The organism is Pseudomonas fluorescens (assembly GCF_018614655.1).
In the GTDB taxonomy this organism is placed as follows: Bacteria; Pseudomonadota; Gammaproteobacteria; order Pseudomonadales; family Pseudomonadaceae; genus Aquipseudomonas; species Aquipseudomonas fluorescens_BX.
Genome location: NZ_JAGGOG010000003.1, coordinates 227,784 through 284,016, shown reverse-complemented (window position 1 = coordinate 284,016; position 56,233 = coordinate 227,784). Strand labels below are relative to the sequence as shown.

Sequence of the window (56,233 nt, the reverse complement as noted above, 5' to 3'; positions counted from 1 at the left end):
GGTCACCGAAGGCATCCTCACCCGGCGTTTGCAGGATGACCCGGCGCTGGACGGCGTGGGTTTGTTGATCTTCGACGAGTTTCACGAACGCAGCCTGGATGCCGACCTGGCCCTGGCCCTGAGCCTTAACGGCCGAGACCTGTTTCGCGACGAGCAGCCGCTGAAGATCCTGCTGATGTCGGCCACGCTTGAAGGCGAACGCCTGGCCAGCCTGCTGGGCGACGCGCCGATCCTGCGCAGCGAAGGCCGTATGTACCCGGTGCAGATGCGCTGGGGCCGGCCATTCCAGCCCGGAGAATTTATCGAACCACGGTTAGTGCAGACCATTCTTGAAGCCTTGCACGACGAGTCCGGCAGTGTGTTGGTCTTCCTGCCGGGCCAGGCGGAGATTCGTCGGGTCAATCAGCAATTGGCTGACGCTCTGGGTGATCGCGGCGATGTACTGCTGTGTCCGCTGCATGGCGAATTGGACCTGGCGGCGCAACGAGCGGCAATCGATCCGGCACCCGCCGGCAAGCGCAAAGTGGTGCTGGCGACCAATATCGCCGAGACCAGCTTGACCATCGATGGCGTGCGGGTGGTGATCGACGCCGGGCTGGCGCGGGTGCCGCGTTTCGACCCCGGCAGCGGGATGACCCGCCTCGACACCCAACGTATTTCCCGCGCCAGCGCCACTCAGCGTGCGGGGCGGGCAGGGCGGCTGGAGCCGGGCGTGTGTTATCGGTTGTGGTCCGAGGATCAGCATGAAGCGTTGGCGGCCTATGCCAGTGCGGAAATCCTGGCGGCCGATCTGGCCGGACTGGCCTTGCAGCTGGCGCGCTGGGGTGTGACGCCTGGCCAACTGGTGTGGCTCGATGTCCCGCCGACGGCCGTTTATGCCCAGGCCCAGGATTTGCTGGTGCGCCTGGGGGCGTTGGATGAAGGTGCGTTAACCAAACATGGTCAGAAAATGGCCGAGCTGCCGGCCCATCCGCGTATCGCTCATTTGTTGCTGCGCGGTCAGGACCTGGGGTTGGCGAGCATGGCCTGTGACGTGGCAGCCCTGTTGGGCGAGCGCGATATCTTGCGCGGTGGCGGCGCGGATTTGCACAGTCGCCTGGCGTTGTTGTCGGGCGAAGAGCGCGCACGTGGCACTCAAGGTGGTGTGCAGCGGGCCAAGCAACTGGCTCGGCAATACCGGAGTTATCTGCGGGGCAAAGCCGAGCAGGCGGTTGCCGACCCTGATCATCCGCGCTGGCTCGGTGCTTTGCTGGCCCTTGCTTACCCCGACCGTGTGGCGCAACAACGTCGCGCCGGTGGCGCCGAGTATCGCTTGGCCAATGGCCGCGCGGCGCTGTTTGCCGAGGCTGACAGCTTGATGAAACAGCCGTGGCTGGTGATCGCCGATCTGGGCAGTCGTCAGGGTCAGCGGGAGGAGCGGATCTACCTGGCGGCGGACTTTGATCCGGCACTGTTTGACTCAGTGTTGGCCGAACAAGTACGGGTGGTCGATCAACTGGACTGGGACGAGCGCGAAGGTGTATTGCGCGCTGAACGCCAGCGCAAGGTGGGCGAGTTGGTACTTGGCCGAGAGCCGCTGGCCGGCCTCGACGAAGCCGCTCGCAACCAGGCGCTGGTCAACCTGGTACGCCGCAAGGGGTTGGAACTGCTGCCCTGGACCCCGGAGTTGCGTCAGTGGCAGGCGCGGGTGATGTTGTTGCGCCAACTGGACGCCGGTAAAGACAGCCCGTGGCCGGACGTCAGCGACAGCGCGTTGCTCGCCAACCTTGAACATTGGTTGATGCCGTACCTGGGCAAGGTCTCGCGCCTGAGTCATTTCGCCAACCTGGACCTGTCCAGTTTCCTGCATAACCTGCTGCCCTGGCCGTTGCCGCAACGCCTGGACGAACTGGCGCCCCATCACCTGAAGGTGCCGTCGGGTTCATCGGTGCGCCTGGATTACAGCGAGCAGCCGCCGATCCTGGCGGTGCGCTTGCAGGAGTTGTTCGGGCTCGCGGACACGCCGCGTATTGCCGGCGGGCGGCAAGTGGTCAAGTTGCACCTGTTGTCGCCGGCGCGGCGGCCAGTGCAGGTGACCCAGGACCTGGCGAATTTCTGGCGCAGTACCTACGCCGAGGTGAAGAAGGATTTGAAAGGTCGCTATCCCAAGCACTACTGGCCGGATGATCCGTTGGTGGCTGAGGCCACGGCACGGATCAAGCCCCGGAAGTAATTTTGGGTGGCGCTACTGCGCCGCCGGCAACAGAAACCGTGCAATCACCGGCAAGTGATTGGAGGTGCGTAAGGTGTCGGCTTGCCGCACCTGGGCTTCGACCCGCTTGATCCGCGGGCTGTAGAACAGATAGTCCAGCGTACGATCCGGCTCGTCGACAGTCGGGTCATTGGGGAAGTACGTCAGCCATTGGGCCCGGTCCACCCCACTGGACTCGCTGTTGCTCGGGATCATCGGGTATTTGTCCCACAGCAGATGCAACTCGCTGTCGGGGGAGTATTGTCCGCGCTTGCCCGCATCCAGGCGCAGGAATTGCCCCAGCGCCAGCAAATTGAAATTCCCGCCAATCAGCCATGGCGTGCCACGGCTTTCGAATTTATCCAGTAGCTTGCCGGTCATCTGCACCTGTTCCAGTACGGCGCTGCTGCCGGGAGCTGAGCCGTCCAGTCGGGTGTTGAGGACTGCCAGTTGACCGCCATCACTCAACGGCAGGTAGGTCAGCAGCAGCGCCGGTTTCGCCTGGAACTGGCGACTGATCAGGTTGGCCGAAGCTACCGGCAATTGCAGGCGCTCGGCGTGTTCGATCTGGTAGCGGCTCATCGTCACCAGCTTGCGGCCGACACTGCCGAAGATATGCAGGTCCGGGACGAAGTCGGCCTTCCAGTCGAAGGCTTGGGTGCTGCAGGGGTAAAGATCGGCCACGCGCTCCTGGAGCAATGCCAACTGGTCCTGATAGTGGGAGCGCTTGGCACCCTCGTCCAACTCTTGCAGCAGCAGGATGTCGGGTTGCTCGTCGCGAATCACGCGCGCCACTTCATCAAGGCTGAAGGCCATGTCTTCGACGGTGGGGCGATCGTCCGGGCCGCTGCCGTCCGAGGTGTCATACCAGAACACATAGTTCTTGCCGGCCAGGTACTGCACGTTCCACGTCATCACCTTGAGTGCCTGGCCCGGCAGCAGGGTCGGTGCCCGGGGGGCGACGCAGCGGATGGGCAGCGTTTCCTTGTCAGCAGGGCGCCAGGTCAGGCTGTAGGTCAGTGCGGCCAGCAGGCCTGCGAGAATCAGCAGGCCCACCAGGGTGATGCGCAATAAACGGGTCATCGGCTCGGCTTATGGCATTCCAGAATAGGGATGGAGCATATCACCGCGCGTCCGCATCACCACCGATCAGCATGAACAGGCGAAACAGCACCACGCTGGTAAACAACTGCAGGAAGCTTTGCGCACTGTCGATCAGCACGCCCAGCACTGGATTCGGGTCAGGATAGACGGCCACTGTGGCGTCCTTGAGCAGCCATAGTGGTGTCATCACACACAGCAGGCACACCAGGATTCGCCAGAAATGCCCACGGGTCAGGCGAAAACTTTCCTTCATGGCCGACAGCGCCGACATGCCCCGCAGCACCAGCAGGTACTCGGCGAAGGCCAGGGTGACCATCAGCCACAAGCCCGGCAGGAAATACAGCGACAACCCCAGCAGGATCAGCAGTGTGCTGATGGCCGTCAGCAGGGCAAAACGTGGCCACAGAGTCACCGCCATGGCCAGCACGTCCAGGGGGCGCGGCGATTCGCCACGGGTACGGGCGTCGAGGAACAGGATCAGCGCCCCGGTGTACAGCGGATACACCAGCAACCCCACCACCACGCTATAACCGGGGAACGCATCAGGCCCCAACGAATGATCGAGCACCTGTTGCAGCAGTGCCTCCAGGATCACCAGCGGCAGGCACAGTTGAACGATGGCGCCCAGGTTGCGCTGGAAAAAATAGAAGGAGTCGCGCAGTACGTTTAACGGATTCATCAAGGTCATCACAGGCCGAAAAAGCAGGGGCACACTTTAACCGATCACTGGCAAACGTAAACCTTGCGTAAAGACCATTGAAACCTTGGAAGGCAGCCCCATTACTGGGTACGTACCCTGCCTATTTTGGACAGGGCGAAGATTTTTACCGGCAATCTAACGAGGTCGCCATGAACAGCGAAGAGCAAACCCTGATCGATGGACTGTTTTCACGGTTGCAGCAAGCCGAAACGGACTCAGCCCCCCGCGACGCCCAAGCCGAAGCGCGGATCAAGGAGCACATTACTCGCCAGCCGGCCGCCGGGTATTTCATGACCCAGGCGATTCTGGTGCAAGAGGCAGCGATCAAGAGCCTTGATGCGCAGAACAAGCAACAGGCGCAACAGATCCAGCAATTGCAGGACGAACTGCAACAAGCCAAGGCTCAGACCGCGCAGCCCGCACCCAGCAGTGGTGGTTTTCTGTCGAGCATCTTTGGCGGCGGCTCCCGTGACCCGCAGCCCGCGGCTTCCGGCAGTGGCTGGCGTGAACCGGTCCGTCCCGGCTTCAACAGCCAACCGGCGCCGCAGCAGAACTTCGGTACACCACAGCAGAATTACCAGCAGCCGCAACAGCCGGCGGCAGCCCCCATCGGCAGCGGCTTTTTGGGTGGTGCGCTGAAAACCGCCGCAGGTGTGGCCGGTGGTGTGATGCTGGCAGAGGGCATCAGCAGCCTGTTCGGCCATAACCAGCAGCAACCGCAGGTGGTGGAAGAAATCATCCGCGAAGAGCCGGCCCCGGCAAGCGACAACAGTGGTTGGGGCAACAACGACGATCAGCGTTTCACCGGCAATGACAGCTCCGGCGGCAACTCGGATAGTTTCGCCGACAACGATTATTCCGACGATTCCTCTTCCTTTGGCGATGACGATTCCTTCGTCTGATGCACATTCATCCGGGGCGCTTCGTCGCCCCGGGCTGATTTTTCTCGGAAACGTCCTCGTGACTGGCATACTGGCAACCTTTCCGGGCCCTTGAGTCCGGGGTCCCAGCCTGTGCCACGAGGATTTACGGTGAAAAAAATTGCAGTGTTCGCCGATGTCCAAAACCTCTATTACACCGTGCGCCAGGCTTATGGCTGCCACTTCAACTACGCCGCCCTGTGGGCTGACATCAGCCAGCGCGGGCAGATTGTCGAGGCGTACGCTTATGCCATCGACCGTGGCGACAGCAAGCAGCAGCAATTCCAGCAGATCCTGCGCAACCTCGGTTTTACCGTGAAGCTCAAGCCCTACATCCAGCGCAGTGATGGCTCGGCCAAGGGTGACTGGGACGTGGGCATCACCATCGATATCATGGACGCTGCCGCCCATGTCGACGAAGTGGTGCTGGCCTCCGGCGACGGTGATTTCGACATGCTGCTGGACCGCATCATCAATAAGCACGGTGTCGAAGCCGTGGCCTACGGCGTGCCGGGGCTGACGGCCAACTCATTGATTCGCGCCGCCAGCCGCTACGTGCCGATTGAAGGCGCGTTGTTGCTCAAATAGATTTTTAGACGGAGTTGGAACAGGTTTGGAACGTATAGCGGTCATCGACTTTGAAACCACCGGCATCTCGCCGAGCAGCAGCTGCCGGGCTACGGAAATCGCCGTGGTCATCCTGGAACAGGGCCAGATCGTGGACCGTTACCAGAGCCTGATGAATGCAGGCGTGCGGGTGCCGGGGTTTATCGAGCAACTGACCGGCATCAGCAACGCCATGCTGCGCACTGCACCGCCGGCGGAGCGGGTGATGAATGAGGTCAATGAGTTTGTCGGGACCACGCCGCTACTGGCCCACAACGCGGCATTCGACCAGAAGTTCTGGGACTTCGAGTTGGGCTTGATCCGCCGTACACGCCTGCAAAAATTTGCCTGTTCGCTGCTGCTGGCGCGGCGCCTGATGCCGGCGGCGCCAAACCACAAGCTCGGCACCTTGACCGCCTTCGCCCAACTGCCCCACACCGGCAAGGCTCACCGGGCCATGGCCGATGCGGAAATGGCGGCCAACCTGACAGCCCACCTGGCCCAGGAACTGCGCCGTAACCACGGCTTGCGGGAACTGTCACACGATTTGCTGTGCAGTTTGCAGAAAGTGCCGGCGGCGAAGATCAATGATCATTTGAAGAAGCATCGCGGGTTCTAATCAGCTGCGCCGTGCGCCATCTTCAATCTGATGAAGCTCAAAATGTGGGAGCGGGCTTGCTCGCGAAGGCGATGTGTCAGTCACGAAGTGTGTTTCTGATACACCGCCTTCGCGAGCAAGCCCGCTCCCACTCTGGTTTTCAGCGCCTATCGAGGCTGCAAACAATCCAGCGACTGTTCCACCACCACCTTCGCCATCTCTATCAAATGCAACACCGCCCGCTGCTGGCCGTTCATCGGCTCGCTGGCGATTTGAGCCGTTGCTACTGCGCAATGCAGCAAGTCCGCTGCGCGGGCCAAGGCATCTTCGAAACTGAGGTTGTCATTGAGAACGAAGGGAATTCCATTCGGGGCGGAAGCTTTGAGGTAGTAATTAATGGCTCGGCGGGTGAGGGCGCTGTCGCTGAGGAAGTCTTCGTGGGAATGGGGTGGATCGGGAGTGACTTTGACCATGGTGAACACCTCTTGCTAAGGAAGAAGCTACCACCGTCCGCTTGCACGCGAATGAGGGTGGCAACTGTACGTAGGTGTGCAAGACCGGGGCAAGAAGCAAAACCCAGCAGACCCGAAGGTCTCCCACGCACAGCTGCCATAACGGGCAACGCAAAGCATAAAAAGCTGGGTGTTAAGCTGTAGGTTGATTTATGAGTCTTATTGCCGTCGGACTTGCACGTCCGGTCACCGATTGTTCGATGACTGAGCGAGACTAACTACCTGATCCGACGGAAACAAGGCGTTGAAATTCTCTAGGAAAGGTCCTGCAAATGAAAGGGACCAGTCTTGCTGGCCCTTAAAAAATGCGCTCACCACAGAGGCTTCTGCCGGCATTAAGAATGTTATGTAAGTCTATTCCGCAGAAATTGTAGGTCGTGTCTGATTTTCCATTGCTTTCAAATTATCGCCCTCTCAGTCTCTTAACATCCCGCATGTCGTTCATACGTAAGGATGTCTTCATGCAGGAAAGTGATCTTCACCGGGCGATTATGCAGAGTGAGTCTGAACTCAGGCGTCACAAGATCAATTTGGGCTCCCCTTCACGCATCGCGTTTGATATGAATAACACGATTACTAGTTGCCCGGCTGTCATGTTGTTACCTACCCAGATGGGCACCATCAACATTCCGAATTACCAGATGCTGAGGGCAATTCACGCTGATCCTCGTATTCCCAACACGACTATCGAGGACCTTTGGAAATGCACACAAGAGCACTATGGTCTGACGGCAGCAACCCTTATCACTGGGGCTGCTGGAATACCGATAAGTAAAATATCAGTGGGCGCCTGGGTTCACGTCGGCTCCAGCAAAACGACCAACCTGACAAGCTATATCGGTATGCGATTCTTCCCTCGGACGCTGATCAGGCAACCGACATTGGCCAAAATGGCCAAGGCAACCTTTGGTACGGTTCGAGTATTTGGCATTATTGGACGAGGTATTCCCTTTGTCGCTGCAGGCTTGGCTGTCTTTGATCTAGTCAGTATTGGCAAGTGCGCTTATGAGGCAAGAAATGGAAAGTAACCTAGCGAGAGCAGAGGTCAGCGACAAGGTCATTCAGCTTTTCATCGATATCATTGGGTTTATCGACCGTAGCCAAGTGACAGAGCAAACAGACTTTATTCATGACTTCAAAATCATTGATGACGACCTGACCTGCTTCGTCATGCAGATCAAGTGGCAATTCAATCTGCGCGCTACTCAGGAAGACTGGAACAGCATCACCACGATCAAACAAATCATCGACCTGATTGTTCAACGTTCCAATTAGGTAGAAGAGTGACTGCCACCCCCGTCTCTCATACAGTCAGGGAATAAATGCCATGACTGACGCCGGAGATCCCGCCCCGTCCTGCAATCCCAAAATACCGATCACCAGTGTTGTGCCCTTGGCCGGTAATTGGTCCAGGTTGGTCAAGCACTCCAGAACAATTCCATTCCTGGCCAGCACCAGATGGTTGGTGGCGAACGTGCTGCTTTGGCCGGGATCGACGCCATGAGTATCAATGCCTACCCCCGCGACCCCGCGTTGTTCAAGCAGCAGCAGGGTTGTTGACTCACCGATGCCAGGGAAGTGCATGCCCTGTTCATCTTCGCCGAAAAAGGCTGCCGGATCGTTCCACAGGTTTTGCCATTCGGTGTACATCAATACCACCGAGTCTGGCTCGATAAGGCCGTGCTCGCGCTCCCAGTCTTCAATATCTTGCACGCTGATCACATAGTCGGAGTTATTTCGGGTCTTGCTCCGTACATCGATAACCACCGCAGGTCGCACTAAGTCTTCGGGTAGGTAACCGTCTATCCCGATGCCATCGGCGTAGAAGCTATTGGGCGCATTCATGTGGGTGGCACTGTGCTCCCCCATGCTGAAGCGTCGCAGGTAATAGCCATCTTTTTCTATCGAGGCGACTTCTTCGAACTCTACCGGTGGATCGCCGGGCCATAGGGGGACTGCCCGCGTGATTGGATGGCTGAGGCTGATGATCTTTTGAAACTGGATACTGTGATTACCCACCATTTTTGCCATTCCCCTCCAACTGCCCCAACGGCACTCGCCGCTCTATCGCACTCGACAGAATGATTGACGTCTTGCTGAAGCCAAACTTCGCCACGCGATTAATCAGGTTTTCCAGTTCCGGCATCGAGCCTACGGCCGCTTGCATGATCACGCACGGGTCGCCTGTGACCCGGTGACACTCGGTCAGCTCCGGGATTTCGCTCAGGGCGTCGTAGACTTTCTGATTGCCGTGGTTGGTCAGACGCAGTTCGATCACGCATTGAATCGGCAGGCCGATTTTGGACAGGTCGACCTTGGCCTGGTAGCCGGTGATCACGCCGCTGGCTTCCAGTTTGGCGACCCGTTCGGCCACGGCCGGGGCGGACAGGTTCACCGTGCGGGCCAGTTGTGCGTAGGACGCACGGCCATCTTCCAGCAGTGCATTGAGGAGCATGCGGTCGTATCTGTCCATGGTAAGGCTCCAGGAACGCGTAGCTTTCGAAAGCACGGGTTATAGCCTTGATAACCATGCTTTGAAAAGTGTACCGGCGCTTTAAACAGGTTTTGTAACTTATGTTTACCGGGCTGGCTTTCTAGAATAAGCCTCCCTTGTCCTGCCGTAGAGCTACCCCATGCCTGGCCCACGTCGCTTTCCCTTACCGTTGATCGCCGCTTTTTTTGCGCTGTACGTGATTTGGGGGTCAACCTACCTGGTGATTCGCATTGGTGTTGAATACTGGCCGCCGTTGCTGCTGGCGGGTATTCGATTTATGACGGCGGGCGCATTGATGTATGGCTTCCTGCGCTGGCGTGGCGCGCCCGCACCGACCTGGGTGCAGTGGAAGGCTGCCGGCAAGATTGGCATTTTGCTGCTGACCTTCGGTAACGGTGCGGTCACTGTGGCCGAGCATACGGGGGTGGCTTCCGGCGTTGCCGCGTTGGCCGTGGCGACGGTGCCGCTGTTTACCTTGCTTTGTGGTTATTTCTGGGGCGCGCGTAATACCCGTCTGGAATGGGCCGGGGTGGCGCTGGGGATTATCGGCATTGCCATGCTCAATATGGGCTCCAACTTGCAATCAAGCCCGACGGGCGCAGCACTGCTGATCTTCGCGGCGGCGTCCTGGGCTTTTGGTTCAGTGTGGAGCAAGCATTTGCCGCTGCCACAGGGCGCCATGGCCAGTGCGGCGGAAATGCTGATTGCAGGCGCCGTGCTGCTGGTCCTCAGTGCCGTCAGTGGTGAACATCTGAACGCCATACCGCCAGTTGAAGGGTGGTTGGCCCTGGCGTACTTGACCGTGTTCGGCTCAATCATCGCCTTCAACGCCTATATGTACCTGCTCAAGCACGTGCGTCCGGCGGCGGCCACCAGCTATGCCTACGTCAACCCGGCGGTGGCGGTGCTGTTGGGGATTGTGTTTGTCGGCGAGACCATTGGCATGGAAGAGGCGTTGGCGATGCTGGTGATCATCAGTGCAGTGCTGCTGATCAGCCTGCCACAGTGGCGCAAGCCCAAACCGGATTTAGGGTAAACTGCGGCGCATTGCGACCTTGCGCTGACTTTTTCCTACGGTACTTCCATGACTTTCGCCACCCTTGGCCTGATCGACCCCTTGCTGCGCGCCCTTGAGACGCTCGGCTACCAGACCCCGACGCCGGTGCAGGCGCAAGCCATTCCGGCGGTGCTGGCCGGTCGCGACCTGATGGCCGCTGCCCAGACCGGTACTGGCAAGACCGCCGGTTTTGCGGTGCCGCTGCTGCAACTGCTGACGATGGAAGGGCCGAAAGTCACCGCCAACTCGGTGCGCGCGCTGATCTTGTGCCCGACCCGCGAGCTGGCCGAGCAGGTCCACGCCAGCGTCGCTGAGTACGCCCAACACCTGCCGCTGACCACGTACGCCGTGTATGGCGGCGTGAGCATCAACCCGCAGATGATGAAGCTGCGCAAAGGCGTCGATGTGCTGGTCGCCACGCCTGGCCGCCTGATCGACCTGTTCCGTCAGAACGCGCTGAAACTCAATCAGCTGCAAACCCTGGTGCTGGATGAAGCCGATCGCATGCTCGACCTGGGCTTCTCCGAAGAACTGGCGAACATTTACCGCATGCTGCCGAAAAAGCGCCAGACCCTGCTGTTCTCCGCGACCTTCTCCGACGAAATCCGCCTGCTGGCCGGGCAGATGCTCATTGACCCGCTGATCGTCGAAGTCAGCCCGCGCAACGTCGCCGCCAACACCGTCAAGCAATGGGTGGTGCCGGTGGACAAGAAGCGCAAGGCGGAGCTGTTTGTGCACCTGATGCGCAAGGGCCGCTGGAAGCAGGTACTGGTGTTCGCCAAGACCCGCAACGGCGTGGACGCGTTGGTAGAAAAACTACAGGGCCTGGGCATCAATGCCGACGGTATTCATGGCGACAAGCCACAAGCGACCCGCCAGCGTGCCCTTGATCGTTTCAAGGCCAGCGAAGTGCAGATTCTCGTGGCCACCGACGTGGCGGCCCGTGGCCTGGACATCGAAGACTTGCCGCTGGTGGTCAACTTTGACCTGCCGATCGTCGCCGAAGACTACATCCACCGTATCGGCCGTACCGGTCGTGCGGGCAACACCGGTGAGGCGATTTCCCTGGTGTGTGCCGATGAAGTGAACATGTTGTCGGCGATCGAGATGCTGACCCGTCAGACGTTGACCCGGCATATGGAGCAGGACTTCGAGCCGGAACATCGGGTGCCGGACACTGATTCCAGCGGTCAGGTGGTGAAAAAGCCCAAGAAGCCGAAGAAACCCAAGACCACAGGTGGCGGCAAGCGCAACTTGGGCAAGTGGGTGGAGAGTGGTGAAGTGTCGGTGGCGGAGCCTTCGCTCAAGCCCGTGCGCAAGGTGCCAGTGTTTAATACCGGGCCGCGTAAGAAGAAGTAAGTTTTCGGTGCCTGCGATGGCCGCCCTGTAGCCGCTGTCGAGGTACGAGGCTGCATAAGGGCCGAAGGACCTTCAGCGGTTCAAGAGACTGACGACTGCTGCGCAGCCGATCGCAGGCTGCGCCAGCGGTTACAGAGGGCGGTGCTTTAGCCACTCCAGCACACCCCGCCCGGCGGCTCGCCCACTGGCAAAACACCCCGTCAGTAGATACCCGCCCGTCGGTGCCTCCCAGTCCAGCATCTCGCCCGCGCAGAACACCCCCGGCAATTGCTTGAGCATCAACCGCTCATCCAGCGCTTCAAACGGCACGCCGCCCGCCGTGCTGATGGCTTCGTCCATAGGCCTGGTTTTCACCAAGGTCAGAGGCAGTGCCTTGATATCCACAGCCAACTGTGTCGGATCATTGAAACGCTCGGCAGGTGCCAATTCCCGCAGTAACGCGGCTTTCACGCCATCCAACCCCAACTGACTGTGCAGGTGCTTGCTCATCGAGCGCGAGCCGCGTGGTTTGCTCAGTGCCGCCAGGACTTTGTTCAACGGTTTGCCCGGTAGCAAATCGATATGCACCGTGGCCGCTCCCTTCCGATTGATCGCCTCGCGTATCGGCGCCGACAGCGCGTAGATCAGGCTACCTTCAATCCCGGTGGCGGTGATCACGCATTCCCCGAGCCGGGGTTTATCGTCCGCCAAACCGATGGCGACGTTTTTCAACGGCGCGCCAGCAAATTTGCTGACCATCAACTCGCTCCAGGCTGACACCTCGAAGCCGCAGTTACTCGGTTGCAGTGGCGCATAAGGGACGCCTTTATCTTCCAGCAGCTTGAGCCAGGCGCCATCGGAACCCAGGCGCGACCAACTGCCGCCACCCAAGGCCAGCAGCACCGCGTCGCCGCGCAAGCTTCTATCACCCTCGGGGCTGTGGATAAGCAGGCTACCGTCGTCATTCCAACCCAACCAGCGATGACGGGTGTGGATAACTACGCCCTGGTCCCGCAGGCGCTTGAGCCAGGCGCGCAGGAGCGGGGCGGCTTTCATGTCGGTAGGAAAGACCCGGCCGGAGCTGCCGACAAAGGTTTGAATCCCCAGCCCGTGAATCCATTCGCACAACGCTTCGGCGCCGAACTGACGCAGCAACGGCGCGATTTGTGGCGCACGCTCGGCATAGCGCGAGAGAAACGCGGGGTACGCTTCGGAGTGGGTGATGTTCATCCCGCCCACGCCCGCCAGCAGGAACTTGCGGCCCACCGAGGGCATGCCGTCATACAGGTCGACCTTGATCCCCGCCTGGCTCAGCACTTCGGCGGCCATCAGCCCGGCAGGGCCGCCGCCGATGATGATGACGTGATGAGACTGGGCGTGGGTCTGAGGCATGGGAGTGACTGCGGTTCGGCAAAGTAGGCCGAGCATTCTACCCGAGGATGTCGTTACTGCCTGATCAAAAAACATACAGCTTGCTGCAGGCTATACGGCTGCTCGCTTACAGAGAGTTTCACTCAGGTTATCCACAGGCAGTTCCACAGCGATTGTGGGTAAGCACTCACACGTCAGTGACAACCTGATGACGTCCATACCCGTTGCGCACTGTGATGCAGGATGCCGTGACGGCGGGCAAGGGCAGGGCGGTCTTTGCTGTAGCCGCCGCCGATCACGCCCATCACCGGGATGTCGCGGCCCAGGCAATGGCGCATCACGCTTTCGTCGCGGGCGGCGACGCCTTGGTCAGTCAGCTTGAGATAGCCGAGGGCGTCGTTCTTGTGCACATCGACACCGGCGTCGTACAGCACCAGGTCGGGCTGATACAGCGGCAGCAGGTAGTTGAGGGCATCGTCCACCACCTTGAGGTAATCGGTGTCGCCCATGCCCATGGGCAACGGGATATCCCAGTCGCTGCGGGCCTTGCGTGCCGGGAAATTCTTTTCGCAGTGCAGGGACACGGTGATGGCGTCCGGAGTGTGTTCAAGGATACGCGCGGTGCCGTCGCCCTGGTGCACGTCACAGTCGAAGATCAACACCCGGTCGACCCGACCGCTTTCCAGCAGGTAATGGCTGATCACTGCCAGGTCATTGAAGATGCAGAAGCCCGCCGGGTAATCGTAATGAGCATGATGGGTGCCGCCCGCCAGATGGCAGGCCAGGCCGTGTTCCAGCGCTTGTTCGGCTGCCAGCAAGGAGCCGCCGACGGCGCGCACGGTGCGTCGGGCCAGGGCTTCGCTCCAGGGCAGGCCCAGGCGCCGTTGGTCTTCGCGGGATAACTCGCCACTCATGTAGCGTTCGATATACCCAGGTTCATGGGCGAGGGCCAGAATCTCTGCCGGGCACAGTTCCGGGCGCAGCAGTTGGCTGTCCTGGGTCAAGCCGCTGTCCACCAAGTGATCGCGCAACAGGCGGAATTTATCCATGGGGAAACGGTGGTCCGCCGGGAACTCGGGGCTGTAGTCGTCGTGGTAGATCAGTGGCAATGGCATGGCAATTTCTGACGGGGACCAGCGACGGATCTTAACAGCGCGGTACACTTACGCACATGGCAGGGGAGGGGGATCAATGGAGCCAATACAGGAATTGGAAAGCGCACGCTTGGTGTTGCGCCAATGGAGTGATACCGATCTGCCGGAGTTTGCCCGGATGTGCGCCGACCCGCAGGTGATGCGTTATTTTCCGGCCACCCTGAGTCGCCTGGAAAGTGCGGCGCTGATCGGACGGATTCGGGGCCATTTCGCCGAGTACGGTTTTGGTCTGTGGGCCTTGCAGCGCAAGGACAGCGGCGAATTTATCGGCCTGACCGGGTTGTTGAATGTCAGCTTCGATGCGCACTTCACCCCGTCGGTGGAGATTGGCTGGCGCCTGGCCAAGGAGCATTGGGGCCTGGGTTATGCCAGCGAGGCGGCCTGGACCGCGTTGCGTTGTGGCTTCGACCGGCTGAAGCTGGATGAGGTCGTCGCGTTCACCACCCAAACCAATCTGCCGTCACAGAAAGTCATGCAGGCCATCGGCATGCAGTACGATCCATCGGCAGATTTTGAACACCCCAAGGTCGCAGCGGATGATCCGTTGCGCCATCATGTTTTGTACCGCATCACCCGCGCCCAATGGTTGGATACGCTGCACGGATAAGCATCCCGGAATGCCCAATAGATTGTTGTAGGAGCATTGCTTTATGAGCCAAGTGTTGGAAGATCTGGTGGACCTGCTGACCCTGGAGCCGATCGAGGAAAACCTCTTTCGCGGCCGCAGCCAGGACCTGGGCTTTCGCCAGCTGTTCGGCGGCCAGGTATTGGGCCAGTCTCTGTCGGCGGCGAGCCAGACCGTTGAAGAAGCGCGGCATGTGCATTCGCTGCACGGTTATTTCCTGCGGCCCGGGGACGCGGCGTTGCCGGTGGTTTATCAGGTTGACCGCGTGCGCGATGGCGGCAGCTTCAGCACGCGCCGGGTGACGGCGATCCAGAAGGGCAACCCGATCTTTACTTGCAGTGCTTCGTTCCAATATGACGAAGAGGGCTTCGAGCATCAGACGACCATGCCTCAGGTGGTCGGCCCGGAAAACCTGCCCTCGGAGTTGGAGCTGACTCAGCAGCGGGCGCACCTGATTCCGGAGCACATGCGCGAAAAGTTGCTGTGCCCCAAGCCCATCGAAGTGCGGCCGGTGACCGAGAAAGATCCGTTCAACCCGCAGCCGTCTGACCCGGTGAAGTACGTGTGGTTTCGCGCCGATGGCGCCTTGGCCGATTCGCCGGCGTTGCATAAATACCTGCTGGCCTATGCGTCGGACTTCGGTTTGCTGACCACTTCACTGCTGCCCCATGGCAAGACCGTGTGGCAGAAAGACATGCAAGTCGCCAGCCTCGACCACGCGTTATGGTTCCACGCCGACCTGCGCGCCGATGACTGGTTGCTCTACGCCATGGACAGCCCATGGGCCGGTAACTCCCGCGGTTTCTCCCGGGGCAGTGTGTACAACCGTGCCGGGCAACTGGTGGCATCGGTGACTCAGGAGGGCTTGATTCGCCACCGCAAGGACTGGGCATGAGCCTGAGCGACGTTAAATATTGGGTGTTTGACATGGACGGCACGCTTACGGTCGCCGTGCATGACTTTGCAGCGATTCGCGTAGCCCTGGATATTCCGGCAACCGATGACATCCTGACGCACCTGGCGGCATTGCCTGCTGCTGAAGCGGCGGCCAAGCATGCCTGGTTGCTGGAGCATGAACGGGAGCTGGCGGTGGGTTCCGTTGCCGCGACCGGCGCCGTGGAATTGGTGCGGGAATTGGCGCAGCGTGGTTATCGCCTGGGCATCCTGACCCGCAATGCCCGGGAACTGGCTCATGTAACGCTGCAAGCCATCGGCTTGGCGGACTGCTTTGCTGTCGAGGATGTGCTGGGTCGTGACGATGCTCCGCCCAAGCCTGATCCGGGTGGCCTGCTGAAACTGGCAGAGGCCTGGGACGTAACGCCCGCTGAGATGGTGATGGTGGGTGACTACCGCTTTGACCTGGATTGCGGTCGGGCGGCGGGGACGAAAACCGTGCTGGTCAATCTGCCGGATAACCCATGGCCGGAGTTGGCCGATTGGCATGCCGAGGATTGTGCGGCGTTGCGCGGGATGATCTAGACCAGACAATGAAAGTCCAATGTGGGGGCGGGCTTGTGTGGGAGCGGGCTTGCTCGCGAAGGCGGTGTGTCAGTCAATATATCGGGTGACTGATACACCGCCTTCGCGAGCAAGCCCGCTCCCACATTTTTATTCGGTTTTGTCAGGGGTTATGGGAACAGTACCTTCTGTCCCTCAGGCGAGGTAAACATCTTATCCCCGTCATGCCCAACCCCCGGCACCTCAACCAGCTTATGACTCAACTGCGGATGTCGCTGCTTGAGGTAATCGAAATAGTTGTGCCCGCGAACCAGCCGGTACGCGCCCTGGGTTTCAGCCTCGCAGCGCTTGTCCAGCGCCGGGTGATTGGGGTCGGTGTCCTTCTGGCCCAACAGGTAGGTGATGTCGCGCGCCACATACGTTTGCTCAAGCACCTCGGCACTTTGTCCCTTGGTGTAGGCCGGCAGTTTCTGCATACCGTACTTCCAGTCATTGAACCCAGGGCAACTGGCTACCTCGAATTTCACCGGGCGTTGCGGGCTGAAATACGCGTAGGACGATGGGTTGGCGACCACATAGCGCAGGCTGACACCTTCAGTTTTCAAGGTCGGGTGATCGTGACCGGTCAGGGCAAAGCGCTGCACGACCTGAGCACCGCCTGAGTGGCCGGCGACGACAATTTCCTTCAAGGCCGGGAACAGCTTGCGATTGCCCAAGTGCTTGATGATCTGGTCCAGCGCCCCGTAGGAACTGACGTGGCCAGGCCCGATTGATGGCTCACCGGCCATCCAGTCATTGCCATGCCAGCGCAAAACCTGCGGGTTCAGCGGGTTGCGTTTGACATCGGATTCGTTGAGAAACTGCGGTGCAATCACCAAGGTATTGGTGCTTTGTCCTGCGCTCCTGGCTGCCACTTCGCCGCTCTTCAGGTAAGTCTGGGCATTGCGCAGCCGGCCATGGACGATGATCAGTGCACGGGTCACCTGAGGCAGTGGCTGGCGCCAGTCCTGGCTCAGGCCAACGCTCAGGTCACCGGCCTCCAGGTGAAACCGATCGGGACTGACCACCTTGACCCCATGCTCGGCGGCCCAGGTGGAGGAGCAGGTAATCAACACGCCCAGCAGCCATCCCGATCGTTTATTCATTCAGAGGCTCTTGGCGGTGAAGGTGTCGCATTGGTTGATTTGGCCATTGGCAACGCCGGTCTTGAACCAGCGCACCCGCTGTGCAGAAGTACCATGGGTGAACGAATCAGGCACGACACGACCCTGGCCTTGCTGCTGCAGACGGTCGTCGCCGATGGCATTGGCCGCATTCAGCGCTTCCTCAATGTCGCCCGGCTCCAGCCAGTTCAGGCGCTTCTGCGCTCGATTGGCCCAGACCCCGGCGAAGCAGTCGGCTTGCAGTTCCTGGCGCACCAGCAGGCCGCCGTCGCCTTCCATCGGACGGCCTTGCTGCCGCGCCGCCTGAATCTTCGACGAAATCCCGAGCAAGGTCTGCACATGGTGTCCGACTTCGTGAGCGATCACGTAGGCCTGGGCGAAATCGCCGGCCGCCTTGAAGCGCTGGGACATTTCCCGGAAGAAGTCCAGGTCCAGGTAGACCTGCTGGTCAGCCGGGCAATAGAACGGGCCACTGGCGGACGTAGCACCACCGCAGGCGGAGTTCACCCGGCCACGGAACAGGATCAACTTGGGGTTCTTGTAGGTCAGGCCGTTTTCCTGGAATACCTGGGCCCAGGTGTCTTCGTTATCTCCGAGTACGGCGCGGACGAAGTCGGCCTGTTCATCATTGGCCGGCGGTGCCTGGCGCGTCTGCGGGCTGACCGAAGGCGCCTGCTCGGTCATCTGGCCACTCAGTTGCCCGAGGATCTGCATCGGGTCCTGGCCGGTGAGCCAGCCGACCCCGACGATCAGCACAATGGCCGTCAGGCTCAGGCCTTTGCCACCCCCAAAGCGCATGCCGCCACCACCGCCGCCGCTGTCATCGCGGGCATCGACTACGTTGTCGCTGCGTCGGCCTTTTTTCCATAGCATGTGGCAATCCTCTTGATAAACGTGCAGATCAGTGTTGTTGGTGAGTCGGGTTGGCGCCAGTCCGGCTGTCTGACGCTATCTAATCCCAGGGATGTTACGGACGGCAATAGCCTTCGCCGCTATTGACCACCAGGCAGTCCTTTTTATCGGCCAGCCACTTCAAACCGGTGGCTTCACCGTCGCCGGCACGCAGGATTTGCGGGCCGTCGGGGCGGGTAAAGCTGATGCCGTCTTCGGTGGCCACCCCTTTGAAGGTTCCGGAGTCATCGGCATCGAGGCCGTATTGCATGGTCAGTACGTAGTGGCCGCGACCGATAGTGTCATCTTTGCTGATGGTCAGATTCAGGCCTTCGACGCCGATCCACTTGCCAACCCATTTGTCGGTCGGCGGGTTTTCGGGGACCAGGGTGGCCTGAACGGAGACCGGAGGCGGTTTTGGGGCGGCTTTATTGTCCTGGGCCTCTTTGTTACAGGCGCTGAGCAGGGCAAGTGTGGACAGAATCAACAGTGTTTTTTTCATGATGAAAAAGCCTTGGTTAAAAAACGCGCAATGACAGGGCTGAGTGGAGCGTTCGACTCGATTCCCGCGATTTAGTGCGCTGTTCGAACAGTGTTTGGTTATGCTCTTGAGATAGACGTACGCACGGCTCTAGATTGTGCCCCGTTTGCGGCGGTCATTTCAGCCTGCCACTCAAGAGAACACAATGACCCTCAGTACTCCACTTTCCGGCGTCAACCACCCTTTCAAAGGCATTCTGCTGATTGTGGTGGCGACCTTTCTGTTTTCCAGCCACGACGCCTTGTCCAAATACCTGGCCGGGTTCTATCCGATCGTGATGGTGGTGTGGGCCCGCTACATGGTGCATACGCTGTTGATGGCCGGGATCTTCCTGCCGCAATCCGGGCTGCGTGTGCTGCGCAGTAAACGGCCCGGACTGCAAGTGGTACGGGCCTTGTGCCTGCTGGGCACCAGCCTGTTCTTCACCACGGCCCTGCAATTCATTCCGTTGGCCGAAGCCACGGCGGTCAACTTCCTGGCGCCGATCCTGGTGACGGCATTGTCGGTGCCGCTGCTGGGTGAGCACGTGACCCGTGGCCAATGGCTGGCGGTGATTTGTGGTTTTGTCGGTGTCTTGATCATCGTTCACCCGGGCGGTGAATTGTTCACGCCGGCGGTATTGCTGCCGTTGTGTTCTGCGCTGTTTTTCTGCTTCTATCAATTGCTCACCCGCATCCTCAGCCAGTACGACAGCCCGACCACCAGCAACTTCTTCGCCGGGCTGTGCAACACCCTGGTGATGAGTGCGCTTGTGCCGTTCTTCTGGCAGGTGCCGAGCCTGTGGAATGGCGTGTTGATGCTGGCGCTGGGCACCTGCGGGATGACCGCGCACTTGCTGTTGACCAAGGCGTTCCGCTTTGCAGCACCGGCCTTGCTGGCGCCGTTTGGCTATTGTCAGATCGTGTTCGCGGGGTTGTTGGGCTGGCTGGTGTTCGCGCATACCCCGAACCTGACCACTGTGGTCGGGATCGGGGTTATTTGCCTGAGCGGCCTGGCCGCTGCCTGGCAGCAGCGGCGCAGTTGAGTCGAATCAGGCGTCGACGGTAGGAATCTTGCGCGGGGCCATGAAGTACATCCAGATCAGGGCGATGAAGTACATCGCCGGAATCAGGGTGAACAGCACCGTGTAGTTGTTATTCGTGACCGTGAGGATATGCCCGACGATCTGGGTCATGAACATCCCGCCGATGGCCGCGCACATGCCGCCAAAACCAAACACCGTGCTCATCATGTGCTTGGGCGTGTAGTCCATCACCAGGCTCCAGATGTTGGCGGTCCAGGCCTGGTGTGCGCCGATGGCCAGGGAGATGGCAAATACCGCGACCCACAGCTGGCTGGAGCCAGCGGCCATGATCACCCCGACGATGCAGCAGGCGAACAGCAGCATTGACACAAGCCGTGCCTTGATCGCATTCATCCCGCGACCGATCAGGAACGAAGACAGAATCCCGCCGCCAATGCTGCCGAAGTCCGCCGTCAGGTAAATAATGATCAGCGGGATGCCCATCTGGGTCACGTTGATCCCCAGGCTGTATTGCTGGTTGAGAAACGGCGGTAGCCAATACAGGTAGAACCAGAACACCGGCGCGGTCATCGCGTAAGCCAGGGCGAAGGCCCAGGTGCCGCGCATGCGCAGGATGCGGCTGAACGGTACGCGGGGCTGTTCCGGCTCGACGTCCTGTTGCACGTAGTCCAGTTCTGATTGCTTAACGCTCGGATGCTCTTCCGGGTTGTAGTACTTCAAACCCCAGAAAATCAGCCAGATCGCCCCGAGCGCCGACATGCACAGGAATGCCGCCTGCCAGCCCCATACGTGGAGGATCAGCGGTAACAGCATGGGTGTGAGCATGGCGCCGACGTTGGTGCCGGCGTTGAAGATCCCGGTGGCCACTGCTCGCTCGCCGGCAGGGAACCACAGGCGGGTGGTCTTGACGCACGCCGGGTAGTTGGCGGCCTCGGTCAGCCCGAGGATAAAGCGACACACCATAAAACCGACGGCTGAGGTGGCCAGGCCGTGGGCGCCGGTGGCGATGCTCCACAACAGCACCGCGCAGAAGAACACACGCTTGACGCCGACCCGGTCGATCAACCGGCCCTGCAGCACAAAGCCGATAGCGTAGCCGACCTGAAACCAGAAGTTGATGTTGGCGTAATCCATCGCCGTCCAGCTCATTTCCTTGGCCAGGATCGGTTGCATCACCCCGAGGGCGGCGCGGTCGATGTAGTTCAGGGTAGTGGCGAAGAACACCAGGGCCAGCATGCCCCAGCGAGTCTTGCCGACGGCCAGGGCACCACGAATCTTGTCGCCGATGCCACTTTGGGAGATGCCAGGGCGCGGGGCCACGACGGAGTTTTGCGAAGGCATGAGGAGGTACCCGTTTTTTGAAATTTTTATGGTGTGTTCTGGGTCTTGATCCCTTGAGTCGCTCAATGAAAGCGCTGCTCAGGTGCAGTCGATGGTGCGCAGCGGCTAAAAAATCGTCAATTCGCCAATGGCCATTGTGTTCGATAATCGCCCATAAAACTAACTGGTTGGTACATTTTAATTTACGCCGAGGAACGTCGAAGCCAATAATTTGCGACAAACAAGACCTGCCTTTATTGCCGGGAGTTACCCCATGCAACGTTCCATTGCCACCGTTTCCCTGAGTGGAACCCTACCGGAAAAGCTCGAAGCCATTGCCGCTGCCGGGTTCGATGGCGTGGAAATCTTCGAGAATGACTTGCTGTATTACGATGGCAGCCCGCGGGAAGTCAGGCAGATGTGCGCCGACCTGGGTATCGCCATCACCCTGTTTCAGCCGTTCCGTGATTTTGAAGGCTGCCGCCGCGAGCGCCTGGCGCGCAACCTGGAGCGCGCTGAGCGCAAGTTCGACTTGATGCAGGAGCTGGGCACCGACCTGGTGCTGGTGTGCAGCAATGCGTCGGCCGATTCGCTCGGCGATGAACGCATTCTGCTGGACGACTTGAGCCTGCTGGCCGAACACGCCGGCCGTCGTGGCTTGCGCATTGGCTATGAAGCCCTGGCCTGGGGCCGGCACGTCAACACCTGGCAACAGGTCTGGAACCTGGTGCGGCAGGTTGATCACCCCAGCCTTGGTGTGTTGCTGGACAGTTTTCACACCCTGTCTCTCAAGGGCGATCCCAGTGCTATCGCCGAGATTCCCGGGGACAAGATCTTCTTCGTGCAAATGGCCGATGCGCCGGTCCTGGCGATGGATGTGCTGGAGTGGAGCCGGCATTTCCGCTGCTTCCCCGGCCAGGGTGAGTTCGATCTGCCGGGCTTTCTCGCGCCCATCATCAAGAGCGGCTACACCGGACCCTTGTCCCTGGAAATTTTCAACGACGGCTTTCGCGCCGCGCCAACCCGAGCCAATGCCGCCGATGGTTTGCGCTCGCTGCTGTACCTGGAAGAGAAGACCCGCCAGCGCCTGGCGCAGGAAGCCGCGCCGGCCGCTCAGCTTGAAACACTGTTTGAAACACCGGCCGCCAGTGAGTATGACGGCATCGAATTTCTGGAGTTTGCGGTGGATGAAAACCTCGGCGCCAAGCTCACGCAATGGTTGCAACGCCTGGGCTTCGTCAAGGCCGGTGAGCATCGCTCCAAGCATGTCAGCCTGCTGCGTCAGGGCGATATCAACCTGATCCTCAATTGCGAACCCTATTCCTTTGCCCACAACTTTTTCGAAGCCCACGGGCCATCGTTGTGTGCCACGGCGATTCGGGTCAAGGACAGCGCCAAGGCCCTGGAGCGGGCGGTGGCCTACAAGGGGCAGCCTTATCGCGGCCTGGTCGGTCCCAACGAGTTGGAGCTGGCGGCGGTGCGCGCACCCGATGGCAGCCTGATTTATCTGGTAGACCAGGATCAAGGCGGGATCTACGACACGGATTTTAACCTGCAAACCTCGGCATCCAATGGCGGTGGTTTGCTGCGTATCGATCACATGGCGATGGCTTTGCCTGCCGACAGCCTCGACAGCTGGGTGCTGTTCTACAAAAGCCTGCTGGATTTCGAAGCCGACGATGAAGTGGTGCTGCCCGATCCCTATGGTCTGGTGAAAAGCCGTGCGCTGCGCAGCCGCTGCAGTTCGATTCGCCTGCCGCTGAATATCTCCGAGAACCGCAACACGGCGATTTCGCACGCCCTGTCCAGCTATCGTGGCTCTGGCGTGCATCACATTGCCTTCGACTGCGCAGACATTTTCGCCGAGGTCAGCCGGGCCAAAGAGGCCGGCGTGCCGCTGCTGGATATCCCGCTCAACTACTACGATGACCTGGCCGCACGCTTTGATTTCGATGATCAGTTCCTCAGCGAACTGGCCTACTACAACGTGCTCTACGACCGTGACGCCCAGGGTGGCGAGTTGTTTCATGTGTACACCGAGCCGTTCGAAGGGCGGTTTTTCTTCGAGATCATCCAGCGCAAAAACGGCTATGCCGGTTACGGCGCAGCCAACGTGGCAGTACGCCTGGCGGCCATGGCCAAGTCCCGCAGTGGTGCCGTGCGCCAGGCCAAGTTGTAAGGTTTTGGCGCTTCCTTCGCCGGGCGCAGCGGCCCATAATCACGGCCTGCACAAATGGCCGTGAGCGCACCATGAACTCGACTTCCGAACTCTCCGCAGCGCCTCCTGAAGTGGAAGCGCCGCGCAAGGGACGCAAGAACAATCCGGAGAAGACCCGCGAGAACATTCTCCAGGAGGCCATTGTCGAATTTGTCCAGCAGGGCCTTTCCGGTGCCCGCGTGGACGCCATCGCCGAGCGCATCCACACCTCCAAGCGCATGATCTATTACTACTTCGGCAGCAAAGAGCAGCTGTACGTCGAGGTGCTGGAGAAACTCTACGGCGATATTCGCAACACCGAAGCGCGGATGAACCTGACGGCGCTGGAGCCTCGGGAAGCCATCCGGCGTCTGGTGGAATTCACCTTTGATCATCACGACCAGAATGTGGATTTCGTGCGGATCGTCAGCATCGAAAATATCCACAACGCCGAGTACGTGAAGCAGTCCGACGCGATCAAGGCGATGAACAGCAACATTCTTGAAGCGCTCGGTGCGACCCTGCGCCGAGGGGCGGAACTGGGAGTGTTTCGTGAAGGCCTGGAACCGCTGGATGTACACCTGCTGATCAACTCGTTCAGCTTTTATCGCGTGTCCAACCGCCACACCTTCAGCGAGATCTTTCAGATCGAATTGTCAGACGAGACGGTCAAGCAACGGCATCGGGCGATGATTTGCGAGTCGGTGTTGCGCTACCTGCAGGCCTGAACACAACCCGCTGTAGCTGCTGCCGAGGTACGAGGCTGCGATGGGTTTGGTGCGGCATTCCGACGAAGCGACCCCCGCCGGCGGTCCTGCGGACACGCATCGCAGCCTCGTACCTCGGCAGCGGCTACAGGTGATCTGGTTTCTACACAGAGCTATTCATGCTCTGGAAGTGCGCCAACATTCGGCCGGCATCCGCCACTTCTCCACTGAACAACTCAAACGCCTTCACCGCCTGAAACACGGCCATGTTGCCGCCATCCAATGTGCGGCAACCCAGCGCCCGGGCGTTGCGCAGCAGTTCGGTTTCCAGCGGGAAATAGACAATCTCCGCCACCCATAACTCAGGCCGCAACGTCGCCAGCGGTACGGGCATGCCCGGCAATTTGGTCATGCCCATGGGTGTGGTGTTCACCAGGCCGTCAGCTTCGGCCATGGCGCGGTGCAAGTCGCTGCCGGCCTGGGCACGACCCTGGCCGAAATGCTGGTTGAGGTTCTCGGCCAGGCTGCGGGCGCGGCCTTCGTCCACATCGAAAATGCTCAATTGTTCGACGCCTTCGCTGAGCAACGCATGAGCCACCGCCGCGCCTGCACCACCCGCGCCCATTTGCACCACCTGCTTGCGTGCCGCGTCACTCAAGCCCCGGCGAAACCCTTCGGCGAATCCCAGGCAGTCGGTGTTATGGCCAATGCGTTTGCCGTCCTGAAACACGACCGTGTTAACCGCGCCAATTCCCCGCGCCTCGGGCGATAGCTCGTCGAGCAGCGTCAGGATCACCTGCTTGCACGGGTAGGTGATGTTCAAGCCGGTGAAGCTCATTTGTTCGGCTGCACTGAGCAGGTCGGGCAGGGCAGTGGTGTCCAGATGCAATTGATCCAGGTCGATCAAGCGATACAGGTAGCGCAAGCCGTGGGCGTCACCTTCCTGCTCGTGCAGGGCGGGGGTGCGCGAGGCCTGGATGCCGGCACCGATCAGGCCGGCCAGAATTCGGCGTTGGGACATAAGGCTCATCTCTTCAAGGTCTGGCTGAAATGCTCAAGGGCCAGGTGATAGCCATGGCTGCCGAAACCGGCAAGCACGGCCTTGGCAATCGGTGAGACGAAGGAGTGATGACGAAATGCTTCCCGCGCATGCACGTTGGACAGGTGCACTTCGATTACCGGCACTTCACTGGCCACCAGTGCATCTCGGATCGCGACCGAGGTGTGGGTCCAGGCCGCCGGGTTGATCACGATGCCAGCGCAACGGGCGCGGGCGCTGTGGATCCAGTCCAGTAGTTCGCCTTCATGGTTGGTCTGGCGAAACTCCACTTTCAGGCCCAGCTGTTCGGCGCTGCGGCCACACAGGGCGGCGATGTCGGCCAGGGTTTCATAGCCATAAGTGGCGGGCTCGCGGGTGCCGAGCAGGTTCAGGTTGGGGCCGTTAAGCACCAGCACGATCGGGGGCATAAGGGGTGTCTCCAGTATTGTTTTTGGCTTGGACTGAGCGGTGTCAGCCTGTGGAGATAAAATGTACCAGATGGTTAATTATTGCGAGGCAGGGTGTGAGTAAACCGTTCGATCATCGAACAAGGAATAAAAAACAACCCTTGTGCCCATCAAGGGCCGATATCAATTGAAAATAATTCGTCAGGTGTGCACCCACAAAAAAGCCGTCTCGAGGACGGCTTTTTGTGGGGCACTTGAGCGTTTTACCGCCGGGTCAGCAACACACCCGACTCCATATGGTGGGTCCACGGGAACTGGTCAAACAAGGCACTGCGAGTAATGCGATGGGTGTCATGCAACTGCGCAATGTTGGCCGCCAACGTCTCCGGATTGCAGGAGATGTACAGGATGTTGTCGAAACGCCGGGTCAGCTCGCAGGTGTCCGGGTCCATCCCTGCACGCGGCGGGTCGACAAAAACACTGCCGAATTCGTAGCTCTTGAGGTCGATGCCGTGCAGACGACGGAACGGCCGCACTTCGTTCAGGGCTTCGGTCAGCTCTTCAGCGGAGAGGCGCACCAGGGTGACGTTGCCCACAGCGTTTTCATCGAGGTTGCTCAAGGCGGCATTGACCGAGGTCTTGCTGATCTCGGTGGCCAGCACTTTGCGCACACGGGTCGCCAGGGGCAGGGTGAAGTTGCCGTTGCCGCAATACAGTTCCAGCAAGTCGTCGGTACGATCACCCAAGGCTTCATACGCCCAGTTGAGCATCTTCTGGTTCACCGTGCCGTTGGGCTGAGTGAACGCGCCTTCCGGCTGGCGATAGCTGAAGGTGCGACCGCCAACGTCGAGCTTTTCAACCACGTAATCTCGGCCGATCACGTCACGTTTGCCCTTGGAGCGACCGATGATGCTGACGTTCAGGTCGGCTGCCAGCTTGTTCGCTGCCGTGTGCCAATGTTCGTCCAGCGGACGGTGATAGCACAGGGTGATCATTGCATCGCCCGCCAAGGTGGTCAGAAACTCCACCTGGAACAGCTTGTGGCTCAGGGCGGTGCTGGCTTGCCAGGCGGCCTTGAGCTGCGGCATCAACTGGTTGATGCGCAGGCTGGCGATGGGGAACTCCTCGATGAGGATCGGCGTGCGCTTGTCGTCCTGGGAGAACATCGCGTAGTGGCGCTGACCCTCTTCGCGCCACAGGCGGAACTCGGCCCGCAGGCGGAAGTTCTGCAGTGGCGAATCGAAGACTTGCGGCTCGGGCGCGTCAAAAGGTGCCAGCAGGTCACGCAAGCGCGTGACCTTTTCTTCCAGTTGGACGGTGTAGTGTGCGGCGTCAAAAGTCATGCGTTGAACCAGCCCAGCTTGATCACAAACAGAATCGACAGAATCACCAGCGCCGGGTTCAGCTCGCGGTAGCGGCCCGAGAGCAGCTTGATGGCGGTCCAGGCGATGAAACCGAAGGCAATGCCGTTGGCGATGGAATAAGTGAATGGCATGGCCAGGGCGGTGATGACCACCGGGGCGGCGACGGTGATGTCGTCCCAGTCGATTTCCGCCAGGCCCGAAGTCATCAGCACGGCAACAAACAGCAGCGCCGGTGCGGTGGCGAAGGCCGGTACGCTGGCAGCCAGTGGCGAGAAGAACAGCGCGAGCAGGAACAGGATCGCCACCACTACGGCGGTCAACCCGGTACGGCCACCGGCACTCACGCCGGCTGCGGATTCGATGTAGCTGGTGGTGGTCGATGTGCCCAGCAGCGAACCGGCCATGGCGGCGGTGCTGTCGGCGATCAGGGCGCGGCCCATTTTCGGCATGTGGCCGTCCTTGCCCATCAAGCCGGCGCGCTTGGCGACGCCGATCAGGGTGCCGGAGTTGTCGAACAGGTCAACGAACAGGAAGGCGAAGATCACGCTCACCAGACCGATGTCCAGGGCGCCTTTGATGTCCAGTTGCAGGAAGGTCGGGGCCAGGGAGGGTGGCATCGACATCACGCCGCCGAACGGGGTGAAGCCCAGTGCGATGGAGGCGATGGTCACCACCAGAATGCCGATCAACACCGCGCCGCGTACCTTCAGGGCTTCCAGCGCAACAATCAGCGCGAAACCGAGGGTGGCGAGGATCGGTGCCGGTTGTTTCAGATCGCCCAGGCCAACCATGGTGGCCGGGTTGCTGACCACGATACCGGCGTTGTGCAGGGCGATCAGCGCCAGGAACAGGCCGATACCGGCCGCAATTGCCGAGCGCAGGGGCAGCGGGATGCTGTTGATGATCCATTCGCGGATGCGGAAGATCGACAGCAGGAAGAACAGCACCGCCGAGATGAACACCGCACCCAGCGCCACTTGCCAGGTATGGCCCATGTGCAGGACCACGGTGTAGGTAAAGAACGCGTTCAGGCCCATGCCCGGTGCCAGGGCAATCGGGTAGTTGGCGATCAGGCCCATCACGGTGGAGCCGATGGCCGCCGCCAGACAGGTAGCGACAAACACCGCGCCCTTGTCCATGCCGGTCTCACCGAGAATGCTCGGGTTGACGAACAGGATGTAGGCCATGGCCAGGAAGGTCGTGATGCCAGCGAGAATCTCGGTGCGCACGTTGGTGTTGTGTGCTTTGAGTTGAAACAGCTTTTCCAGCATTTCTGCTCCCTGTGGCGCATTCGGCGCCGTGAATTGTTGACCTCTAAGTCAAAGCACAAACTGCGCCAAGCGCCGTGCATTTTCGCAGAGGTTCGGAAAAAGCGGCGCATCATACCAGCAGCCGGGGCTTAGTGGCTGTCGAGTATAGTTCTGGTTGGCGAAGGCTTGAGTCATACTTTGCCGACGTTTTGTGGGGAGCTATCAACAGCATGAAAAAAACCATTGCCTTGAGCCTGGGGCTGCTCGGTTGTGCGGGCGTGTGGTTGGCGCCTGCACCGGCCTGGAGCGCGGCCGCACCGGCGTTGAGCGAGGTGCGGGTGTTCAAGGTTGAGTCGGCCAACTGCACCGAAGCGATTCCCGAACGTACCACCGTCACCCAGATGTGCGCTCATCGCGGTCCAACCCAGGTCTATGTGATGGAGGTGGGCCTGGGCAACAATCCCCACGCGTCTCTCAATGGTGCTGAACTGTCGGGTAGTCGTACGGCGGTGTGCCAAGTGGGCTCGATTAGCGAGGCTTGCAACGGCGCGGGTGTGCTGATGGGTTACATCTACCGCTTCGACCTGAACCTGCAGGCCGGTGGCACCTTCCAGTTCAGCAACAGTTCGATTAATCCGCCGCAGAACACTCTGGTGGCCACCCTTAGCATTCGCTGAGCGCTGCGACTGTGATTATAAGCGCGACCGTTCAGCCTCCACCGGTTCATGCATACGGTCGCGATTGGCCAGGGTCGGGAACAGTTTGATCCAGACCCCGGTCACCACCAGCGTGCCGATCCCGCCCATCACCACCGCCGGCACCGTGCCGAACCAATGGGCGGTAATTCCGGATTCAAACTCACCCAACTGATTCGACGCACCGATAAACAGCCCATTGACCGCGCTGACTCGGCCACGCATTTCATCGGGTGTTTCCAACTGCACGAAGGACGCCCGGATCACCATGCTGATCATGTCCGCCGCGCCCAACACCACCAGTACCGCCAGGGAAAACCAGAACGAGGTGGACAGGCCGAAGGCAATGGTCGCCACGCCGAACACACCGACGGCGGTGAACATGATCCGTCCGACCTTGCGCTCCACGGCAAACTTCGCGAGCCACAACGACATTAACAACGCGCCCACCGCCGGCGCCGAACGCAGCAAGCCCAGACCCCAGGGACCGGTCAGCAGAATGTCCTTGGCAAACACGGGCAGTAGCGCCGTAGCGCCGCCCAACAGCACCGCGAACAGATCCAGGGAAATCGCCCCGAGAATGTCCTGTCGACTGCGGATGAAGCGAATTCCGGCCAGCAGCGAGTCCATGGTCGCCGGGGCTTTGTTCAACGGTGTTTGCCGGGCGGGGAGGCTCAGGGTCAGCACGCAGGCGATCAGGTATAGCAACACGGTCGGGCCATACACCCAGACGCTGCCGAAGGCATAGAGCAGGCCGCCCAAGGCGGGGGCGACGATGGTCGCTAATTGCTGGGCCGCTTGTGACGAGGCCACGGCTCGCGGAAATAGCCCCTTGGGTACGATGCTGGGCAGCAGCGCCTGGGTTGTGGGCATTTCAAAGGAGCGGGCCGCGCCCAGCAGGAAGGCGAGGATAAAGATCAGTTCGCGGGTGACGTTACCGGTCAGGCCACCGATGGCCAGGGCGAGGGCGATCAACGCCTGCACCGTCTGGCAAATGGCCGCGACCTTGCGCCGTTCATAGCGATCGGCCACGTGACCAGTATGGAGCATGAAGAGAACCCGAGGCGCGAACTCGACCAGGCCGACCAATCCCAGGTCGAGCACGTTGCCGGTGAGTTGGTAGAGGTTCCAGCCGATGGCCACGGTGAGCATCTGGAAGCCGCTGGCGGTAAAGATTCGCGCCAGCCAGAACGCGATGAAGGGGCGGTGGTGGCGTAATAGCAGCGCGGGTTCACTGGGCATGAGGGGAGACAGGTCTGGCTCGGGGAAAAGCGAGGTTATCACCAAGTTGTAACCAATAGTTGCGGCAATCCCAACGCCTCGGGCTGAGGCAGCCTGTCACGCGGCAAAAGACCACACAGGCCAATGCCGAAAATGGGGCTACTCTTTCAGCAATGCTTGATCCAGATCAAAACCTTTAGGGGGATTGGTCTGGTGGCCGCAAGGCCAGACTCCCTGCGTGGCTGGTTAAAAAAAGAAACGAATTTGAATTCGCCACACTCCATATCCGTGGGGCCAGTGGATGCTGAGGCGGTAGCCGGCATTCGGTATTACCTGACAGAGGAAGACTTATGTTCGGTTTGGAGGCGCTAGATCTCGCCCGAATTCAGTTCGCATTCACCATCTCGTTCCACATCCTGTTCCCGGCCATCACCATCGGCCTGGCCAGTTACCTCGCGGTGCTGGAAGGCTTGTGGCTGAAGACCCACAACGATACCTACCGTGACCTTTACCATTTCTGGTCGAAGATCTTTGCCGTCAACTTCGGCATGGGTGTGGTGTCCGGGTTGGTCATGGCTTATCAGTTTGGCACCAACTGGAGCCGCTTCTCGGACTTTGCCGGCGCCGTTACTGGCCCGTTGCTGACCTATGAAGTACTCACGGCGTTCTTCCTCGAAGCCGGTTTCCTGGGGGTGATGCTGTTTGGCTGGAACAAGGTCGGACGCAAGCTGCACTTCTTTGCCACGGTGATGGTGGCCGTCGGCACACTGATTTCGACCTTCTGGATCCTCGCCTCCAACAGCTGGATGCAAACGCCTCAGGGATTTGAAATCATTGATGGCCGCGTGATTCCGGTGGACTGGTTGGCGGTGATCTTCAACCCGTCGTTCCCCTACCGTTTGATGCACATGGCCACTGCTGCCTTTGTAGCCACGGCGTTCTTCGTCGGCTCCTCGGCCGCCTGGCACCTGTTGCGGGGCAAGGACAATCCAGCGATTCGCACCATGCTCTCGATGGCGATGTGGATGGCATTGATCGTGGCGCCGATCCAAGCGGTCATCGGGGACTTCCACGGCCTCAACACCTTGAAGCACCAGCCGGCGAAAATCGCCGCTATTGAAGGCCACTGGGAAAATATCGGTAACGAGCCCACGCCGCTGATCCTGTTCGGCTGGCCGGACATGAAAGCTGAAAAAACCAGATTCGCCGTGGAAATTCCGTACCTGGGCAGTTTGATCCTGACCCACTCCCTGGACAAACAGGTGCCGGCCCTCAAGGAGTTTGCGCCTGAGGATCGTCCCAACTCGACCATCGTGTTCTGGTCATTCCGGGTCATGGTTGGCCTGGGCTTCCTGATGATCTTCACCGGCCTGTTCAGCCTCTGGCTGCGCAAAGGCGACAAGATGTACACCTCGCGGCCGTTCCTGTACCTGGCGTTGTGGATGGGCCCATCCGGCCTGATCGCGATTCTCGCCGGTTGGTTCACCACCGAAATCGGTCGCCAGCCGTGGGTGGTCTACGGGCTGATGCGCACGGCGGATGCGTCTTCCAACCACAGCTTCGCGCAGATGAGCATTACGTTGGTGCTGTTTGTGGTGGTGTATTTCGCGCTGTTCGGTGCCGGTTTGGGCTACATGATGCGCCTGGTGCGCAAAGGTCCTGTAACCCATGAAAGTACCGAGCCGACCCACGGTGGTCCTGGTCAGAAACGCACACCGGCGCGTCCGTTGTCGGCGGCCGATGACAGCACCGACGCCGATCACGGCGACAGCCTGGCTGATAGTCAGAAGAAGGGGAACTGAGTCATGGGTATTGATCTTCCACTGATCTGGGCCGTGATCATCATCTTCGGCATCATGATGTACGTGGTCATGGACGGTTTTGACTTGGGAATCGGGATTCTCTTTCCCTTTATTCCGGGCAAGACCGACCGCGACGTGATGATGAACACCGTCGCTCCCGTCTGGGATGGCAACGAAACCTGGCTGGTACTGGGGGGCGCGGCGTTGTTCGGCGCCTTCCCGCTGGCCTATTCGGTCGTGCTTTCGGCGCTGTACCTGCCGCTGATCCTGATGCTGATCGGACTGATCTTCCGGGGTGTGGCCTTTGAGTTCCGTTTCAAGGCCAAGGACGACAAGCGCCACCTTTGGGACAAGGCCTTTATCGGCGGCTCACTGGCAGCGACGTTCTTCCAGGGCGTGGCACTGGGGGCCTTCATTGATGGTCTTCCAGTGGTCAACCGCCAGTTTGCCGGTGGCTCTCTGGACTGGCTCACACCGTTCACTCTGTTCTGCGGCGTGGCATTGGTCGTGGCGTATGCGTTGCTGGGTTGTACTTGGCTGATCATGAAAACCGAAGGCAAATTGCAGGAGCAGATGCATAACCTGGCTCGCCCCTTGGCCTTCGTGGTACTGGCGGTGATCGGCATCGTCAGTATCTGGACACCGTTGACCCACCCGGAAATTGCCTCGCGCTGGTTCACTCTGCCGAACCTGTTCTGGTTCCTGCCGGTGCCGATCCTGGTACTGGTGACCATGTACGGTCTGGTGCGCGCCGTGGCTCGCAACGCTCACTACACGCCGTTCCTGCTGACGCTGGTGTTGATCTTCCTCGGCTACAGCGGCTTGGGTATCAGCTTGTGGCCGAACATCGTGCCACCGTCGATCTCGATCTGGGACGCCGCCGCACCACCGCAAAGCCAGGGCTTTATGCTGGTGGGGACGTTGTTCATCATCCCGTTCATCCTGGGTTACACCTTCTGGAGCTACTACGTGTTCCGCGGCAAGGTCACCCACGAAGACGGTTATCACTAGGAGGATTGATCCATGTCCGGCAAACCTTCGTTACATGACATTGAACAGGCTGAGAAAAAACCGCTCTGGCAGCGCCTGGGCTGGCTGGCGATGATCTGGACCGGCAGTGTCCTGGCCCTGTTCGTGGTGGCCAGCCTGATGCGCATGTTCATGAATGCCGCAGGCCTGACCACTCACTGATGTCCGTCGTCTTGCGGCACGGCTTCATGACCCTCCTCTCGGAGGGTTTTTTGGCTCGATTATTTTCGAGCCCTGAGAATCACGAACTTCGGTGTGGCGGCGACCTGTTCGACGCCGCGGAACAACCTCGCCAATTTGCTGTGATAACCCAGGTGACGGTTGCCCACGATATACAACGCGCCGCCCACCACCAGGGCTTCGCGGGCCTGCTGGAACATACGCCAAGCCAGGAAATCCCCCACTACCTGCTGTTGGTGGAAGGGCGGGTTGCACAGGATCACGTCCAGCGATTGCGGCTCCTGATCGGCCAGGCCATCGCCGGGGCGAATCACTACCTCCCGCTCGCCCAGCGCCGCCCGCCAGTTTTCGGCGGCAGACTGCACGGCCATGAACGACTCGTCCACCAGGGTGTAATGCGCGTCAGGGTTTTGCAGCGCGCTGGCAATCGCCAGTACACCGTTGCCACAGCCCAGGTCTGCAACCCGGGCGCTGCCCAGGTTTTGCGGCAAGTGCGGCAAGAAGGCCCGGGTGCCGATGTCCAGCCCTTCGCGGCAAAACACGTTGGCGTGGTTGAGTAGCTCGATGGCCGGTGTTTCCAGGTGATAGCGGGTGGGGTAGGGCGACACTGCCTGCGGCCGCTCAGCCTGGGTGGCGATCAGCAGGCGAGCCTTTTTCACCGCCAGAGAGGCATGCATTGGCCCGATGTAACGTTCCAGCAACTCACCGGCTGCCCGAGGCAGGTGCTTGACCATGGCTGCTGCGATCACTTGCGCACCTGGGGCCAGTTGACCTTGCAGGCGAATCAGTTGCTCCTCCAGCAAGGCCAGGGTTTTGGGTACGCGGATCAGCACGCGATCGAAGGGCCCGGTGGGTGTCTGGCTGGCCGGCACCGTTGACACGGCGTCAAACGCCTTGCCATTGCGCACCAGATTCTTCTCCAGTGCCTGGGCACCCAGGAACGAATCGCCGCTGGAGGTCACCTGTACCCGCCCTTCGAGGCTGGCTGCCAGGGCGCCGAAACTGTCATTGAGCACCAGCACGCGGGTTGCGAGGGGCGGCTGTTGCTCCGCCAAGTAGTTGAGCAAGTACTCATCGGCCGCGTCAAAGGCTTGTAGCGGCTCATTTTGTTGCTCTGGTTGGCGGATCAGATCCAGCTGGGCGAAAGGGCTGTCGAGCAGGGGCATGGCGGGGGAGGCTCTGGGTAATCGACGGGTGTTCCACAGGGGGACATGAGGAACCATCTGAGTGAACTGCGGCGCGAGTGGTGGAGGTTTGCGTCAACGCTCAGAACGGGTCGTAAATGTTACTTTTTTTTCGGGTGGATTACATTCGGTGTTTTTACCCGGCTTAAAACAGTCCGGCTTTTACCGCCGTCATCACGGCAGCAATCTTGTTATTGACGCCTAATTTTTTCATCGAGCTACTGATATGGAAGCCGACTGTGCGTTCGGACAGGCAAAGAATCTGGGCGATATCGGCTGCGGTTTTGCCCAGCGCCGACCATTGCAAGACTTCGGTCTCGCGCGGTGTCAGTGTGCTGGCTGGGTGAGCAGGGGGCTTTTCTGCGAACTTTTGTGCCACCACTGCATGCATGGCGTGGCATAATCAAAGGACCTGACCTGCTTTTTCGTAAAGTTCTTCGGGGCTGACGGGCCCGGATTTACGCCCCAGGGTCAACATGCTGAACACACCCTGGAAATCATGGACCGCCTGGGTCCAACCGAAATTCAACCCGTGGGATTGGGCATGGTTCCATAAGTCTGGAGCGGCAGAAAATGCTTTTTCTTCCCAGACAATCGGTAATACACAACGCTTGCAATGAGCAACTACTGGGTCCAGTTCGAAGTACTGCTCTTGTTTGTAAAGTATGTTCCATTCATGTGGATAGTTGTTGATGTAAATAGGCTTTGTTTGATTTTTAGGGTAATGAGAGCTCATCGTAAACGCACAGTATTGGAAGCCGAGTTCATAAGTGATGTTAAGGGCAGCTTCAAAGGTGCTGGTTATTTCGCTTTCATCTTCCAGCTTGGGTAGGCGGGTATTTCGCCAGTTGACCATCGGTAAATCTCCTTGAGCCTTGCTCTAGCTTGGGTACGTCCGGGACCCCAATTCGATACGGAAAAGAGTGTAGGACATGGGGTGCTTGGCGAAAGTAAAAAAATTCTCCATGTTGAGTGATATGCGGTGTGTCTTGTTGTACATCTATGGCCGGGATGTACAGGTAATGCTCGAGGCTGGGTGATTTTCTATTTGCTTTTCAGTTGCTTGGTATTAACTAATAAATTTGAGTGGCTGGTGGGGCTGCCTCGCCTAATAACTTATTTGCAGGCCACTCAATAGCTAAATAGTTGGGCCTGCAATTTAATTGCCACTCCCACAAATTTAATCGCTCAGAGAGAAATGATATCCGGGTCAGGTTTCGCCCAAGGCGATGTCACTACAAACCGCCGGTGTTTCCAGGCGTCACTTTGAGGGACACTAGAGGCATCTGTAAAACGGAGTCCTCCATGACGGCCAGTGCTGAAAAATATACACGCCAGACCTTGCTCGATGTGCAATCGCTGACCCCCAGCCTATTTACCCTGCGCACTACCCGCGATCCTGGCTTTCGCTTTCGGGCCGGCCAGTTTGTGCGTCTAGGGGTGACCAAGTCCGATGGCAGCATTGTGTGGCGGGCCTACTCGGTGGTGTCCTCGCCTTTTGATGAGCACCTGGATTTTTTCTCCATCGTCGTCCCCGGTGGGGAGTTCACCAGTGAGCTGAGCCGCTTGCGCGAAGGCGATACCTTACTGGTAGAACGCCAGGCCACCGGTTTCCTGACCCTGGATCGGTTTGTCGACGGGCGGGACTTGTGGATGCTGGGGACGGGGACCGGGGTTGCCCCCTTTCTGTCGATCCTGCAGGACTTCGAGGTCTGGGAAAAATTCGAACGAATCATCCTGGTCTACAGCGCGCGGGAAGCCAGGGAACTGGCCTATCAATCGCTCATCCGTGCATTGGGTGAGCGTGAGTACTTGACCGAGCACGCCCATAAATTCACCTACATTCCTATTGTCACCCGCGAACAGCATCCGGGATCGCTGAATGGGCGGATCACCACCCTGATCGAAACGGGTGAGTTGGAGAAGGTCGCCGGTGTTGCCCTGACGCCCGAACATTCTCGGGTGATGATTTGCGGTAATCCGCAAATGATTGATGACACGCGCCAGATGCTCAAACAACGGGACATGCAGTTGAGTTTGACCCGCCGCCCGGGGCAGGTAGCAGTGGAAAACTACTGGTAAGAAAAAGGCGCCTCAAGAGGCGCCTGTTTTCCGCTTACCCGTTTACTAGGGCCTGCTGTTCTGTGCCTTGAGCAGATCGCGGATCTCCCCCAGCAGTTCTTCTTCCTTGGTCGGCACCGGCGCTTCGCTAGGCGCCACGGCTTCTTCACGCTTGAGGCGGTTGATGGCCTTGATACCCATGAAGATCGCAAATGCGATGATCAAAAAGTCGATGATGCTCTGGATGAACTTGCCGTATGCCAGGACCACCGCAGGCACATCGCCTTGAGCTGCCTTGAGCGTCACCGCCAGATCGCCAAAATTCACTCCGCCGATCAGCAGACCGATCGGGGGCATCACCACGTCGCCTACAAATGAGGAAACAACTTTGCCGAAGGCGGCACCGATGATAATACCGACGGCCATGTCGACCACATTACCTTTGACCGCGAAGGCCTTGAACTCACTGATCACGCCCATAGGTTATTCCTTGTTACAGTTGAGATGAGGTGGGAACAGTGTAAGTCAGTCTTGCACAGCTTGCGCGACACAACTGCTAACATTGTTCGAATTTATCGACACATCAAATTGCAAATAGTTTTCAAAGTGCCATCAGTCGCGCGCGAAATACCCACTATTTCATGGATTTTCCACGCTATTTTCTTAATCGGGTCGGTATGGGTTTTCTATTTATATTCTGACTCGCGGGTCACTAGCCTCTAGCAAGCACAACTCAATGTGCATTAAAAAAATAGAGGACACCCCAATGAAAGACCCTATTAATCGCGGGCCTATTGCTGCACGACATGTACTGTTCATCGTCACCGCCAGCCTGCTTTCGCTGTCGGTACAAGCGGCTAACCTCACCCGCGATAATGGCGCGGCAGTCGGCGACAATCAGAACTCCCAAACGGCCGGCGCGACGGGTCCGGTATTACTTCAGGACGTGCAGTTGATTCAGAAACTGCAGCGTTTTGATCGCGAGCGCATTCCAGAGCGTGTGGTCCATGCCCGGGGTACTGGCGCCCATGGCACCTTCACCGTTACCGATAACTTGAGTGACCTGACCAAGGCCAAAGTCTTTGCTGCTGGCGAAGCAACTCCTGTCTTTGTGCGTTTTTCCGCAGTCGTTCACGGTAATCACTCCCCTGAAACGTTGCGCGACCCTCGTGGTTTTGCCACTAAGTTCTATACCTCCGAAGGAAATTGGGACTTGGTAGGCAATAACTTTCCGACGTTCTTTATTCGCGATGCCATCAAGTTTCCGGACATGGTGCATGCCTTCAAACCTGATCCGCGCACCAACCTGGACGATGACTCCCGTCGATTCGACTTCTTCTCCCATGTTCCAGAGTCCACTCGCACGCTGACCGAGTTGTACTCGGACTCCGGCACGCCCGCCAGTTACCGCGAAATGGACGGCAACGGTGTTCACGCCTACAAGTTGATTAACGCCAAAGGTGAAGTGCACTACGTCAAGTTCCACTGGAAGAGCCTGCAAGGCATCAAGAACCTGGAACCGAAACAAGTCACAGAAGTTCAGGGTCGTGATTACAGCCATATGACCAATGACTTGGTCACTCATATCAATAAAGGCGACTTCCCCAAGTGGGACTTGTATGTGCAGGTCCTCAAGCCGGAAGACTTGGCCAAGTTTGACTTCGACCCGCTGGACGCCACCAAGATCTGGCCCAACGTGGCTGAGCGTAAAGTCGGGCAGATGGTGCTGAACCGCAACCCGGCCAACGTCTTCCAGGAAACCGAGCAAGTGGCCATGGCCCCGGCCAACCTGGTGCCGGGTATCGAGCCGTCGGAAGACCGCCTCCTACAAGGCCGCGTGTTCTCCTACGCCGATACGCAAATGTACCGCCTGGGCGCCAATGCGCTGCAACTGCCGATCAACGCCCCACGGGTGACCGTCAACAACGGTAATCAGGACGGTGCGATGAACTTCGGCAAAACCACCAGCGGCGTTAACTACCAGCCAAGCCGCCTGCTGCCACGGGAAGAACCGCAAAGTGCCCGTTACAGCCAGATGGCCCTGTCGGGCAGCACCCAGCAAGCGAAGATTCAGCGTGAGCAGAACTTCAAGCAGGCCGGTGATCTGTACCGCTCCTACAGCAAGAAAGAACGTCAGAACCTGATCGACAACTTCGGCGGCTCCCTGGCCACTACCGATGACGAGAGCAAACACATCATCCTGTCGTTCCTCTACAAGGCTGATCCCGAGTACGGCACCGGCGTGACCAAGGTAGCCAAGGGCGACCTGACTCGCGTGAAAGCGCTGGCAGAAAAGTTGACTGACTGATGGGTTGACCCGGTCGACGCCTGGCAATTGAGCCGGGCGTCGATACGTGACAGGAGTGATTCCATGCGTATCTACATCGGTTTATTCATGACGTGGCTGGCCTTTGCCGTCCACGCCGAGACGCCCGACCCGGACGTGGTCAAGGCGCAATTGCAGGACTACTACTTCGACGCTGCCCGCCGGGGTGACGTGGAAATGCTCAACACCTTTATCGACGCCGGCTATTCCCTCAACGCCCAGGATGAAAAGGGCTACACGGCGCTGATCCTGGCGGCTTATCACGGTCAGGCGCTGTTCATGGAACGCTTGCTGGCCGCCGGCGCCGACGCCTGTGTGCAGGACAACAGGGGCAACACCGCACTGATGGGCGCGATTTTCAAAGGCGAGCTGAAAATCGCCCAGCGTTTGCTGTCCACCGATTGCAACCCGGATCAGCGCAACGGTGCCGGACAGACGGCAGCCATGTACGCCGGGCTGTTCAAACGGGTCGAGCTGCTGGATGAGCTGAAGGCCAAAGGCGCGGACCTCAACGCCGAAGATCCGGTCGGCAACAGTGCCTCACGCTTGGCCAGTGGTGAAATCCGTACCGCAGCGCCGCGCTGAGCTATCATCGCGGTTTTTCGGTTGGAGGTTCTCGGATGGCAAAGGCCAAGCGCATGTACGGTTGCACGGACTGCGGTGCGACCTTTCCCAAATGGGCCGGCCAGTGCAGTGAATGCGGTGCGTGGAACACGCTGACCGAAACCATGGTGGAAAGCGGTGGCGCGGCCGCACCCAGTGGTCGTTCGGGCTGGACCGGGCAACAAACCCAGATCAAGACCCTGGCCGAAGTCAGCGTTGAAGAGATCCCGCGTTTCTCCACGGCCTCCAGCGAGTTGGATCGGGTACTCGGCGGCGGCCTGGTGGACGGCTCTGTGGTGCTGATCGGCGGCGATCCTGGCATCGGTAAATCGACCATTTTGCTGCAAACCCTGTGCAGCATTGCCAGCCGCATGCCGGCGCTGTACGTCACGGGTGAAGAGTCCCAGCAACAAGTGGCCATGCGTGCCCGCCGTCTGGGCTTGCCCCAGGACCAGCTGCGGGTCATGACCGAAACCTGTATTGAAAGCATCATCGCCACGGCCCGCCTGGAAAAGCCCAAGGTCATGGTGATCGACTCGATCCAGACGATCTTCACCGAGCAACTGCAATCGGCGCCGGGTGGTGTGTCCCAGGTGCGGGAAAGTGCGGCGTTGTTGGTGCGTTACGCGAAACAGAGCGGTACGGCGATTTTTCTGGTGGGCCATGTGACCAAAGAAGGCGCGTTGGCCGGGCCACGGGTGCTGGAGCATATGGTCGACACCGTGCTGTATTTCGAAGGTGAGTCTGACGGGCGGCTACGCCTGCTGCGGGCAGTGAAAAACCGTTTCGGTGCGGTCAATGAACTGGGCGTATTCGCCATGACTGACCGGGGGCTGAAAGAAGTCTCCAATCCCTCGGCGATCTTTCTTACCCGCGCCCAGGAAGAAGTACCCGGCAGTGTGGTGATGGCCACCTGGGAAGGCACCCGGCCGATGCTGGTGGAAGTCCAGGCGTTGGTGGATGACAGCCATATGGCCAACCCGCGCCGCGTGACCTTGGGCCTGGATCAGAATCGCCTGGCCATGCTGCTGGCTGTCTTGCACCGCCATGGCGGGATTCCCACCCATGACCAGGATGTATTCCTCAACGTGGTGGGCGGGGTCAAGGTGCTGGAAACTGCCTCGGACCTGGCGTTGATGGCGGCGGTAATGTCCAGCCTGCGCAACCGACCGCTGCCCCACGACTTGCTGGTGTTTGGCGAAGTGGGGCTGTCTGGTGAAGTGCGCCCCGTGCCCAGCGGCCAGGAGCGTCTGAAAGAGGCGGCCAAGCACGGCTTCAAGCGGGCCATCGTGCCTAAAGGGAATGCGCCCAAGGAGTCGCCTCCGGGGTTGCAGGTGATTGGGGTGACGCGTCTGGAACAGGCGTTGGATGCCTTGTTCGAATAATCAGCAACGCCGCAAAACCCACATTTAGACCTCCAGCAAGGCACCCAACTCTCGCTCAAGTTCTGCCTGATCCCCCAGGTTCAGCTCGATCAGCCGCCGCAAATGGCTGATCGAGTCCAGGTCGATATGCTCGCAAACAAAACCCAGTTGCTCGTGATCGTCATGGGTCAGCCGTACCTGCATCTTCACGTCGGTGCTGTCGTCTAGATGGATGTCCACATCGAACGGCTGCGAACTATCACCCAGCCACGGCTGCGGCTTGCGCACCAACAAACCCTTGAGCGACAAATCCACTAATGGTACCGGCCACATCTGGCCGTTCTGCCCAATCTCGGTCCTGGCGTCGAAGGCGATGCGCCGAAAACGACGTCGATCTGAAGGCTGCTCGCTCATGGTGAAACCCTCTGTGGATAAAGGGATTGTAGCCCTGCGCCATCATAGGGCAGGTTTTTCAGCTTTTTTTGCCCTCGGCAAGGCTCTAGACCAACGTAGGGGGGTGGTCTTTAAAGCCAGTAGCGCTAAACTCGGGATGGTTGTCTTTCTGTCCACCCTGGCTGGAATATAAAAATGAAAAATAATAATAGCCTGCTACGCCATTTACCCTGGCTGCTGCTGGCAATCGTAGGAGCGTGCGCCCTTGGCGTAGTGGCATTGCGTCGCGGAGAGGCGATCAACGCCTTGTGGATTGTGGTCGCGGCGGTGGCCATTTATCTGGTTGCGTACCGTTACTACAGCCTGTTCATTGCTAACCATGTGATGCAGCTCGATCCACTGCGGGCCACCCCCGCTGTGCTCAACAACGACGGTCTGGACTATGTGCCGACCAACAAACACATTCTTTTCGGTCACCACTTTGCGGCGATTGCCGGTGCAGGGCCTTTGGTCGGGCCGGTATTGGCGGCGCAGATGGGGTATCTGCCGGGTACGTTGTGGCTGATTGCCGGCGTGGTGCTGGCTGGTGCGGTGCAGGACTTCATGGTCCTGTTCCTGTCCACGCGTCGCAATGGCCGCTCCCTGGGGGACATGGTCCGCGAAGAAATGGGCCGCATTCCCGGGACCATCGCGCTATTTGGCTGCTTCCTGATCATGATCATCATCCTCGCGGTGTTGGCGCTGATCGTGGTCAAGGCCTTGGCCGAAAGCCCGTGGGGCATCTTCACGGTGATGGCGACCATCCCGATCGCGATGTTCATGGGCATTTACATGCGCTACATCCGCCCGGGCCGCATCGGCGAAATCTCGATCATCGGCGTGCTCTTGTTGCTGGGTTCGATCTGGCTGGGCGGGCAGATTGCCGCTGACCCGGTCTGGGCCAAGGCCTTCACCTTCACCGGGATCCAGATCACCTGGATGTTGATCGGTTATGGCTTTGTCGCGGCGGTGTTGCCTGTGTGGCTGATCCTCGCGCCGCGCGACTACCTTTCTACGTTCCTGAAGATCGGCACCATCATCGCCTTGGCGATCGGCATCCTGGTCACCATGCCTGACCTGAAAATGCCGGCGCTGACCCAGTTTATCGACGGCACCGGCCCGGTATGGAAGGGCGGCCTGTTCCCGTTCCTGTTCATCACCATCGCCTGTGGCGCGGTATCGGGTTTTCACGCGCTGATCTCCTCGGGCACCACGCCCAAGTTGCTGGCCAGTGAAGGTCACGCACGCTATATCGGTTATGGCGGCATGCTGATGGAGTCGTTCGTGGCCATCATGGCGATGGTTGCCGCTTCGGTGATCGAACCAGGTGTGTACTTCGCCATGAACAGCCCGGCAGCGATTGTCGGTGGTGACGTGGTGACTGTGGCGCAAACCGTCAGCAGTTGGGGTTTTGCGATTACTCCGGAAGCGTTGCAGGCGGTGGCCAAGGATATCGGTGAAACCACCATCCTGGCCCGTGCCGGCGGTGCACCGACCCTCGCGGTGGGTATCGCGCAGATCCTGCACAGTGTCCTGCCGGGTGAAAACACCATGGCGTTCTGGTACCACTTTGCGATTCTGTTCGAAGCGCTGTTCATCCTGACGGCGGTTGACGCCGGTACTCGTGCCGGTCGTTTCATGCTCCAGGATTTGCTCGGCTCTTTTGTCCCGGCGCTGAAACGTACCGAGTCCTGGACCGCCAACCTGATTGCCACTGCAGGCTGTGTGGCGATGTGGGGTTACCTGCTGTACCAAGGCGTGATTGACCCACTGGGCGGCATCAACACCTTGTGGCCGCTGTTCGGCATCTCCAACCAGATGTTGGCCGGTATCGCGCTGATGCTCGCCACCGTTGTGCTGATCAAAATGAAGCGCCAGCGCTACATCTGGGTGACCATGCTGCCAGCAGTCTGGTTGCTGATCTGCACCACCACCGCAGGCTTCATCAAGCTGTTCGACGCGAACCCGGCGATCGGCTTCCTGTCCCTGGCGAAGAAGTACAGTGACGCCTTGGCCAACGGCCAGATCCTGGCCCCGGCCAAGAACATCGACCAGATGCAGCACGTGATCTGGAACGCCTACACCAACGCAACGCTGACGGCGCTGTTCCTGTTCGTGGTATTCAGCATCCTGTTCTATGCGCTCAAGGTCGGTATTGCCGCCTGGGGCAACAAGGAACGTACGGATAAAGAATCGCCATTCCAGGCTGTTCCGGACGCGTGAATCGAGGATTGCAACCATGTTCAATGACCTGAGTCGCCTCGGTAAATACCTCGGTCAGGCCGCGCGCCTGATGGTCGGCATGCCCGACTACGACAATTACGTCGAGCATATGCAAACCAAACACCCGGACAAGCCGATGATGGACTACGAGGCGTTCTTCCGCGAACGCCAGGAAGCCCGTTACGGCGGCAAGGGTGGGCCCAAGTGCTGTTGAGCCGATAAGTCGGATTAACGCAGTTCCCTTGTGGGAGCGGGCTTGCTCGCGAAGGCGGCTACAACCGCCTTCGCGAGCAAGCCCGCTCCCACATTTGTTTCGTGTTTACTCAAGGAGATTTTTTTGTCCTCTCCCATTCCCGTCACCGTCCTCAGCGGCTTTCTCGGCGCTGGCAAGACCACCTTGTTGCGTCACCTGCTCAAGGCCGAACACGGCTTGAAAATCGCCGTGATCGAAAACGAATTCAGCGACGCCGGTATCGACACCCAGCTGTTGGGTGACGAACCGGTGCAAGTCATGACGCTGTCCAACGGCTGCGTCTGCTGCACCATCCACACCGACCTGACCAAGGCCCTGTATCTGTTGCTGGAGCGCCTGGACAGCGGCGAGATCGCCTTTGACCGCCTGGTCATCGAGTGCACCGGCCTTGCCGATCCGGCCCCCGTGGCCCAGACTTTTTTCATCGATGAAGAGTTGCGCGAGCGCTACATCCTCGATGGCATCATCACCCTGGTGGACGCAGCTCACGCCGAGCACCACCTGACCCAGACTATCGCTCAGGCGCAGATCGGTTTTGCCGACCGCCTGCTGGTGAGCAAGCGCGATCTAGTGGACGATGCCACCTTCGACGCCCTCAGCGAACGCTTGACCCGCATCAACCGCCGGGCACCGATTCGGGTGGTGGAGCACGGCAAGATCGACTTGGCCGAGTTGCTGGACGTACGCGGTTTCAACCTCAACGCCGGTATGAGCCTGAGGCCGGTGAGCAAGGCGCCATCCATCGACCGGATTTCCAGCCTGGTGCTGCGCACTGACCAGCCGCTGGATATCGACCGGCTCAGTGAGTTCATGAACGAACTGCTGGAAGACCACGGCAAACAGCTGCTGCGCTACAAGGGTGTGTTGAACATTGCCGGGGAAGAGCGGCGCATGGTGTTCCAGGGAGTGTTGAAGCTCTACGGTTTTGACTGGGACACTGAATGGGCTGAGGGTGAGACGCGGGAAAGTGTGATCGTGTTTATTGCCGACGAACTGCCGGAAGAGAAGATTCGCGAGGGGTTTGCGCGGGTTCACCAATCCTGAGCTGAAACGCAGTCCAGTGTGGGGCTTGCTCGCGAAAGCGGCTACAACCGCTATCGGGAGCAAGCCCCCTCCCACACTCGATTGCATTTCACATTCGAACAGGCATAAAAAAGCCCGGCTCTTGAGCCGGGCTTCTTATTCAAGCAACTGCAATCAAGCGCCGTACACCGGCAGCTTCTTGCAGATGGCCTTGAGCTTCTCACGAACAGCATCGATCACTGCTTCGTTATTCAGGTCAGCCAGGATGTCGCAGATCCAGCCAGCCAGTTCCTTGCACTCTGCTTCCTTGAAGCCACGAGTGGTCACAGCCGGGGTGCCGAAGCGCAGGCCGGAGGTAACGAACGGCGAGCGTGGGTCGTTCGGTACCGAGTTCTTGTTCACGGTGATGAAGGCTTTGCCCAGCGCGGCGTCGGCGTCTTTACCGGAGATGTCCTGCTTGATCAGCGACAGCAGGAACAGGTGGTTTTCAGTACCGCCGGAGACCACGTCAAAACCGCGCTCGATGAAGACACCGGCCATGGCCTTGGCGTTTTTCACCACTTGTTGCTGGTAGGTCTTGAACTCAGGTTGCAGCGCTTCCTTGAAGCAGATCGCTTTAGCGGCGATCACGTGTTCCAGCGGGCCACCTTGGGCACCTGGGAATACGGCGGAGTTCAGCTTCTTCTCGATCTCGGCGTTGGCGCGAGCCAGGATCAGGCCGCCACGTGGACCGCGCAGGGTCTTGTGAGTCGTGGTGGTCACCACGTCAGCGAATGGCACCGGGTTCGGGTAGACGCCAGCGGCAACCAGACCGGCCACGTGGGCCATGTCGACGAACAGGTAAGCACCCACCTTGTCAGCGATTTCACGGAAGCGTGGGAAGTCCAGGATCTGCGAGTAGGCAGAGAAACCGGCCACGATCATTTTCGGCTTGTGCTCGACCGCCAGGCGCTCGACTTCGTCGTAGTCGATCAGGCCGTTTGCATCGATACCGTATTGAACGGCGTTGTACAGCTTGCCGGAGGAGGACACGCTGGCGCCGTGGGTCAGGTGACCGCCATGGGCCAGGCTCATGCCCAGGATGGTGTCGCCGCCTTGCAGCAGGGCCAGGTAAACCGCCGCGTTGGCTTGGGAGCCGGCGTGTGGTTGAACGTTGGCGTAATCAGCGCCGAACAGTTCCTTGGCGCGGTCGATGGCCAACTGCTCAACGATATCGACGAACTCGCAACCGCCGTAGTAACGCTTGCCCGGATAACCTTCGGCGTACTTGTTGGTCAGAACCGAACCTTGAGCCTCCATCACGGCGGGGCTGGTGTAGTTTTCCGAAGCGATCAGCTCAATGTGCTCTTCCTGGCGCTGAGCTTCTTGCTCCATGGCGGCAAAGAGATCGGCGTCGTACTTGGCAATAGTCAAATCACGGCTGAACATGGCGGTCCTCAAGGATCGGGGGCAGAAAAGAAGCGCATTCTAACCCAATGGGTTTTAGATGGCATATGAAAGGACATCATGTCGCGGACAAGTGGGGCTCATCTGCAGATGGGTGGTGTTTGGGCGGACCTCTTCGACTTGCTCGCGAAGGCGCCATCAGCGCCACTACAGAGTCTCAGTCAAACATGAACAGCGCATCATTGCTGAACTGCACTTCAAACCGATTCGCCGGCATCGGCCGCCCGAACAGATAACCCTGCACTTCATCGCAACCATGCTCGCGCAGGAAGTCCAACTGCTCATGGGTTTCCACACCTTCAGCTATCACCGCCAGGTTCAGGCTGTGGGCCATGGCAATAATCGCCCGGGCAATCTGCGCGTCCTGCTCGCCGGACGGCAGGCCATCGACAAAGGTGCGGTCAATCTTCAGGACGTCGATCGGGAACTGCTTGAGGTAGTTCAGCGATGAATAACCGGTGCCAAAGTCGTCTACTGCAATGCTCAGGCCGAGGTTTTTCAGGCTGGCGAGGATCTGCATCGCTTCGTTGACTTCGCGCATCAGGATACTTTCGGTCAGCTCCAGCTCCAGGCACGCCGGTGGCAGGCCGGTGTCCTTGAGGATGGTGGCAATGCGTGTACCCAGTTGGCCGTCGGAGAACTGCCGGGCAGAAATATTCACCGAGACCTTGGGCACTCGCACCTTGTTCTGGTGCCAGGACTTGAGCTGGCGGCAGGCTTCGCTGATCACCCAGTCGCCCACATCAACCACCAAGCCAAGTTCTTCCAGCACCGGAATGAAATCCCCCGGTGGCACCAGCCCGCGACGCGGATGGCGCCAGCGCAGCAAGGCTTCGGCGCCGGTGAGGCGTTTGCCGTCGCCGCTGAACTGCGGTTGGTAATAGAGCACAAATTCGTTCTGGTCGAGGGCATGGCGCAGGTCGCTTTCCAGCTCCAGACGCTCCAGGGCGCTGGCGTTCATGTCCGCCTGATAGAACTGGAAATTGTTCTTGCCGCGTTCCTTGGCGTGGTACATCGCGGTATCGGCGTTCTTCATCAACTGGCTCAGCTCGTTACCGTCCTGAGGGCTCAAGGCAATGCCGATACTGGCGGTGACAAAGAACTCGCGACCTTCCAGCACGAACGGCTTCACCAGGCTTGCGAGTATCTGCTCGGCCACGTGAATCGCCCGGTTCAGTGCCATTTCTCGGCTGACCCGCGGTTGCAGGAGTAAGGTGAACTCGTCACCGCCCATGCGCGCCACGGTGTCGTCTTCCGCCACGCAGCCCAGCAGACGGGTGGCCATTTCCTTGAGCATGCGATCGCCGGCGGCATGGCCCAGGGAGTCGTTGATCGGTTTGAAACGGTCCAGGTCGAGGAACATCAGCACCACCCAGGACTTCTGGCGTTCCGCCGACTGCAACGCGGTGTGCAGGCGGTCCTGGAACAGCGTGCGGTTGGGCAGGTGGGTCAGGGCGTCGTAGTAGGCCAGGCGGTGGATGCGTTGCTCGCTGGCCTTGCGCTCGCTGATATCGCTGAAGAAACACACATAACTGGCCAGGTCGCCCTCGTCATCGAACACGGCGGTGATGCCGACCCAGGCCGGGTAATGTTCGCCATTACGCCGTTTGAGCCAGACCTCACCTTCCCAGGTGCTGTGCTGATGCAATTGCTTGAGCACATAACGCAGATGGGCTTCCTGCTGCTCGTCGACGGTGAGCATGTTCGGCAGTTGATCGAGCACATCCGCCACGGCATAACCGCTGACGCGGCTGAACGCTTCGTTGGCCTGGACGATATAACCGGCCGGGTCGGTGATCAGGATCGCCGACGTGGAGTGCTCGAATACCGTGGCCGCCATACGCAGGTCCTTCTCGGCGCGGCGCTGCTGGCTGATATCACGACCGACACCCAGGATGCCTTCGAAGGCACCGTGTTCATCCCACACCAGCACCAGCCGCAGCTCGATGGGCACTTTGCGCCCATCGGCCCGCAGGCAGTCGAACAGAAACAGCTGGGTTTGCACCTCATCGCGCAGTTTGGCCAGCGCCTTGGGGTCGCCCAGAGAGCGGCTGACCTGCTCCACCAGGGTGTAGATACCGGTCAGTTGCTGAGGGTTGGCGATGATCGATTGCCAGCCGTTCTTGAAGATCCAATCCACGTCGTAGCCCAGCACCGCATTGACCGAAGGGCTGACATAGTTGAGGGCCAATTGACTGTCGGTGGAGCAAATCACGTCGCTGATGCTTTCCGCCAGCATGCGGTAGCGCTGCTCGCTGTCGCGCAGGGACTCACTGGCTTCGATCTGGTCAGTGACGTCCTTGGCCACGCCAATAATGCGCGTGACCTGGTCGGACTTGTCCCGGGCCAGGGCCTGTTCGCGGATGTCGAAGCGTCGCCATTGATTGTTGCGGTGGCGAAAGCGCAACTGGCATTGCAGTTGGCTGAAGTAGCCGTTTTCACGCTGCTGCTGGCGCAGGTCGTGGTAATGCTGGGCGTCGTCGGGGTGCAGCAGGATTTCCCAGAAGTACTCACCCATCTGCTGCAACTCGGGCTTGTTGTAGCCCAAGGTGTGCCCCAGATGGTGGTTGCTGAAGATCATCCGCTGGCTGATCACGTCCTGCACGTACAGGTGATCGGGCACGGTACGCACCACGTCCGACCAGAATCCTTCGCGTTCGACCAACGACAACTCGATCAGCTTGCGGCTGGTGATGTCGCTGATGCTCAGGATGACCGCTTTATAGTCGTGCTGTTCTTCCGGCAGGCGCATCACCAGCCACAGGTACTGATCGTTGCCGTCTATATCGCTGAGCTGGATCTCCAGTTCCAGTTGTCTCTGCGGTGTCAGTACCGCCTCGAGCAGTTGATGGCCGATGGCAGTGGGGTTCAGCGGGCAGCCGTCAATCAGCCGTTCCCAGGCCTGCTCGCAAGACGCCACATTGAGCAGGCGTACCGCCACCTGGTTGATTTCGGTGATGCGCAGCTCCTTGAGCAACTGCTGGCGCTGTTCCGGGCTGTTTTGCAGCCAATCCTGCAGTTGCTCGCGAGTTTGCACGCGGGCCTTGTCGAAGTAGGCCGGCAGGCCTGAGAGGTCAAGCACGCACAACGCCACGCCGGTGCCTTCGAAAATATCCTGATAACGGCGACGCCCTTCGTGGACCTGGCGTTGGCGGCGCCGCATGTTCAGCAGGACGATCAACGGGATCAGGGAAAACGCCAGGCCCAACAGGCATTTGCCAATAAAGGCCGGCAGCAGTTGTTCCAGTACGGCGGCGCGATCAAACAGACCGCGTAGCTGCCAGTCGCTTTTGCTCAGGGGTGTGACCAAGACGCTCTTGTTCAATTCCTCCGGGGTCAGCGCCGTGGCCCACTGGGCTGGCATGCCATTGTCGCGGCTGACGACCCGGTGGTTCAGGCGGTTTTCAACGGCCCACATCGGTCGCTGGCCCAGGCCATCCTGGCGGGTCAGGTTGGCCAGGTAGTTGGGCGCCAGGCGCAAGGCCCAGTACACCTTGGCCCCGCCGCTGGGCTGATTGAGCAGCAGGTAGACGACGGTGCCGTCGTTGTTGTTGCTCATATAATAGGACTGGGCATGGCTGCGCTTGACCAGCTCTGCCAGCCAGGCACTGTCCTGGCTGTCGTTGGCGCTGTCACTGAGCATCGCGCCGCTGGGAGCGAGCAGGGCGACACTGCGCAGTTCCGGCAGCGAGCGTTGCAGGGTGCGCATCAGCATTTGTTGCTGTTCAGTGCTGCGTGGCTGCTCGACGATGGGCAGCAGGTTGAGGGCGATCTGGGCACTCAGGGCCATGTTCAAGCTGATTTGTTCGGCCAGGTCGGCGCTGTAGTCGATGGTGTATTGCTGCTGGTTCTTCTGGCTCTGCTGCAACTGGTCCAGCAGTTGCCAGAACAATAACGCGAGCAGCATCAGCACCAGCGTCGCCAATGCGCCCTTGAGGGTACCGTGCAGGGGCGCTCCCGGCGCGATGTTCGCGGCGCGCAGGGGAGTGGGCGTTGTGACGTTGGACAAGCTGTGATCCTGCGGTTTGGCTGGACTGGCGCGCGACGTGCACTATAAGCCGGACGCCCGAAGGGCGGCTAGCATGCCTTGTGCTGTGGCAAAGTGCCAGCCCCGCTTGGCTGGACTGCCCACACGCATTCAGGTAGCTTTGCCGGTTACGCGAGGGCGTTCCAGCCCCAGACAATCAGGCTTTTTCCGCACGCAGGCATTGATCACGATCAACGGCCCGCGCCGCGCATGGCCTGGCACGGGCTTCGCCCGCTTAATTCATCAGTCACTGACGCTAGGTTCACCATGGCTCAATACGTCTTCACCATGCATCGGCTGGGAAAAGTTGTTCCGCCGAAGCGGGAAATCCTGAAAAACATTTCGCTGTCTTTCTTCCCAGGCGCCAAGATCGGCGTGCTTGGCCTCAACGGTTCGGGTAAGTCCACGCTGCTGAAAATCATGGCTGGCGTTGACACCGAGTTCGAAGGCGAAGCCCGCCCGATGCCTGACCTGAACATCGGCTACCTGCCTCAGGAACCGATCCTGGACCCAACCAAGACCGTGCGCGAAGTGGTCGAGGAAGCGGTCAGCGTGATCAAGAACGCTCAGGCTCGCCTGGACGAGGTCTACGCCGCCTACGCCGAACCGGATGCCGACTTCGACAAGCTGGCCGCCGAACAGGCCAAGCTGGAAGCCATCCTGCAAGCCAGCGACGGCCATAACCTGGAACGTCAGCTGGAAGTGGCCGCCGATGCACTGCGCCTGCCGGCGTGGGACGCCAAGGTTGAATTCCTGTCCGGCGGTGAGAAGCGTCGTGTGGCCCTGTGCCGCCTGCTGCTATCGGCCCCCGACATGCTGCTGCTCGATGAACCAACCAACCACCTGGACGCCGACTCGGTCGCCTGGCTGGAACATTTCCTCCACGACTTCCCGGGTACTGTGGTCGCGATCACGCACGACCGTTACTTCCTGGACAACGTCGCCGGCTGGATTCTGGAACTCGACCGTGGCGCCGGTATCCCTTACGAGGGTAACTACTCCGGTTGGCTGGAAGCCAAGTCCGACCGTTTGGCTGCCGAATCCAAGCAACAGTCGGCCCATGAAAAGGCCATGAAGGAAGAACTGGAGTGGGTGCGCAAAGGCGCCAAGGCCCGCCAGTCCAAGTCCAAGGCTCGTCTGCAACGCTTCGAAGAGATGCAATCGCAAGAGTTCCAGAAGCGCAGTGAAACCAACGAGATCTACATCCCGGCCGGTCCGCGCCTGGGTGACAAGGTTATCGAATTCAAGAACGTCTCCAAGGGCTACGGCGATCGCGTGTTGATCGACAACCTGTCGTTCTCCATGCCTAAAGGCGCCATCGTTGGCGTGATCGGCGGTAACGGTGCGGGTAAATCCACCCTGTTCCGCATGCTGATGGGCAAGGAAACCCCGGACTCCGGCACCATCGAAGTCGGCGAAACCGTGCAACTGGCCTGTGTGGACCAGAGCCGTGACGACCTCGACGGTAGCAAGACCGTGTTCCAGCAGATTTCCGACGGTTCCGACCAGATCCGCATCGGCAACTACGAGATTCCGTCGCGCACCTACGTCGGCCGTTTCAACTTCAAGGGCGGTGACCAGCAGAAGTTCGTCAAGGACCTGTCCGGTGGTGAGCGTGGCCGCTTGCACCTGGCCCTGACCCTGAAAGAGGGCGGCAACGTCCTGCTGCTCGACGAACCGTCCAACGACCTCGACGTTGAAACCCTGCGTTCTCTGGAAGAAGCCTTGCTGGACTTCCCGGGCGCCGCCATTGTGATCTCTCACGATCGGTGGTTCCTTGACCGTGTGGCCACTCATATCCTGGCGTACGAAGACGACTCACAAGCGGTATTCTTCGAAGGCAACTACACCGAGTACGAAGCCGATCGTAAGAAGCGCTTGGGTGAAGCTGCTGCCCAGCCGCACCGTGTACGGCACAAGAAACTGGCCTGATTCGGGTTGGTGGTTTGAAAAAGCGGAGCCCTTTGCGGCTCCGCTTTTTTTTGTGTTTTTTTCAGGTGGATCGAGTTGGATTCATTCGCGAGCAAGCCCGCTCCCACATTTGACCGAGTTGCCAAGGCGCACACGGTCAAATGTGGGAGCGGGCTTGCTCGCGAAGACGGTTTAACTATTGGTGCAAGATCCAATTTGGCAATCCCCATTCGGGTGCAATAACGGCAAAAAATTCGAATTATTTATATCGTACGCACCATTTAAATTCACAAATGCGACATTTTGCCCTGTCGCGGTGCGACATGAATTGTTAAAGTCCGGCTCAAATCTCCTTTAACGACTATAAATTTGCCGAGACTTTTCATGATCGAATCCGTTGAATCCTTCCTTGCTCGCCTCAAAAAACGTGACCCGGACCAACCGGAATTCCACCAGGCCGTGGAAGAAGTCCTGCGCAGTTTGTGGCCGTTTCTTGAAGCTAATCCGCACTACCTGACCTCAGGCATCCTGGAGCGCATTTGCGAGCCGGAACGTGCCATCGTGTTTCGGGTGTCGTGGGTCGATGATCATGGCAAGGTTCAGGTCAATCGCGGGTTCCGTATCCAGATGAACAGCGCCATCGGCCCCTACAAGGGCGGCCTGCGGTTTCACCCGTCGGTGAACCTGGGTGTCCTGAAATTCCTCGCGTTCGAACAGACCTTCAAGAACTCCCTGACTTCGCTGCCCATGGGCGGCGGCAAAGGCGGCTCGGACTTTGATCCCAAGGGCAAGAGTGACGCCGAAGTCATGCGTTTCTGCCAGGCGTTCATGAGTGAGTTGTACCGCCATATCGGCGCGGATGTGGACGTGCCGGCCGGGGATATCGGCGTCGGCGCCCGGGAAATCGGTTTTCTGTTCGGCCAGTACAAACGCCTGAGCAACCAATTCACCTCGGTGCTGACCGGCAAGGGCATGAGCTACGGCGGCAGCCTGATTCGCCCGGAGGCCACCGGTTTCGGTTGTGTGTACTTCGCCGAAGAAATGCTCAAGCGTCAGAACCAGCGTGTCGAAGGCAAGCGCGTGGCCATCTCCGGCTCCGGTAACGTTGCCCAATACGCAGCCCGCAAGGTCATGGACCTGGGCGGCAAGGTGATTTCCCTGTCCGACTCCGAAGGCACCCTGTACTGCGAAAGCGGTTTGAGCGAGGAGCAATGGTCGGCGTTGCTGGAACTGAAAAACGTCCAGCGCGGCCGTATCAGTGAATTGGCTGGGCGCTTTGGTCTGGAGTTCCGTGCCGGTAAAACTCCCTGGGAACTGGCCTGCGACATCGCCCTGCCATGCGCCACCCAGAACGAACTGGACGCCGAAGCGGCGCGCACGCTGTTGCGCAATGGCTGCGTGTGCGTGGCTGAAGGCGCCAACATGCCCACCACCCTTGAGGCTGTGGATATCTTTATTGATGCAGGCATCCTGTTCGCCCCAGGCAAGGCCTCCAACGCCGGCGGCGTGGCCGTGAGCGGGTTGGAAATGTCGCAGAACGCCATGCGCTTGCTGTGGACGGCCGGTGAGGTGGACAGCAAGCTGCATAACATCATGCAGTCGATCCATCACGCCTGCGTGCATTACGGTGAAGAGAACGGCCGGGTCAATTACGTGAAGGGCGCGAATATCGCAGGCTTCGTGAAGGTCGCGGATGCGATGTTGGCTCAGGGTATCGTGTAAGTCTCGGGTTCGATGCGCAGGACTTCGATCAACTGATCACCGGCGGGGCGCTTCCACAGCACCTCGTCGCCCGGTTGGGCACCCAGCAACGCCCGCCCCAGAGGTGAGCCCCAGTTGATCAGGCCGGCGTTGGCATCTGCCTGGTCTTCACCCACCAATTGAACGCGCCGCTCTTCGTCCAGCTCATTGGCAAAGGTCACCCAACTGCCGATCTGCACCTTGTCGGTAGAGGTTGCCGGTGCCACCACCTGGGCGCTTTGCAGGCTCTGGTTGAAGTAACGCAAATCCCGCTCAAGATCGGCCTGGCGCTGTTTGTCCGCCTGCTCGCCCTTGGCGGATTCGTCGCTGTACTCCTGCTGAAGGCTGGCGACCTTGGTTTGCAGCTGTGCAAGGCCCTGGGCGGTGAGGCGATTGGGTTGCGCGCTGACCTGGCGTTCCACCGGTTGGCTGGCCTGGGCAGCGGCGCTGTCTTCGTTGACGAAAGCTCGGCTCATGGCAATCTCCTGCTATGGAGTTTGGGCCATGGTCGTCGCCTTTTAGTTTCGATGGATGTCTGAAAGCGACCTATTGCGAGCGATAAGCCTTGGCAGCGTCACGGTCCTTCTCCTGCTGCCAGGCGCGCTCGCGTTCGTCCCAGTGGTGATCCTTGTAGTCATTGAGTTCTTCGTTTTCGCGCATGGCCTTGCACTGGCGGAAACCATCTTCCCAGCCTTCGGCATATGTCCGGTCCTTCAGATAACGGGGGACGTTCTTGCGAAATTCTCCGGTAATCACGCCTGCTGCTTGTCGACCACTGCTGCAACCGTCGTCGAAACCGTCGGCAAAGGCCGGTGGATAACCTTTGGCCAATAAGTCTTCGTGGGTTGATTGGCAACCGGATAACAACATCACTGCGCCCAGTACTACCGCATACCGCCACATCTCAGACTCCCTGGCCGTTGAACGGCTGATGGGGGAAGTCTAGAAGTGGCTTTGTTGGGGATGTGTGAAAGGGCTGTGAGAAATGTGTGTTTCACGCTGGAATGGGTGACGGGTACTGATCCTGTAGCGAGGGGCCAGGCGTTATACCTGCGGAGCGGTCGTCAGGGATGCGTGCTCTGCCAGCTCTTGCTGGATAAACGCGGCAATCATCGCCCGATAGACCTGCTCAGTGACGTGCGGGTTGGCGCCAACCGCATGGGATAGATCCCGAACCTTGGCGATCACCTGTTCAACCCGCTGAGGTGCCTTGACCCCATCGGTATCTTTTTTGAACCGTGCGGCTTGGTTAACAAAGCCGCCGCGTTCGGCCAGCAACGTAACGATCTGGCGATCAAGACGGTCGATGTTTTCTCGGACTTGCTCAAGGCTGGTGCAGGTAACGGCCATGTCAGTTGAAACTCCTTTTTTTGGGCAGACGATTTAGTAGTGGTACCACTTCACCTCAAGCATCACCTCATTCACCGGTGTCGCCAAATGGCTGAATTCGCGCTGCGCGCTCAGGCGTAGCCCAAGATTGCGCGACAATTCCCACTGTTGGTTGAGGCTGATACTGCGCCGCACTTCGCCATTGGTGAAAAAATCCCCTTTGGCTTCCAGGCTGAGGTTTCCCAGCGGATTTTTCCACAACACGCCGGTATTAAAGCCGGCAGCGGGGGAGATGAATTCGTCAAAGTCGCTGTTATGTTCCACCCGCACTGTGCCCAGGGCGAAGCCGAGCATGTCGTCGCGCAGTTGCCAGGTCCCGCCGGCGCCGCCGTTGACGTGGCTGACCAGCGTCTCGTCGTCATGCTTGCCTGGCACGCGCTCAAGGCCGCCGGTGACTTGCCAGGACCAGGGTTGCAGCAGCTCGTTACGGGGTGTCAGTGAGCGAATGGTCGCCAGGTCCAGTTGCTGCAGTTGCCAGTGATTGCCTTCGTACTGGCGCAGTTTCATTTGCAGGATTTCGATCTGAGCGCCCAGGGGGAAGCCTTCGGCGTTGTCGTTGAGGTCGTGGTACGCCATGCGCAGGCCATATTCGCCGAACGCCTTATCGCCCCGAGTACCGACTCCGGCTTGCCAGGTGCGGGACTCGTGGCCGTTCTCCGGAAGGCCAGGCTGTTCGATCTTCAGCTCTGGCGGCGGGTTCTGGTTGATCGCCCGCAGCAGTTCGAAACTGCGTTGAGAACGCTCGGTGTCGCGTTCCAGGCCATTGGCACGGTAGCGGCCAAGGCGGTAGGCAGCATCAATGATCAGGGCCTGACGGTCTTTGGCGATGGCCTTGAAGGTTGGGTCTTGCAGTAGTTTCTGGTCATCGCTGATCTTCAGCACCCATTGCTGCTCATCACTGTCCAGTGGCTTGGCGCGTTCCAGCAATTCACGTTCACGGGAAGGGCGGTAGTCTATTTTCTCCACTAAACCGGCTTCTTTCACCGCTTTTACCGTGTCGGTCGGGATGGCGGTGAGTGGGAACTGTTCGGTCAGACGCAGGCCGGGGCGGGCCACTTGCAGCAGTTCCAGCAGGCGGTAGGAGCAGTTTTCATCGAAGAAGAAGTAGTCGAACTGGATCTGCTTGAGCTCCCAGACGTGCTCGACCATACGCTCGGTTTCTACCTGGGTCAGGTTGAGTCGGTATTCCCACAGGTCGCGGTTTTCCAGGCTGCGGTATTCCGAGAGTTTTTCCTGGTACGGCACCAGTGCGAA

51 protein-coding genes and 2 pseudogenes (2 of these 53 only partly in view) are annotated in these 56,233 nt (G+C 59.5%); 27 read left to right on the top strand and 26 right to left on the bottom strand.

Annotated features, from left to right (window positions below; all coding sequences use genetic code 11):
* On the top strand, nt 1–2,212 hold the 3' portion of the coding sequence (hrpB, locus tag J7E41_RS03940) for an ATP-dependent helicase HrpB (protein ID WP_214990275.1). Its footprint begins 296 nt before the window's first position; the window shows 2,212 of its 2,508 coding nt (coding positions 297–2,508); the start codon falls outside the window, past its left edge; the stop codon is at nt 2,210–2,212.
* Nucleotides 2,213–2,224: 12 nt separating this feature from the next.
* Here hrpB and J7E41_RS03935 read toward each other — a convergent pair whose 3' ends face one another.
* Nucleotides 2,225–3,313 carry an endonuclease/exonuclease/phosphatase family protein gene (locus tag J7E41_RS03935; protein ID WP_214990273.1) on the bottom strand — a complete coding sequence of 363 codons (1,089 nt, stop codon included), beginning with the start codon at nt 3,311–3,313 and terminating at the stop codon, nt 2,225–2,227.
* 40 nt (nt 3,314–3,353) lie between these two features.
* Nucleotides 3,354–4,013, bottom strand: a complete 660-nt coding sequence (locus J7E41_RS03930) for a YciC family protein (protein WP_214990271.1) — start codon at nt 4,011–4,013, stop codon at nt 3,354–3,356.
* 170 nt (nt 4,014–4,183) lie between these two features.
* On the opposite strand from J7E41_RS03930, the gene J7E41_RS03925 reads away from it, so the two are divergent.
* The 3 genes from J7E41_RS03925 to J7E41_RS03915 all read left to right on the top strand — a co-directional run bounded on the left by J7E41_RS03925 (nt 4,184) and on the right by J7E41_RS03915 (nt 6,179).
* Nucleotides 4,184–4,936, top strand: a complete 753-nt coding sequence (locus tag J7E41_RS03925) for a DUF2076 domain-containing protein (protein WP_214990269.1) — start codon at nt 4,184–4,186, stop codon at nt 4,934–4,936.
* A 129-nt stretch (nt 4,937–5,065) separates the two neighbouring features.
* Complete coding sequence (locus J7E41_RS03920; RefSeq protein ID WP_017476223.1) at nt 5,066–5,542, top strand: NYN domain-containing protein; 477 nt, start codon at nt 5,066–5,068, stop codon at nt 5,540–5,542.
* A gap of 25 nt (nt 5,543–5,567) precedes the next feature.
* The gene (locus tag J7E41_RS03915) at nt 5,568–6,179 is read left to right on the top strand and encodes a 3'-5' exonuclease (protein ID WP_179448116.1); all 612 of its coding nucleotides are present in this window, start codon (nt 5,568–5,570) and stop codon (nt 6,177–6,179) included.
* Between the two features lie 146 nt (nt 6,180–6,325).
* Here the strand turns inward: J7E41_RS03915 and J7E41_RS03910 are convergent, their stop codons facing one another.
* Nucleotides 6,326–6,631, bottom strand: coding sequence for a DUF6124 family protein (locus J7E41_RS03910; RefSeq protein WP_214990267.1), 306 nt, complete (start codon nt 6,629–6,631; stop codon nt 6,326–6,328).
* A 500-nt stretch (nt 6,632–7,131) separates the two neighbouring features.
* On the opposite strand from J7E41_RS03910, the gene J7E41_RS03905 reads away from it, so the two are divergent.
* Both J7E41_RS03905 and J7E41_RS03900 read left to right on the top strand, forming a co-directional pair.
* The gene (locus J7E41_RS03905) at nt 7,132–7,698 is read left to right on the top strand and encodes a hypothetical protein (protein WP_214990265.1); all 567 of its coding nucleotides are present in this window, start codon (nt 7,132–7,134) and stop codon (nt 7,696–7,698) included.
* A complete protein-coding gene (locus tag J7E41_RS03900; protein ID WP_214990263.1) occupies nt 7,688–7,945 on the top strand; it encodes an acyl carrier protein in 258 nt (85 codons plus the stop codon). Before J7E41_RS03905 ends, J7E41_RS03900 begins: the two co-directional genes overlap by 11 nt.
* A gap of 36 nt (nt 7,946–7,981) precedes the next feature.
* On the opposite strand, the gene J7E41_RS03895 is transcribed toward J7E41_RS03900, so the two are convergent.
* Together J7E41_RS03895 and J7E41_RS03890 are read right to left on the bottom strand one after the other, a co-directional pair.
* Complete coding sequence (locus tag J7E41_RS03895) at nt 7,982–8,701, bottom strand: cyclase family protein (protein ID WP_214990261.1); 720 nt, start codon at nt 8,699–8,701, stop codon at nt 7,982–7,984.
* Nucleotides 8,682–9,143 (bottom strand): Lrp/AsnC family transcriptional regulator, encoded by a 462-nt coding sequence (locus J7E41_RS03890; protein ID WP_169356497.1) that lies wholly within the window; start codon nt 9,141–9,143, stop codon nt 8,682–8,684. The genes J7E41_RS03895 and J7E41_RS03890 overlap by 20 nt, the downstream gene beginning before the upstream one ends.
* Nucleotides 9,144–9,303: 160 nt before the next feature.
* Here J7E41_RS03890 and yedA point away from each other — a divergent pair, with 160 nt between their 5' ends.
* Together yedA and J7E41_RS03880 are read left to right on the top strand one after the other, a co-directional pair.
* Complete coding sequence (gene yedA, locus J7E41_RS03885) at nt 9,304–10,200, top strand: drug/metabolite exporter YedA (RefSeq protein WP_214990259.1); 897 nt, start codon at nt 9,304–9,306, stop codon at nt 10,198–10,200.
* Between the two features lie 48 nt (nt 10,201–10,248).
* On the top strand, nt 10,249–11,580 hold the full coding sequence (locus J7E41_RS03880) for a DEAD/DEAH box helicase (protein WP_214990257.1): 1,332 nt from the start codon (nt 10,249–10,251) through the stop codon (nt 11,578–11,580).
* Nucleotides 11,581–11,709: 129 nt separating this feature from the next.
* On the opposite strand, the gene J7E41_RS03875 is transcribed toward J7E41_RS03880, so the two are convergent.
* Nucleotides 11,710–12,951, bottom strand: a complete 1,242-nt coding sequence (locus J7E41_RS03875; protein WP_214990255.1) for a TIGR03862 family flavoprotein — start codon at nt 12,949–12,951, stop codon at nt 11,710–11,712.
* A gap of 173 nt (nt 12,952–13,124) precedes the next feature.
* Nucleotides 13,125–14,045, bottom strand: coding sequence for a histone deacetylase family protein (locus J7E41_RS03870; protein ID WP_214990254.1), 921 nt, complete (start codon nt 14,043–14,045; stop codon nt 13,125–13,127).
* Nucleotides 14,046–14,121: 76 nt separating this feature from the next.
* Here J7E41_RS03870 and J7E41_RS03865 point away from each other — a divergent pair, with 76 nt between their 5' ends.
* From J7E41_RS03865 to J7E41_RS03855, 3 genes are read left to right on the top strand one after another with little or no spacing between them, the layout of a single operon-like run.
* Entirely contained in the window at nt 14,122–14,691 is a 570-nt protein-coding gene (locus J7E41_RS03865) for a GNAT family N-acetyltransferase (RefSeq protein WP_214990252.1), read from the top strand.
* 43 nt (nt 14,692–14,734) lie between these two features.
* The gene (tesB, locus tag J7E41_RS03860; RefSeq protein WP_214990250.1) at nt 14,735–15,604 is read left to right on the top strand and encodes an acyl-CoA thioesterase II; all 870 of its coding nucleotides are present in this window, start codon (nt 14,735–14,737) and stop codon (nt 15,602–15,604) included.
* Nucleotides 15,601–16,188, top strand: coding sequence for an HAD family hydrolase (locus J7E41_RS03855; RefSeq protein WP_214990248.1), 588 nt, complete (start codon nt 15,601–15,603; stop codon nt 16,186–16,188). Before tesB ends, J7E41_RS03855 begins: the two co-directional genes overlap by 4 nt.
* A 149-nt stretch (nt 16,189–16,337) precedes the next feature.
* Here J7E41_RS03855 and J7E41_RS03850 read toward each other — a convergent pair whose 3' ends face one another.
* From J7E41_RS03850 to J7E41_RS03840, 3 genes are all read right to left on the bottom strand, one after another.
* Entirely contained in the window at nt 16,338–17,312 is a 975-nt protein-coding gene (locus J7E41_RS03850) for an alpha/beta hydrolase (protein WP_214990247.1), read from the bottom strand.
* Complete coding sequence (gene ypfJ, locus J7E41_RS03845) at nt 17,313–18,203, bottom strand: KPN_02809 family neutral zinc metallopeptidase (RefSeq protein WP_214990245.1); 891 nt, start codon at nt 18,201–18,203, stop codon at nt 17,313–17,315.
* 94 nt (nt 18,204–18,297) lie between these two features.
* Nucleotides 18,298–18,723: a lipoprotein gene (locus J7E41_RS03840; RefSeq protein WP_214990243.1), complete on the bottom strand. Its 426-nt coding sequence runs from the start codon at nt 18,721–18,723 to the stop codon at nt 18,298–18,300.
* Between the two features lie 184 nt (nt 18,724–18,907).
* Here J7E41_RS03840 and J7E41_RS03835 point away from each other — a divergent pair, with 184 nt between their 5' ends.
* Entirely contained in the window at nt 18,908–19,786 is an 879-nt protein-coding gene (locus tag J7E41_RS03835) for a DMT family transporter (protein ID WP_214990241.1), read from the top strand.
* Between the two features lie 6 nt (nt 19,787–19,792).
* Here J7E41_RS03835 and J7E41_RS03830 read toward each other — a convergent pair whose 3' ends face one another.
* Nucleotides 19,793–21,127 (bottom strand): MFS transporter, encoded by a 1,335-nt coding sequence (locus J7E41_RS03830; RefSeq protein WP_214990240.1) that lies wholly within the window; start codon nt 21,125–21,127, stop codon nt 19,793–19,795.
* A 253-nt stretch (nt 21,128–21,380) separates the two neighbouring features.
* Here J7E41_RS03830 and quiC point away from each other — a divergent pair, with 253 nt between their 5' ends.
* Together quiC and J7E41_RS03820 are read left to right on the top strand one after the other, a co-directional pair.
* Entirely contained in the window at nt 21,381–23,285 is a 1,905-nt protein-coding gene (gene quiC, locus J7E41_RS03825) for a 3-dehydroshikimate dehydratase QuiC (protein ID WP_214990238.1), read from the top strand.
* 71 nt (nt 23,286–23,356) lie between these two features.
* A complete protein-coding gene (locus J7E41_RS03820) occupies nt 23,357–24,031 on the top strand; it encodes a TetR/AcrR family transcriptional regulator (protein ID WP_214990236.1) in 675 nt (224 codons plus the stop codon).
* A 142-nt stretch (nt 24,032–24,173) separates the two neighbouring features.
* Here the strand turns inward: J7E41_RS03820 and J7E41_RS03815 are convergent, their stop codons facing one another.
* The 4 genes from J7E41_RS03815 to J7E41_RS03800 all read right to left on the bottom strand — a co-directional run bounded on the left by J7E41_RS03815 (nt 24,174) and on the right by J7E41_RS03800 (nt 28,091).
* Nucleotides 24,174–25,031, bottom strand: coding sequence for a shikimate dehydrogenase (locus J7E41_RS03815; RefSeq protein WP_214990234.1), 858 nt, complete (start codon nt 25,029–25,031; stop codon nt 24,174–24,176).
* A 5-nt stretch (nt 25,032–25,036) separates the two neighbouring features.
* The gene (gene aroQ, locus J7E41_RS03810; RefSeq protein ID WP_214990232.1) at nt 25,037–25,477 is read right to left on the bottom strand and encodes a type II 3-dehydroquinate dehydratase; all 441 of its coding nucleotides are present in this window, start codon (nt 25,475–25,477) and stop codon (nt 25,037–25,039) included.
* Between the two features lie 242 nt (nt 25,478–25,719).
* Nucleotides 25,720–26,799 carry a tRNA (uridine(54)-C5)-methyltransferase TrmA gene (trmA, locus tag J7E41_RS03805; protein WP_214990230.1) on the bottom strand — a complete coding sequence of 360 codons (1,080 nt, stop codon included), beginning with the start codon at nt 26,797–26,799 and terminating at the stop codon, nt 25,720–25,722.
* A complete protein-coding gene (locus tag J7E41_RS03800) occupies nt 26,796–28,091 on the bottom strand; it encodes an NCS2 family permease (RefSeq protein WP_155584783.1) in 1,296 nt (431 codons plus the stop codon). The genes trmA and J7E41_RS03800 overlap by 4 nt, the downstream gene beginning before the upstream one ends.
* A 209-nt stretch (nt 28,092–28,300) precedes the next feature.
* On the opposite strand from J7E41_RS03800, the gene J7E41_RS03795 reads away from it, so the two are divergent.
* The gene (locus J7E41_RS03795; RefSeq protein WP_214990228.1) at nt 28,301–28,747 is read left to right on the top strand and encodes a DUF4879 domain-containing protein; all 447 of its coding nucleotides are present in this window, start codon (nt 28,301–28,303) and stop codon (nt 28,745–28,747) included.
* Between the two features lie 15 nt (nt 28,748–28,762).
* Here J7E41_RS03795 and J7E41_RS03790 read toward each other — a convergent pair whose 3' ends face one another.
* Entirely contained in the window at nt 28,763–30,007 is a 1,245-nt protein-coding gene (locus tag J7E41_RS03790) for an MFS transporter (RefSeq protein WP_214990226.1), read from the bottom strand.
* Between the two features lie 329 nt (nt 30,008–30,336).
* On the opposite strand from J7E41_RS03790, the gene J7E41_RS03785 reads away from it, so the two are divergent.
* The 3 genes from J7E41_RS03785 to J7E41_RS03775 are packed head-to-tail and all read left to right on the top strand — an operon-like array spanning nt 30,337 to nt 32,979.
* Nucleotides 30,337–31,788: a cytochrome ubiquinol oxidase subunit I gene (locus J7E41_RS03785; protein WP_214990224.1), complete on the top strand. Its 1,452-nt coding sequence runs from the start codon at nt 30,337–30,339 to the stop codon at nt 31,786–31,788.
* A gap of 3 nt (nt 31,789–31,791) precedes the next feature.
* Entirely contained in the window at nt 31,792–32,799 is a 1,008-nt protein-coding gene (cydB, locus tag J7E41_RS03780) for a cytochrome d ubiquinol oxidase subunit II (RefSeq protein WP_214990222.1), read from the top strand.
* Nucleotides 32,800–32,811: 12 nt separating this feature from the next.
* Entirely contained in the window at nt 32,812–32,979 is a 168-nt protein-coding gene (locus J7E41_RS03775) for a DUF2474 domain-containing protein (protein ID WP_003215809.1), read from the top strand.
* 59 nt (nt 32,980–33,038) lie between these two features.
* Here the strand turns inward: J7E41_RS03775 and J7E41_RS03770 are convergent, their stop codons facing one another.
* Complete coding sequence (locus J7E41_RS03770) at nt 33,039–34,163, bottom strand: methyltransferase (RefSeq protein WP_214990220.1); 1,125 nt, start codon at nt 34,161–34,163, stop codon at nt 33,039–33,041.
* Between the two features lie 163 nt (nt 34,164–34,326).
* Nucleotides 34,327–35,037: pseudogene (locus tag J7E41_RS03765) on the bottom strand (helix-turn-helix transcriptional regulator).
* Nucleotides 35,038–35,486: 449 nt separating this feature from the next.
* On the opposite strand from J7E41_RS03765, the gene J7E41_RS03760 reads away from it, so the two are divergent.
* Entirely contained in the window at nt 35,487–36,263 is a 777-nt protein-coding gene (locus tag J7E41_RS03760) for a ferredoxin--NADP reductase (RefSeq protein WP_214990218.1), read from the top strand.
* 45 nt (nt 36,264–36,308) lie between these two features.
* Here the strand turns inward: J7E41_RS03760 and mscL are convergent, their stop codons facing one another.
* On the bottom strand, nt 36,309–36,722 hold the full coding sequence (mscL, locus tag J7E41_RS03755; protein WP_214990216.1) for a large-conductance mechanosensitive channel protein MscL: 414 nt from the start codon (nt 36,720–36,722) through the stop codon (nt 36,309–36,311).
* Nucleotides 36,723–37,008: 286 nt separating this feature from the next.
* On the opposite strand from mscL, the gene katB reads away from it, so the two are divergent.
* From katB to radA, 3 genes are all read left to right on the top strand, one after another.
* Nucleotides 37,009–38,550 (top strand): catalase KatB, encoded by a 1,542-nt coding sequence (katB, locus tag J7E41_RS03750; protein WP_214990214.1) that lies wholly within the window; start codon nt 37,009–37,011, stop codon nt 38,548–38,550.
* A gap of 63 nt (nt 38,551–38,613) precedes the next feature.
* Complete coding sequence (locus J7E41_RS03745) at nt 38,614–39,153, top strand: ankyrin repeat domain-containing protein (protein ID WP_214990212.1); 540 nt, start codon at nt 38,614–38,616, stop codon at nt 39,151–39,153.
* Between the two features lie 35 nt (nt 39,154–39,188).
* Complete coding sequence (radA, locus tag J7E41_RS03740) at nt 39,189–40,556, top strand: DNA repair protein RadA (RefSeq protein ID WP_155584772.1); 1,368 nt, start codon at nt 39,189–39,191, stop codon at nt 40,554–40,556.
* A 24-nt stretch (nt 40,557–40,580) separates the two neighbouring features.
* On the opposite strand, the gene J7E41_RS03735 is transcribed toward radA, so the two are convergent.
* Nucleotides 40,581–40,949, bottom strand: coding sequence for a PilZ domain-containing protein (locus J7E41_RS03735; protein ID WP_214990210.1), 369 nt, complete (start codon nt 40,947–40,949; stop codon nt 40,581–40,583).
* 174 nt (nt 40,950–41,123) lie between these two features.
* Here J7E41_RS03735 and J7E41_RS03730 point away from each other — a divergent pair, with 174 nt between their 5' ends.
* From J7E41_RS03730 to yjiA, 3 genes are all read left to right on the top strand, one after another.
* Nucleotides 41,124–43,190: a carbon starvation CstA family protein gene (locus J7E41_RS03730; RefSeq protein WP_214990208.1), complete on the top strand. Its 2,067-nt coding sequence runs from the start codon at nt 41,124–41,126 to the stop codon at nt 43,188–43,190.
* A 16-nt stretch (nt 43,191–43,206) separates the two neighbouring features.
* Nucleotides 43,207–43,404: a YbdD/YjiX family protein gene (locus J7E41_RS03725; protein ID WP_003182142.1), complete on the top strand. Its 198-nt coding sequence runs from the start codon at nt 43,207–43,209 to the stop codon at nt 43,402–43,404.
* A 123-nt stretch (nt 43,405–43,527) separates the two neighbouring features.
* A complete protein-coding gene (yjiA, locus tag J7E41_RS03720; RefSeq protein ID WP_214990206.1) occupies nt 43,528–44,487 on the top strand; it encodes a GTPase in 960 nt (319 codons plus the stop codon).
* A gap of 153 nt (nt 44,488–44,640) precedes the next feature.
* Here yjiA and glyA read toward each other — a convergent pair whose 3' ends face one another.
* Nucleotides 44,641–45,894: a serine hydroxymethyltransferase gene (gene glyA, locus J7E41_RS03715; protein ID WP_214990205.1), complete on the bottom strand. Its 1,254-nt coding sequence runs from the start codon at nt 45,892–45,894 to the stop codon at nt 44,641–44,643.
* Between the two features lie 175 nt (nt 45,895–46,069).
* Nucleotides 46,070–49,921 (bottom strand): bifunctional diguanylate cyclase/phosphodiesterase, encoded by a 3,852-nt coding sequence (locus J7E41_RS03710; RefSeq protein WP_214990203.1) that lies wholly within the window; start codon nt 49,919–49,921, stop codon nt 46,070–46,072.
* A gap of 285 nt (nt 49,922–50,206) precedes the next feature.
* Between J7E41_RS03710 and ettA the strand changes: the two genes are divergently transcribed.
* Complete coding sequence (gene ettA / locus J7E41_RS03705) at nt 50,207–51,871, top strand: energy-dependent translational throttle protein EttA (protein ID WP_214990201.1); 1,665 nt, start codon at nt 50,207–50,209, stop codon at nt 51,869–51,871.
* Nucleotides 51,872–52,234: 363 nt separating this feature from the next.
* The gene (gene gdhA / locus J7E41_RS03700; RefSeq protein ID WP_214990199.1) at nt 52,235–53,572 is read left to right on the top strand and encodes an NADP-specific glutamate dehydrogenase; all 1,338 of its coding nucleotides are present in this window, start codon (nt 52,235–52,237) and stop codon (nt 53,570–53,572) included.
* Here gdhA and J7E41_RS03695 read toward each other — a convergent pair.
* The 4 genes and pseudogenes from J7E41_RS03695 to J7E41_RS03680 all read right to left on the bottom strand — a co-directional run.
* Complete coding sequence (locus J7E41_RS03695; protein ID WP_214990197.1) at nt 53,557–54,066, bottom strand: GreA/GreB family elongation factor; 510 nt, start codon at nt 54,064–54,066, stop codon at nt 53,557–53,559. The genes gdhA and J7E41_RS03695 overlap by 16 nt on opposite strands.
* 70 nt (nt 54,067–54,136) lie before the next feature.
* The gene (locus tag J7E41_RS03690; RefSeq protein ID WP_169356456.1) at nt 54,137–54,493 is read right to left on the bottom strand and encodes a hypothetical protein; all 357 of its coding nucleotides are present in this window, start codon (nt 54,491–54,493) and stop codon (nt 54,137–54,139) included.
* Nucleotides 54,494–54,634: 141 nt separating this feature from the next.
* Nucleotides 54,635–54,940, bottom strand: a complete 306-nt coding sequence (locus J7E41_RS03685) for a chorismate mutase (RefSeq protein WP_214990195.1) — start codon at nt 54,938–54,940, stop codon at nt 54,635–54,637.
* Nucleotides 54,941–54,973: 33 nt separating this feature from the next.
* Nucleotides 54,974–56,233, bottom strand: a pseudogene (locus J7E41_RS03680) (Lnb N-terminal periplasmic domain-containing protein) (it continues 592 nt past the right edge of the window).

Bases quoted from the DNA above. Each gene is read 5' to 3' on its own strand.
- J7E41_RS03900 (WP_214990263.1), top strand. From the start codon at position 7,688: ATGGAAAGTAACCTAGCGAGAGCAGAGGTCAGCGACAAGGTCATTCAG.
- ettA (WP_214990201.1), top strand. From the start codon at position 50,207: ATGGCTCAATACGTCTTCACCATGCATCGGCTGGGAAAAGTTGTTCCG.
- aroQ (WP_214990232.1), bottom strand. From the start codon at position 25,477: ATGCCCCCGATCGTGCTGGTGCTTAACGGCCCCAACCTGAACCTGCTC.
- trmA (WP_214990230.1), bottom strand. From the start codon at position 26,799: ATGACTTTTGACGCCGCACACTACACCGTCCAACTGGAAGAAAAGGTC.
- J7E41_RS03785 (WP_214990224.1), top strand. From the start codon at position 30,337: ATGTTCGGTTTGGAGGCGCTAGATCTCGCCCGAATTCAGTTCGCATTC.
- J7E41_RS03835 (WP_214990241.1), top strand. From the start codon at position 18,908: ATGACCCTCAGTACTCCACTTTCCGGCGTCAACCACCCTTTCAAAGGC.
- J7E41_RS03880 (WP_214990257.1), top strand. From the start codon at position 10,249: ATGACTTTCGCCACCCTTGGCCTGATCGACCCCTTGCTGCGCGCCCTT.
- J7E41_RS03685 (WP_214990195.1), bottom strand. From the start codon at position 54,940: ATGGCCGTTACCTGCACCAGCCTTGAGCAAGTCCGAGAAAACATCGAC.
- J7E41_RS03820 (WP_214990236.1), top strand. From the start codon at position 23,357: ATGAACTCGACTTCCGAACTCTCCGCAGCGCCTCCTGAAGTGGAAGCG.
- J7E41_RS03725 (WP_003182142.1), top strand. From the start codon at position 43,207: ATGTTCAATGACCTGAGTCGCCTCGGTAAATACCTCGGTCAGGCCGCG.
- J7E41_RS03925 (WP_214990269.1), top strand. From the start codon at position 4,184: ATGAACAGCGAAGAGCAAACCCTGATCGATGGACTGTTTTCACGGTTG.
- J7E41_RS03790 (WP_214990226.1), bottom strand. From the start codon at position 30,007: ATGCCCAGTGAACCCGCGCTGCTATTACGCCACCACCGCCCCTTCATC.
- tesB (WP_214990250.1), top strand. From the start codon at position 14,735: ATGAGCCAAGTGTTGGAAGATCTGGTGGACCTGCTGACCCTGGAGCCG.
- J7E41_RS03840 (WP_214990243.1), bottom strand. From the start codon at position 18,723: ATGAAAAAAACACTGTTGATTCTGTCCACACTTGCCCTGCTCAGCGCC.
- radA (WP_155584772.1), top strand. From the start codon at position 39,189: ATGGCAAAGGCCAAGCGCATGTACGGTTGCACGGACTGCGGTGCGACC.
- J7E41_RS03930 (WP_214990271.1), bottom strand. From the start codon at position 4,013: ATGAATCCGTTAAACGTACTGCGCGACTCCTTCTATTTTTTCCAGCGC.
- J7E41_RS03910 (WP_214990267.1), bottom strand. From the start codon at position 6,631: ATGGTCAAAGTCACTCCCGATCCACCCCATTCCCACGAAGACTTCCTC.
- gdhA (WP_214990199.1), top strand. From the start codon at position 52,235: ATGATCGAATCCGTTGAATCCTTCCTTGCTCGCCTCAAAAAACGTGAC.
- J7E41_RS03730 (WP_214990208.1), top strand. From the start codon at position 41,124: ATGAAAAATAATAATAGCCTGCTACGCCATTTACCCTGGCTGCTGCTG.
- J7E41_RS03770 (WP_214990220.1), bottom strand. From the start codon at position 34,163: ATGCCCCTGCTCGACAGCCCTTTCGCCCAGCTGGATCTGATCCGCCAA.
- J7E41_RS03735 (WP_214990210.1), bottom strand. From the start codon at position 40,949: ATGAGCGAGCAGCCTTCAGATCGACGTCGTTTTCGGCGCATCGCCTTC.
- J7E41_RS03890 (WP_169356497.1), bottom strand. From the start codon at position 9,143: ATGGACAGATACGACCGCATGCTCCTCAATGCACTGCTGGAAGATGGC.
- quiC (WP_214990238.1), top strand. From the start codon at position 21,381: ATGCAACGTTCCATTGCCACCGTTTCCCTGAGTGGAACCCTACCGGAA.
- yedA (WP_214990259.1), top strand. From the start codon at position 9,304: ATGCCTGGCCCACGTCGCTTTCCCTTACCGTTGATCGCCGCTTTTTTT.
- J7E41_RS03800 (WP_155584783.1), bottom strand. From the start codon at position 28,091: ATGCTGGAAAAGCTGTTTCAACTCAAAGCACACAACACCAACGTGCGC.
- J7E41_RS03830 (WP_214990240.1), bottom strand. From the start codon at position 21,127: ATGCCTTCGCAAAACTCCGTCGTGGCCCCGCGCCCTGGCATCTCCCAA.
- J7E41_RS03815 (WP_214990234.1), bottom strand. From the start codon at position 25,031: ATGTCCCAACGCCGAATTCTGGCCGGCCTGATCGGTGCCGGCATCCAG.
- J7E41_RS03935 (WP_214990273.1), bottom strand. From the start codon at position 3,313: ATGACCCGTTTATTGCGCATCACCCTGGTGGGCCTGCTGATTCTCGCA.
- J7E41_RS03760 (WP_214990218.1), top strand. From the start codon at position 35,487: ATGACGGCCAGTGCTGAAAAATATACACGCCAGACCTTGCTCGATGTG.
- J7E41_RS03875 (WP_214990255.1), bottom strand. From the start codon at position 12,951: ATGCCTCAGACCCACGCCCAGTCTCATCACGTCATCATCATCGGCGGC.
- J7E41_RS03870 (WP_214990254.1), bottom strand. From the start codon at position 14,045: ATGCCATTGCCACTGATCTACCACGACGACTACAGCCCCGAGTTCCCG.
- J7E41_RS03850 (WP_214990247.1), bottom strand. From the start codon at position 17,312: ATGAATAAACGATCGGGATGGCTGCTGGGCGTGTTGATTACCTGCTCC.
- J7E41_RS03905 (WP_214990265.1), top strand. From the start codon at position 7,132: ATGCAGGAAAGTGATCTTCACCGGGCGATTATGCAGAGTGAGTCTGAA.
- cydB (WP_214990222.1), top strand. From the start codon at position 31,792: ATGGGTATTGATCTTCCACTGATCTGGGCCGTGATCATCATCTTCGGC.
- J7E41_RS03745 (WP_214990212.1), top strand. From the start codon at position 38,614: ATGCGTATCTACATCGGTTTATTCATGACGTGGCTGGCCTTTGCCGTC.
- mscL (WP_214990216.1), bottom strand. From the start codon at position 36,722: ATGGGCGTGATCAGTGAGTTCAAGGCCTTCGCGGTCAAAGGTAATGTG.
- J7E41_RS03695 (WP_214990197.1), bottom strand. From the start codon at position 54,066: ATGAGCCGAGCTTTCGTCAACGAAGACAGCGCCGCTGCCCAGGCCAGC.
- J7E41_RS03865 (WP_214990252.1), top strand. From the start codon at position 14,122: ATGGAGCCAATACAGGAATTGGAAAGCGCACGCTTGGTGTTGCGCCAA.
- J7E41_RS03795 (WP_214990228.1), top strand. From the start codon at position 28,301: ATGAAAAAAACCATTGCCTTGAGCCTGGGGCTGCTCGGTTGTGCGGGC.
- katB (WP_214990214.1), top strand. From the start codon at position 37,009: ATGAAAGACCCTATTAATCGCGGGCCTATTGCTGCACGACATGTACTG.
- glyA (WP_214990205.1), bottom strand. From the start codon at position 45,894: ATGTTCAGCCGTGATTTGACTATTGCCAAGTACGACGCCGATCTCTTT.
- J7E41_RS03775 (WP_003215809.1), top strand. From the start codon at position 32,812: ATGTCCGGCAAACCTTCGTTACATGACATTGAACAGGCTGAGAAAAAA.
- J7E41_RS03855 (WP_214990248.1), top strand. From the start codon at position 15,601: ATGAGCCTGAGCGACGTTAAATATTGGGTGTTTGACATGGACGGCACG.
- J7E41_RS03690 (WP_169356456.1), bottom strand. From the start codon at position 54,493: ATGTGGCGGTATGCGGTAGTACTGGGCGCAGTGATGTTGTTATCCGGT.
- ypfJ (WP_214990245.1), bottom strand. From the start codon at position 18,203: ATGCTATGGAAAAAAGGCCGACGCAGCGACAACGTAGTCGATGCCCGC.
- J7E41_RS03895 (WP_214990261.1), bottom strand. From the start codon at position 8,701: ATGGCAAAAATGGTGGGTAATCACAGTATCCAGTTTCAAAAGATCATC.